Source organism: Streptomyces sp. NPDC054765 (assembly GCF_053612065.1).
In genome coordinates this window covers 1-57,671 of the sequence record NZ_JBSHBP010000015.1, presented here as the reverse complement: position 1 = coordinate 57,671, position 57,671 = coordinate 1, and the positions used below count along the sequence as shown (strand labels likewise).

General features: G+C 70.5%; 48 protein-coding genes. 34 read left to right on the top strand and 14 right to left on the bottom strand.

From position 1 onward, the window contains the following. Positions 1–141: 141 nt before the first annotated feature. Both ACWGJY_RS12575 and ACWGJY_RS12570 read left to right on the top strand, forming a co-directional pair. Positions 142–375: a chaplin gene (locus ACWGJY_RS12575; RefSeq protein ID WP_453260768.1), complete on the top strand. Its 234-nt coding sequence runs from the start codon at positions 142–144 to the stop codon at positions 373–375. A gap of 174 nt (positions 376–549) precedes the next feature. Next, on the top strand, positions 550–1,323 hold the full coding sequence (locus ACWGJY_RS12570) for a chaplin (protein WP_453260767.1): 774 nt from the start codon (positions 550–552) through the stop codon (positions 1,321–1,323). 84 nt (positions 1,324–1,407) lie between these two features. Here ACWGJY_RS12570 and ACWGJY_RS12565 read toward each other — a convergent pair whose 3' ends face one another. Next, positions 1,408–1,596, bottom strand: coding sequence for a DUF5703 family protein (locus ACWGJY_RS12565; protein WP_030416245.1), 189 nt, complete (start codon positions 1,594–1,596; stop codon positions 1,408–1,410). A 47-nt stretch (positions 1,597–1,643) separates the two neighbouring features. On the opposite strand from ACWGJY_RS12565, the gene ACWGJY_RS12560 reads away from it, so the two are divergent. Beyond that, positions 1,644–2,318, top strand: a complete 675-nt coding sequence (locus ACWGJY_RS12560) for a hypothetical protein (RefSeq protein ID WP_453260766.1) — start codon at positions 1,644–1,646, stop codon at positions 2,316–2,318. Positions 2,319–2,469: 151 nt separating this feature from the next. Here the strand turns inward: ACWGJY_RS12560 and ACWGJY_RS12555 are convergent, their stop codons facing one another. Together ACWGJY_RS12555 and ACWGJY_RS12550 are read right to left on the bottom strand one after the other, a co-directional pair. Beyond that, positions 2,470–5,079, bottom strand: coding sequence for a helix-hairpin-helix domain-containing protein (locus tag ACWGJY_RS12555; protein ID WP_453260765.1), 2,610 nt, complete (start codon positions 5,077–5,079; stop codon positions 2,470–2,472). Continuing rightward, positions 5,076–6,059 (bottom strand): aldo/keto reductase, encoded by a 984-nt coding sequence (locus ACWGJY_RS12550; RefSeq protein ID WP_453260764.1) that lies wholly within the window; start codon positions 6,057–6,059, stop codon positions 5,076–5,078. Before ACWGJY_RS12550 ends, ACWGJY_RS12555 begins: the two co-directional genes overlap by 4 nt. Before the next feature lie 127 nt (positions 6,060–6,186). On the opposite strand from ACWGJY_RS12550, the gene ACWGJY_RS12545 reads away from it, so the two are divergent. Both ACWGJY_RS12545 and ACWGJY_RS12540 read left to right on the top strand, forming a co-directional pair. Continuing rightward, positions 6,187–7,242, top strand: a complete 1,056-nt coding sequence (locus tag ACWGJY_RS12545; RefSeq protein ID WP_453260763.1) for an LLM class F420-dependent oxidoreductase — start codon at positions 6,187–6,189, stop codon at positions 7,240–7,242. Between the two features lie 285 nt (positions 7,243–7,527). Beyond that, positions 7,528–8,316, top strand: coding sequence for a ferritin-like domain-containing protein (locus ACWGJY_RS12540; RefSeq protein WP_453260762.1), 789 nt, complete (start codon positions 7,528–7,530; stop codon positions 8,314–8,316). 73 nt (positions 8,317–8,389) lie between these two features. Here the strand turns inward: ACWGJY_RS12540 and corA are convergent, their stop codons facing one another. Next, on the bottom strand, positions 8,390–9,382 hold the full coding sequence (corA, locus tag ACWGJY_RS12535; protein ID WP_453260761.1) for a magnesium/cobalt transporter CorA: 993 nt from the start codon (positions 9,380–9,382) through the stop codon (positions 8,390–8,392). Between the two features lie 59 nt (positions 9,383–9,441). Here corA and ACWGJY_RS12530 point away from each other — a divergent pair, with 59 nt between their 5' ends. The 5 genes from ACWGJY_RS12530 to ACWGJY_RS12510 all read left to right on the top strand — a co-directional run bounded on the left by ACWGJY_RS12530 (position 9,442) and on the right by ACWGJY_RS12510 (position 16,501). Further along, a complete protein-coding gene (locus tag ACWGJY_RS12530; RefSeq protein ID WP_453260760.1) occupies positions 9,442–10,140 on the top strand; it encodes a histidine phosphatase family protein in 699 nt (232 codons plus the stop codon). 120 nt (positions 10,141–10,260) lie between these two features. Further along, positions 10,261–10,851, top strand: coding sequence for a DUF3090 domain-containing protein (locus tag ACWGJY_RS12525; protein ID WP_244415824.1), 591 nt, complete (start codon positions 10,261–10,263; stop codon positions 10,849–10,851). Between the two features lie 5 nt (positions 10,852–10,856). Further along, positions 10,857–11,741, top strand: coding sequence for an SCO1664 family protein (locus tag ACWGJY_RS12520; protein WP_453260759.1), 885 nt, complete (start codon positions 10,857–10,859; stop codon positions 11,739–11,741). 131 nt (positions 11,742–11,872) lie between these two features. Beyond that, positions 11,873–13,102: a cysteine--1-D-myo-inosityl 2-amino-2-deoxy-alpha-D-glucopyranoside ligase gene (mshC, locus tag ACWGJY_RS12515; protein ID WP_453260758.1), complete on the top strand. Its 1,230-nt coding sequence runs from the start codon at positions 11,873–11,875 to the stop codon at positions 13,100–13,102. 342 nt (positions 13,103–13,444) lie between these two features. Next, entirely contained in the window at positions 13,445–16,501 is a 3,057-nt protein-coding gene (locus ACWGJY_RS12510) for an NPCBM/NEW2 domain-containing protein (protein WP_453260757.1), read from the top strand. 99 nt (positions 16,502–16,600) lie between these two features. Here ACWGJY_RS12510 and ACWGJY_RS12505 read toward each other — a convergent pair whose 3' ends face one another. Then, positions 16,601–17,728: a PAC2 family protein gene (locus ACWGJY_RS12505; RefSeq protein ID WP_453260756.1), complete on the bottom strand. Its 1,128-nt coding sequence runs from the start codon at positions 17,726–17,728 to the stop codon at positions 16,601–16,603. A 261-nt stretch (positions 17,729–17,989) separates the two neighbouring features. Here ACWGJY_RS12505 and ACWGJY_RS12500 point away from each other — a divergent pair, with 261 nt between their 5' ends. From ACWGJY_RS12500 to ACWGJY_RS12470, 7 genes are all read left to right on the top strand, one after another. Further along, positions 17,990–19,333 carry an enolase C-terminal domain-like protein gene (locus ACWGJY_RS12500; RefSeq protein ID WP_453260755.1) on the top strand — a complete coding sequence of 448 codons (1,344 nt, stop codon included), beginning with the start codon at positions 17,990–17,992 and terminating at the stop codon, positions 19,331–19,333. Next, the gene (locus ACWGJY_RS12495; protein WP_453260754.1) at positions 19,330–20,130 is read left to right on the top strand and encodes an SDR family NAD(P)-dependent oxidoreductase; all 801 of its coding nucleotides are present in this window, start codon (positions 19,330–19,332) and stop codon (positions 20,128–20,130) included. Before ACWGJY_RS12500 ends, ACWGJY_RS12495 begins: the two co-directional genes overlap by 4 nt. 61 nt (positions 20,131–20,191) lie before the next feature. Beyond that, complete coding sequence (locus ACWGJY_RS12490; RefSeq protein WP_453260753.1) at positions 20,192–21,226, top strand: sugar ABC transporter substrate-binding protein; 1,035 nt, start codon at positions 20,192–20,194, stop codon at positions 21,224–21,226. A gap of 2 nt (positions 21,227–21,228) precedes the next feature. Then, positions 21,229–22,854, top strand: coding sequence for a sugar ABC transporter ATP-binding protein (locus tag ACWGJY_RS12485; RefSeq protein WP_453260752.1), 1,626 nt, complete (start codon positions 21,229–21,231; stop codon positions 22,852–22,854). Beyond that, positions 22,851–23,882 carry an ABC transporter permease gene (locus tag ACWGJY_RS12480; protein WP_453260751.1) on the top strand — a complete coding sequence of 344 codons (1,032 nt, stop codon included), beginning with the start codon at positions 22,851–22,853 and terminating at the stop codon, positions 23,880–23,882. Before ACWGJY_RS12485 ends, ACWGJY_RS12480 begins: the two co-directional genes overlap by 4 nt. Positions 23,883–23,889: 7 nt before the next feature. Next, positions 23,890–24,888 (top strand): aldo/keto reductase, encoded by a 999-nt coding sequence (locus tag ACWGJY_RS12475; RefSeq protein WP_453260750.1) that lies wholly within the window; start codon positions 23,890–23,892, stop codon positions 24,886–24,888. A 24-nt stretch (positions 24,889–24,912) separates the two neighbouring features. Continuing rightward, on the top strand, positions 24,913–25,746 hold the full coding sequence (locus tag ACWGJY_RS12470) for an amidohydrolase family protein (protein ID WP_453260749.1): 834 nt from the start codon (positions 24,913–24,915) through the stop codon (positions 25,744–25,746). Positions 25,747–25,812: 66 nt separating this feature from the next. Here ACWGJY_RS12470 and ACWGJY_RS12465 read toward each other — a convergent pair whose 3' ends face one another. The 5 genes from ACWGJY_RS12465 to ACWGJY_RS12445 all read right to left on the bottom strand — a co-directional run bounded on the left by ACWGJY_RS12465 (position 25,813) and on the right by ACWGJY_RS12445 (position 31,731). Next, positions 25,813–26,484 carry a FadR/GntR family transcriptional regulator gene (locus ACWGJY_RS12465; RefSeq protein WP_453260748.1) on the bottom strand — a complete coding sequence of 224 codons (672 nt, stop codon included), beginning with the start codon at positions 26,482–26,484 and terminating at the stop codon, positions 25,813–25,815. Between the two features lie 258 nt (positions 26,485–26,742). Further along, on the bottom strand, positions 26,743–28,347 hold the full coding sequence (locus tag ACWGJY_RS12460) for an FAD-dependent oxidoreductase (RefSeq protein ID WP_453260747.1): 1,605 nt from the start codon (positions 28,345–28,347) through the stop codon (positions 26,743–26,745). A gap of 2 nt (positions 28,348–28,349) precedes the next feature. Then, positions 28,350–29,900: a glycerol kinase GlpK gene (gene glpK / locus ACWGJY_RS12455; RefSeq protein WP_453260746.1), complete on the bottom strand. Its 1,551-nt coding sequence runs from the start codon at positions 29,898–29,900 to the stop codon at positions 28,350–28,352. A 49-nt stretch (positions 29,901–29,949) separates the two neighbouring features. Next, positions 29,950–30,738: an MIP/aquaporin family protein gene (locus tag ACWGJY_RS12450; protein WP_453260745.1), complete on the bottom strand. Its 789-nt coding sequence runs from the start codon at positions 30,736–30,738 to the stop codon at positions 29,950–29,952. A gap of 228 nt (positions 30,739–30,966) precedes the next feature. After that, positions 30,967–31,731, bottom strand: coding sequence for an IclR family transcriptional regulator (locus ACWGJY_RS12445; RefSeq protein ID WP_453260744.1), 765 nt, complete (start codon positions 31,729–31,731; stop codon positions 30,967–30,969). A 262-nt stretch (positions 31,732–31,993) separates the two neighbouring features. Here ACWGJY_RS12445 and metH point away from each other — a divergent pair, with 262 nt between their 5' ends. The 4 genes from metH to ACWGJY_RS12425 all read left to right on the top strand — a co-directional run bounded on the left by metH (position 31,994) and on the right by ACWGJY_RS12425 (position 40,134). Then, positions 31,994–35,503, top strand: a complete 3,510-nt coding sequence (gene metH, locus ACWGJY_RS12440; RefSeq protein ID WP_453260743.1) for a methionine synthase — start codon at positions 31,994–31,996, stop codon at positions 35,501–35,503. A 258-nt stretch (positions 35,504–35,761) separates the two neighbouring features. Then, positions 35,762–36,463 (top strand): HAD family hydrolase, encoded by a 702-nt coding sequence (locus ACWGJY_RS12435; RefSeq protein ID WP_453260742.1) that lies wholly within the window; start codon positions 35,762–35,764, stop codon positions 36,461–36,463. A 375-nt stretch (positions 36,464–36,838) separates the two neighbouring features. Next, the gene (locus ACWGJY_RS12430; protein WP_453260741.1) at positions 36,839–38,446 is read left to right on the top strand and encodes an ABC transporter substrate-binding protein; all 1,608 of its coding nucleotides are present in this window, start codon (positions 36,839–36,841) and stop codon (positions 38,444–38,446) included. Positions 38,447–38,535: 89 nt separating this feature from the next. Continuing rightward, entirely contained in the window at positions 38,536–40,134 is a 1,599-nt protein-coding gene (locus ACWGJY_RS12425; protein ID WP_453260740.1) for an ABC transporter substrate-binding protein, read from the top strand. Positions 40,135–40,260: 126 nt separating this feature from the next. Here ACWGJY_RS12425 and ACWGJY_RS12420 read toward each other — a convergent pair whose 3' ends face one another. Beyond that, the gene (locus tag ACWGJY_RS12420) at positions 40,261–40,932 is read right to left on the bottom strand and encodes a response regulator (protein WP_453260739.1); all 672 of its coding nucleotides are present in this window, start codon (positions 40,930–40,932) and stop codon (positions 40,261–40,263) included. A 38-nt stretch (positions 40,933–40,970) separates the two neighbouring features. Then, positions 40,971–41,921, bottom strand: coding sequence for a RecB family exonuclease (locus ACWGJY_RS12415; RefSeq protein WP_453260738.1), 951 nt, complete (start codon positions 41,919–41,921; stop codon positions 40,971–40,973). Between the two features lie 173 nt (positions 41,922–42,094). Between ACWGJY_RS12415 and ACWGJY_RS12410 the strand changes: the two genes are divergently transcribed. From ACWGJY_RS12410 to ACWGJY_RS12400, 3 genes are all read left to right on the top strand, one after another. After that, positions 42,095–43,360, top strand: a complete 1,266-nt coding sequence (locus ACWGJY_RS12410) for a site-2 protease family protein (protein WP_453260737.1) — start codon at positions 42,095–42,097, stop codon at positions 43,358–43,360. A gap of 60 nt (positions 43,361–43,420) precedes the next feature. Continuing rightward, the gene (locus tag ACWGJY_RS12405) at positions 43,421–44,347 is read left to right on the top strand and encodes a tRNA (adenine-N1)-methyltransferase (RefSeq protein ID WP_453260736.1); all 927 of its coding nucleotides are present in this window, start codon (positions 43,421–43,423) and stop codon (positions 44,345–44,347) included. 202 nt (positions 44,348–44,549) lie between these two features. Beyond that, positions 44,550–45,128, top strand: coding sequence for a hypothetical protein (locus ACWGJY_RS12400; RefSeq protein ID WP_453260839.1), 579 nt, complete (start codon positions 44,550–44,552; stop codon positions 45,126–45,128). A 45-nt stretch (positions 45,129–45,173) separates the two neighbouring features. On the opposite strand, the gene ACWGJY_RS12395 is transcribed toward ACWGJY_RS12400, so the two are convergent. Continuing rightward, positions 45,174–45,467, bottom strand: coding sequence for a ferredoxin (locus ACWGJY_RS12395; RefSeq protein WP_030084810.1), 294 nt, complete (start codon positions 45,465–45,467; stop codon positions 45,174–45,176). A 249-nt stretch (positions 45,468–45,716) separates the two neighbouring features. Here ACWGJY_RS12395 and arc point away from each other — a divergent pair, with 249 nt between their 5' ends. The 6 genes from arc (at position 45,717) to prcA (ending at position 52,091) form a co-directional block, all read left to right on the top strand. Continuing rightward, complete coding sequence (arc, locus tag ACWGJY_RS12390) at positions 45,717–47,483, top strand: proteasome ATPase (protein ID WP_453260735.1); 1,767 nt, start codon at positions 45,717–45,719, stop codon at positions 47,481–47,483. A 277-nt stretch (positions 47,484–47,760) separates the two neighbouring features. Next, the gene (gene dop, locus ACWGJY_RS12385; protein ID WP_453260734.1) at positions 47,761–49,272 is read left to right on the top strand and encodes a depupylase/deamidase Dop; all 1,512 of its coding nucleotides are present in this window, start codon (positions 47,761–47,763) and stop codon (positions 49,270–49,272) included. Positions 49,273–49,461: 189 nt separating this feature from the next. Continuing rightward, positions 49,462–49,680: a ubiquitin-like protein Pup gene (locus ACWGJY_RS12380; protein WP_453260733.1), complete on the top strand. Its 219-nt coding sequence runs from the start codon at positions 49,462–49,464 to the stop codon at positions 49,678–49,680. 354 nt (positions 49,681–50,034) lie between these two features. Continuing rightward, positions 50,035–50,331: an endonuclease VII domain-containing protein gene (locus tag ACWGJY_RS12375; protein WP_453260732.1), complete on the top strand. Its 297-nt coding sequence runs from the start codon at positions 50,035–50,037 to the stop codon at positions 50,329–50,331. Further along, the gene (gene prcB, locus ACWGJY_RS12370) at positions 50,283–51,128 is read left to right on the top strand and encodes a proteasome subunit beta (RefSeq protein WP_453260731.1); all 846 of its coding nucleotides are present in this window, start codon (positions 50,283–50,285) and stop codon (positions 51,126–51,128) included. The genes ACWGJY_RS12375 and prcB overlap by 49 nt, the downstream gene beginning before the upstream one ends. Before the next feature lie 69 nt (positions 51,129–51,197). Continuing rightward, positions 51,198–52,091, top strand: a complete 894-nt coding sequence (prcA, locus tag ACWGJY_RS12365; protein WP_453260730.1) for a proteasome subunit alpha — start codon at positions 51,198–51,200, stop codon at positions 52,089–52,091. Between the two features lie 47 nt (positions 52,092–52,138). On the opposite strand, the gene ACWGJY_RS12360 is transcribed toward prcA, so the two are convergent. Then, positions 52,139–53,251 carry a LacI family DNA-binding transcriptional regulator gene (locus ACWGJY_RS12360; protein WP_453260729.1) on the bottom strand — a complete coding sequence of 371 codons (1,113 nt, stop codon included), beginning with the start codon at positions 53,249–53,251 and terminating at the stop codon, positions 52,139–52,141. Between the two features lie 121 nt (positions 53,252–53,372). On the opposite strand from ACWGJY_RS12360, the gene ACWGJY_RS12355 reads away from it, so the two are divergent. The 4 genes from ACWGJY_RS12355 (at position 53,373) to ACWGJY_RS12340 (ending at position 57,571) form a co-directional block, all read left to right on the top strand. Next, entirely contained in the window at positions 53,373–54,632 is a 1,260-nt protein-coding gene (locus tag ACWGJY_RS12355) for an MFS transporter (protein WP_453260728.1), read from the top strand. Between the two features lie 9 nt (positions 54,633–54,641). Next, positions 54,642–56,003 carry a Pup--protein ligase gene (gene pafA / locus ACWGJY_RS12350; RefSeq protein ID WP_453260727.1) on the top strand — a complete coding sequence of 454 codons (1,362 nt, stop codon included), beginning with the start codon at positions 54,642–54,644 and terminating at the stop codon, positions 56,001–56,003. A 135-nt stretch (positions 56,004–56,138) separates the two neighbouring features. Then, positions 56,139–57,128, top strand: a complete 990-nt coding sequence (locus tag ACWGJY_RS12345; protein WP_453260726.1) for an FKBP-type peptidyl-prolyl cis-trans isomerase — start codon at positions 56,139–56,141, stop codon at positions 57,126–57,128. Positions 57,129–57,196: 68 nt separating this feature from the next. After that, positions 57,197–57,571 (top strand): FKBP-type peptidyl-prolyl cis-trans isomerase, encoded by a 375-nt coding sequence (locus ACWGJY_RS12340; RefSeq protein ID WP_453260725.1) that lies wholly within the window; start codon positions 57,197–57,199, stop codon positions 57,569–57,571. Positions 57,572–57,671 lie beyond the last annotated feature (100 nt).

The window sequence follows — 57,671 nt, the reverse complement described above, 5'->3', positions numbered from 1 at the left end:
TTCGGCGCGGATTACCTGCCTTTCGCGCCGGCTTCGCTGAAAAGAGTGAACCGCCCGATGTGTTCGTAGCTTCAACAGCATTTTCTTCGTTGCAGTGAGTGCGGTCCGCGGCTGGGATCGTATTGCCTACAAGGAGGAATAATGATCAAGAAGATCGTCGCCGCTGCAGCAGTTGCCGGTGGTGTGGTGCTCGCTGGTGCGGGCTTGGCCGTTGCGGACTCGGGTGCCCAGGGTGCCTCCCTCAACTCCCCTGGTGTGGTGTCCGGTAACACCATCCAGGTGCCGGTCCACGTTCCGGTGAACGCCTGTGGCAACACGGTCTCCGTGATCGGGCTGTTGAACCCCGCGTTCGGCGCGGGCTGCGTCAACAAGTGACCTTCTGGCGTCCTTTGGCGTTGTATTTGCACCCGGTAAGGGTCTGACTCAGCTCGGCTCCGGAAGGCGTGCCATGCATTCCGGAGCCGCTGGGCATTTCGGCGGGCGGGTGGATCCTTCCGAGGACCGCCACTTGTCCGTATTCCTGTAAGGCACTAGGCAGGGGAACAACCTATGAGACAGGTCGCAAGAAAGGGCCTGATCACCATGGCGGCCGCCAGTGGCGTTCTCGCCATGGCCGCCGGCTATGCACAGGCCGATGCGGGCGCCGCCGGAGGCGCGGCGAACTCACCCGGCGTGGGATCCGGCAACAACGTCCAGGTGCCGGTCCACGTACCGGTGAACGCCTGCGGCAACACCGTCAATGTGGTCGCGCTGCTGAACCCCGCGTTCGGCAACCACTGCGTCAACGGGGGCGGCGGCAGGCACCACGGCGGCCACCAGGGCGGCGCGGGCGCCGTCGGCGGGGCCTCGCACTCGCCCGGTGTCGGGTCGGGCAACAATGTCCAGGCTCCGGTCGACGTACCGGTGAATGCCTGCGGCAACAACGTCTCGGCGCCCGGACTGCTGAACCCGGCCTTCGGCAACCACTGCGCCAACGGGTCGTCGCCGGCCCCGGGCAGGCCGCACCACCCGGGGATGCCGCATCACCCGGGCAAGCCCCACCACCCCGGCAAGCCGGAGCAGCCGGGCAAGCCGCACCACCCGGGTAAGCCGCATCACCCGGGCGAGGGCCACCACCCGGGCAAGCCCAGCCAGCAGTCGCCGCACACCCCGGGGACGCGGCCGCAGACCGGCGGGCACAGCCAGATCGTGACGTCTCACAAGCCCACCGCGCACCTCGCGCAGACGGGTGCCGGAGCGGTCGGCTACGCGATTCCGGCCGGTGCCGGAATGCTGCTCGGTGGCGCCCTGCTCTACCGCAAGGCGCGCGCCGCCCGCCGGTGATCAGCAGCAGATAGCGCACCGGCACTCACGGAGCGGGCCCTGCCGAGCGGGGCCCGCTCTGCCGTGTTCAGGCGCCGCCGTCGCTCACCATGTGGCACGGAGCTGGCGGATGATCCGGCGGCGCAGCCGCACCTTGCGGCTCCCGTCAGGGTTCAGGCGCAGTCGGTCCAACTCCCAGTGTCCGTACTCGGCATGGTCGGTCAGCAGGCGTGTGGTGGCCTTCCGGGAGACTCCCCGAGGCACATACACATCGCAGAATTCGTATTCCGGCATCGCATCTATTGTGCGGGACCGGCCCCGGTACGGATAGCGTCTGCACTATGTCTGATGCTGCGCAGCCTTCCGCTGCCGAGGTACGTGCCGCCGCCGAGGCGGTCAAAGCCGCGCTGGACCGTCACCTCGACGCGGTCGAACGCCGCTCGGGGCAGGACGATCCGGCCGTCTACGCCGCGTTCGACGAGCTCGCCGCGGCGGCTGAGGTCTATGACGAGCTGCTGTACGACACCTACGACGAGGTCACCCCCTTCGAGATCCCCGGGAACGATGCGCTGCCCGCCTACGCGGGCCCGGAGGAACCGAGTGCGCTGAGCGTGCTGATCCGGCGCGATTACACCGTTGCCGAACCGCAGCGGATGCTGCACCAGGCCCAGCGCATCGCCGATCTCGATCCGGACGCCGCCGACGAGGCGGCGGGCGGTGGCGCCGATGCCGCCGCGGTCGTCGGCACCAGCGTGCATGCGGCGCTCGGTGTGCTCTTCGGGGAGTTCGAACCGGACGAGATCGCCTCCCGGCACAAGGAATTCGGCCTGGAGGAGGGTGACTCGACCCTGTGGGTGGCGGCCGCCGACGACCCGGCCGAGCCGGGGGAGTGGCTGTCCGCACCGTTCGACCAGGCGGACCCCCAGCGGGTGGTGTGCCGCTTCGACGTCAGCGCCGTCTTCGACGAGGAGCTGGGCGACGACGACATGTTGGAGCCGCTCGACCACGAACGGTGAGCCACGAACGGTGAGGGTGTCCCGGGCTGCACCTTGGCCTGCCGGCATCGCCGCCTGACCGCACACGCCGCTGCCCCGGCCGTCAGCAGGTTCCTGCCGACGGCCGGGGCAGCGGCCGTGCGAGGTGCGTGGGGGAGCGGGTGGTTCGGGCTCAGCCGGCCGCCGATGGCTCCTCGGCGCTCTGCACGCTCTGCTGCAGCAGGGTGCGCAGCCGGGTGGTGCGCTCCTTGACGGGCACCTCGGCGACCGCGCGCGGCAGCGCCTGATCGACGCCCTGGACGACCGACAGATGGCGCTCGCCGCGGCTGAAGGCGGTGTAGACCCAGGCGCGGGTCAGACCGCCGACGGCGTCCCCGGGCAGCACGACCACCGCGGCGGGCCACCGCGTCCCCGCCGCCTGGTGCGCGGTGAGTGCCCAGCCGTGGCGTACGGCTCCCGAACCGACCTGCTCGCGCGGCACCACGGTGGCGGTGCCGTCGCAGTCGAGATGGAGCCCGGCCGCGTCCGCGCCGGTGACCGTGCCGGTGACCGTACGGCCGGGGGCCGGGGCGTAGGCCACACGGTCGCCGGGGTCGAAACCCCCGAACCGGCCGGGCCCGGGGTTGAGCCGCTCCTTCAGCGCGGTGTTCAACGCGCGGGTGCCGGCCGCGCCGCCGTGGCCGACCGTGATGACCTGGGTGTGGTCCGCGGGGACACCCAGCGCCCGGGGCACGGAGTCGGCGACCAGCTGGACGGTGCGGTGCACCGCCTCCCCGGCGTCCCGCACCGGGACGATCACCACTTCCTTGCCCGGTGCCTCGACCTGGCCGAGCTCGCCGATGCCGATCCCCGACACCAGCTCGCCGATCGGGCCGAAGTCCGGGGTACGGGAGGCGACCTGCGGGCAGAAGCGAGCCGCGAGCAGATCGGCGAACAGCCGGCCGGGACCGGCGGACCACAGGACTCCCGGGTCGCCGCTGAGCACCAGGCGGGTTCCGTCGGTCAGCGACTCGACGAGCAGCGCGGCGGTCTCCAGCTCCAGCTGCGGGGCGTCCAGCACGACCAGCAGGTCGAGCGCGAGGGCGCCGTCGGCGTCCCGCCCCGGGCCCTGCTGCCCGGACAGCAGGCCGGAGACGGTCACCGCGGCCGTGCCCAGGTCCATGGAACCGGCGGCCTCCGGAGCGCTTCCGGTGAGCTGCGCGGCCAGGCGGCGGCGGCCGTTCTCGGTGTGTGCGGCGCCGCAGGCCCGCAGCCCCAGTGAGCGGGCCGCGGCGATCAGTGCGGCCGGTTCGGCGCGGGCCGCCTCGGCGCCGGTGTGGGCCACCAGGCCGTTGTGTGCGGCGGTGCGGATGAGCTCCGCGGCCGACGGTGACGGTGCGGCGGCCGCGGCGGCCTCCCAGGCGGCGGCGGAGGGGCGGACGGTCCGGCGGACGGCGGTGTCGTCGGCGTCGGCCGGTGCACCGGGTGCGTCGGGGGCGGGGGCGGTGCCGGCTTCCGCGGACGGGCTCGCGCCGGCGGCCACCGATTGCGTCCCGGCCGGTTCGCCGTCGGCCCCTTCGGCGTCCGCCACCGTCTCCTGTTCCTCCTCCGCCACCGCTTCGAAGGTGTTGAGCAGCCGCGCCAGACCGTCGGCGACGCTCTCCTCCGCCATCGCGAACCGGTCCAGGCCGAGCAGGATCCGGACCGGCCGCTCGTCCTCCTCGTCGTCACCTGCGGCAGGCCGCGCGCGGCCCGGTTCCTCGATCGCGTCCTGGAAGACCAGCACGGCACCGTCGGCGATGGCGGTCTGCAGGGCGTCGTCGGGGTCGGGCACCGAACGCTGGGCGAGCGCGCTGCGCAGCGCGGCGGCCTCCAGGGCGGAGTGCCCCGCGACGGCGGCCTGTTCCAGCAGCCAGCCGGTCAGTGCCTGTGCGCGCCGTTCGTCGCCCGGACCGCAGGCCGGGCCGAGCAGGGCCCGCGCAAAGCCGTCGGCCTGCTCGGGGCGCACACCGGGCACACCGAGCAGCTGCCAGGGGTCCTCGCTCAGCGCCTCGGCCGCCCGCTCCCCGAGCGCCTCGGCGGCCGGCTCCGCCAGCGTCTCCGGGGCGCCGCCCGCCGCAAGAACCTGCCGTACGCCCTCGATCCCGGGGGCCGCGGTCACGACGGGACGGGGGGCGGGGGACGGCCCGGCAGGAGCCGGTGCGCCGAGCGGGTTCGTGGCGCCGCCGTCCGTCGGGGAAGGACGGGCCGGGCCCTCGGTCCCGTGTGCGCTACGCGGCAGGGCCGCCTCCGGGGCGGGGCCCGTGGTTCCGGCCTGCGGGGTGTGACCGGCGGTGTCCGGGGCGCTCTTGGGGGGCCGGGCGGCAGGCGCGGCGGCCTTGCCGGGACGCGGTGCGTCGTTGAAGAACGAGGCGGCCGCGCGCTCGCCGCTCTCCACGGCCCGCACCGCCGCCGCCAGCGCATCCGCGGTCGCCTTGGCCGACGCGGACGCGGGGGCGGGAGCGGGGGTGCCGGCGGAGGCGGAAGGCGGCTGGGCCGCAGCGGTGTCCGGGGCCCGGCCCTCGGCTCCGGGCGCCGCGGGCGCCGGCCCGCTCACCGTCGCGTCCGCGCCGGGCGCCGTGGAGTCTTCCGGAGCCGTCGCTTCGTGGCCCGGGGTTGCGGAGTCTTCCGGAGCCGTCGCGTCCGCGCCCGGCGCCGCGGCGTCCGCCGGAGCCGCGGCGCCCTCAGGCGTCCGGGCATCCGCAGTCCCGGGCGCGGCCTCCTGCTCGGGCGCGGTTTCGCCGGCGAGGCGGTCGGTGCTCACAGCGTGCTCCAGTCGTGATCGGGGTAGTGGTGCACCGGAGCCGAAACATCGTCCAGCGCCCGGCGGATCTCGTCAGGAAGACTAAGGGTCTCCACTGACAATGCGGCTCTGAGCTGCTGCGCTGTGCGGGCGCCCAGGATCGGGGCGGTCACTCCGGGGCGGTCGCGGACCCAGGACAGCGCGACCTGGAGGGGGGTGACGGCCAGTCCGTCGGCGGCGGTGCTGACCGCTTCGACGACCCGGCCCGCCGGCTCGTCGAGATAGGGCGCGACGAACGGTGCCAGATGCTCCGAGGCACCTCGTGAGTCGGCCGGCGTCGCATGGCGGTACTTGGCGGTCAGCACGCCGCGGCCGAGCGGCGACGACGGCAGCAGGCCGATACCGAGATCGAGCGCCGCGGGCAGCACCTCCCGCTCGATGCCGCGCTGGAGCAGGGAGTACTCCATTTGTGTGCTCGCCAGCCGGGTGCGCACGCCGGGCGCCGCGAGCTGCCAGGTGCCTGCCTTGGCGAGCTGCCAGCCGGAGAAGTTCGACAGCCCCACATAGCGCGCCCGGCCGCTGGCGACGGCGAGGTCGAGGGCGTGCAGGGTCTCCTCCAGCGGCGTGTGCGGATCGAAGGCGTGCAGCTGCCACAGGTCGACGTAGTCGGTGCCCAGCCGCTCCAGGGAGGCGTCCAGCGCGGCGAGGAGATGGCGCCGGGAGCCGTCGACGCGGCGGTCCGCCTCCAGGACGCTGCCGGCCTTGGTCGCGATCACCAGGTCCTCGCGCGAAACCAGCGCTTCCGTCAGCCTGCCCAGGAGGTATTCGGCACCGCCGTCGGCGTAGATGTCGGCGGTGTCCACGAGGGTGCCGCCGGCCTCCCAGAACGCCTTGAGCTGGTCGGCGGCTTCCTGCTCGTCCGTGTCACGGGCCCAGTTCAGGGTGCCGAGCCCGAGGCGGGTCACGCGAAGGCCCGTACGGCCGAGGTGCCTTTGCTCCATGAGCCTTGAGATTACTGGCCGCGAGCCGGGAACAGGGGACCTGTGGACAACCCGCCGATGACGGCCGGCAGGGCTGCGCGCTACAGTCCCCGGAACAGCGACGTTACTGATCGGTAAGGGGAGCGGCATGAGGCTTGGCATCAACCTCGGCTACTGGGGCGCCGGGATGGACTCCGACAATCTCGCAGTGGCGCAGGAGGCCGACCGCCTGGGCTACTCCGTCTGCTGGGCCGCCGAGGCCTACGGCTCCGACGCTCCCACGGTGCTCTCCTGGGTCGCCGCCCAGACCGAACGCATCGACATCGGTTCGGCGATCTTCCAGATCCCGGCGCGTACGCCCGCGATGACCGCGATGACGGCCGCGACCCTCGATTCGCTGTCCGGCGGCCGCTTCCGGCTCGGCCTGGGCGTCTCGGGGCCGCAGGTCTCCGAGGGCTGGTACGGCGTCAAGTTCGACAAGCCGCTGGCCCGCACCCGTGAGTACGTGGACATCGTCCGCAAGGCCATGACCCGGCAGCGGCTGTCCTACGAGGGCGAGCACTGGACCCTGCCGCTGCCCGGCGGTCCCGGCAAGCCGCTGAAGCTCACCGTGCACCCGCAGCGCGAGCACATCCCGCTCTACATCGCCGCGATCGGCCCGAAGAACCTGGCCCAGACCGGTGAGATCGCCGACGGTGCGCTGCTGATCTTCCCCTCCGCCGAGCATCTGGAGGAGACCGCGATCGCCCACATCCGGGCCGGCCGTGAGAAGGCGGGCAAGACGATGGACGGCTTCGACGTCTGTCCGACGCTGCCGCTGGCCCTGGGCGCGGACAAGGACGTCAGCGCGCTGGCCGACATGTTCCGCCCGTACACCGCGCTGTACGTCGGCGGTATGGGCAGCCGGAAGCAGAACTTCTACAACCGGCTGGCCCAGCGGATGGGCTACGAGAAGGAAGCCGCCGAGATCCAGGAGAAGTACCTGTCCGGCGACAAGGGCGGGGCCGCCGCTGCGATCCCGGAGCGGCTGATCGACCAGACCACGCTGCTCGGTTCCGTGCAGCGGATCGCCGAGCGGATGCAGGCCTACGCGGCGGCCGGAGTGACCACCCTGACGCTGGCGCCGGCGGGCTTCACCCTGGAAGACCGCCTGGCGTCGCTGCGGGCCGGTACCGAGGCCCTGGAACGCGCCGGTCTGGCGTAGGTCACGGGGGGCGACAGGCCCTCGACGGGCCTGTCCGGAAGCCCCGCACACGGCCCGGCGCCCGCAGCGCCGGGCCGACGCAGCCCGCGGCCGTGGTGGGGGCTCGGGGGATCTTCCCCGCCACGGCCGGTACGCACCACAACGCGGTGACGAGCGCGCGGGTTACGCCCGCCACCAGGACGGACATCGCCTGAACGGCCGCAGGGACCGCCGTCCCGGTTGCCGCGCACGGAACACACCATTTGACTTTTCCTTTGCGGGTGTGTCCGTTCGGAGGTGGCGCAGATGTTCTCGGCCCGAAGTCTGTTCCAGGAGATCGTCGACAACGACGACTCCTACCGCCTGTTCTGTTCCATCGCGGCAAGCGGCGAGGCCCAGGGCGGCTGGGAGAACGGCCGGATCGCCGCGCTCATGCCCGCTTCCCTGCGTGAGCTGGCGCCCAAGGTCATCCGGCACGGTGCCGACGAGGACAAGCACGGCCGGATCTTCCACGCCCTGCTGCGCAAGCGCGGCCTGACGCCCGCCGAAGTCCCCGAAGAGACCGACTACACCGCGCTGCTGGAGCGGCAGGGCATCGGACTGGCGCACCGCAAGCTGCGCCGCGACAAGCCGCTCACCGAACTGGACATCATCACCTACCTCGCCCACAGCCGGGTCACCGAACAGCGTGCCGCCGACCAGATGGTGATGCTCACCAGGCACTTCGGTGACCATCCCGAGGTGGGCAAGGCGATCCGGATGATCTCCCACGACGAGGACAACCACCTCGCGTACTGCCATGAGGAGCTGCTGCGGATGGCCCGCCTCGGCCACGGCCGGGCCATCCAGCGGATCCTGCACGACTGCGCCCACGCCGAGATCGTCGTCTACCGGGACGTCAGCCTGGCCGTCATGGACCACATGGGCCGCATCCTGAAGTGGCCGAAGGGGAAATCCGCCACGCTCACCGCCGGGATCAGGGCGGTGTACGGCTATGAACGGCTGGGCGGATGGCGGCGGATGGTCAGCCTCCGGATGCCCGAGCGCCGGGACCCGCTGGGCGGCCCGGCCACCTCGGCGCCGGAGTTCGCCTGAGCCGTACGGGGCTTCCGGGCCGTACCCCCCTCCGGGCCGTCCGCCACCTTCGCCGGTCCGGCCCGCCCCGGGCTCACAGCCAGCCGCGGCGCTTGAACAGCCGGTACAGCGACACCTCGATGACGACCATCAGCAGCAGGACCGCCGGATAGCCCAGGTGCCACTTCAGCTCCGGCATGTTGTCGAAGTTCATGCCGTAGATGCCGGCGATCAGGGTCGGCACGGCCGCCAGCGCGGCCCAGGCCGAGATCTTGCGCATGTCGTCGTTCTGCCGCACGCCCATCTGCGCCAGATGGGCGGCGAGAATGTCGGAGAGCAGCCGGTCCAGGCCCTCCACCGACTCGTTGGCACGGGTCAGATGGTCGTCGACATCGCGGAAGAAGGGCCGGGCATGGGCGTGCACGAACGGCACTCCGGGGTTCTGCAGCAGCGTCATCGGCACGGACAACGGGCCGGTCGCCCGCCGGAATTCCAGCACCTCCCGCTTGAACGCATAGATCTCGGCCGCGGTGTTCTTGGTGTCCCGGCGCACCGGCGCGAACACCTCCGCCTCCAACTCCTCCAGATCCAGCTGGAGTTCCGCGGCCACCTCGATGTAGTGGTCGACCACCGCGTCACAGACCGCGTACAGCACCGCCCCCGGGCCGTGCCGGAGGATCTCCGGGTGGTCCTCCAGCCGCCGGCGCACCGCCGCCAGCGGGCTGGCCTCACCGTGCCGGACGGTGACCACGAACGCGTCGCCCAGGAAGACCATCACCTCCGACCCGGTCACCGTGGCGGCCTCGTCGTCGTAGGCGATCGGCTTCAGCACCATGAACAGCGAGTCGTCGTAGACCTCCAGCTTGGGCCGCTGATGCGCCTTGAGTGCGTCCTCGACGGCCAGCGGGTGCAGCCCGAATTCGCTTGTGACGAGATCGAACTCCTCCTCCGTCGGCTCGTGCATCCCCAGCCACAGGAAGGCGCCCCCTTTGGCCCGCGCCTCCTCCAGGGCTCGGGAGAAGTCGGTCGCACACTCGGCGCGGCGGCCGTCCTGGTAGATGGCACTGTCGACGATCACACCTGGCATTCTCGCTCGTCACAGCGCTGCCTGCCAGGAACCCGGAACGGGCACGTAGGGTGGCGCTCATGCCCACGCTGATCCTGGTGCGGCACGGCCGCTCCACCGCCAACACCGCCGGAGTGCTTGCCGGGCGGGCGCCCGGAGTCGCCCTCGACGAGCGCGGCGCCGCCCAGTCCGCCGCGCTGCCCGCACGGCTGTCCCGGGTGCCGTTGACCGCCGTCGTCTCCAGCCCGCTGCAGCGCTGCCGGGAGACCCTGCAACCGCTGCTGGACGCCCGGCCCTGGCTCACGCTGCACACTGAGGACCGGATCAGCGAATGCGACTACGGCGACTGGTCGGGCCGCAAACTCGCCGAACTGAACGACGAGCCGCTGATGCAGGTCGTCCAGCAGCACCCGTCCGCGGCCGCCTTCCCCGGTGGCGAGTCGATGCGCGCCATGCAGGCCCGAGCGGTGGACGCGGTACGCGACTGGAACGCCCGCATCGAGGAGGCGCACGGCCCCGAGGCGGCCTACGTCATGTGCTCGCACGGCGACATCATCAAATCCCTGGTCGCGGATGCGCTGGGCATGCACCTCGACCTCTTCCAGCGGATCTCCGTCGAGCCCTGTTCGGTCACCGCGATCCGCTACACCCGGCTGCGCCCCTACCTCGTACGGCTCGGGGACACCGGTGACTTCGGCTCGCTCGTGCCCCGGGAGGACGGCGGCGGCGCGGGCACCGGCCGGGACGCGGCCGTCGGCGGTGGTGCGGGAGCAGCGTGATCAGTCGGCGCAGTAGGGTGGTGCGACGGCGCTGCCCGCCACGCCCCTGCGATCCGCGCAGTGACCGCAGGACGTGCAGCGACCGCAGTGACCCCGCAGTCGAGCAATCGGAGCAGGACGTTGTCCCGTCAGGTGTTCTTCTACGACGCGCCGGACCGCTTCGTGGCCGGTACGGTCGGGCTGCCTGGCCGCCGTAGTTTCTACCTCCAGGCCACCGCCTCCGGCCGCACCACCAGTGTCGCCCTGGAGAAGACCCAGGTCGCGGCCCTCGCCGAGCGGATCGACGAGCTGCTGGACGAGGTCGTGCGGCGCAGCGGCGGCAACGCCCCGGTGCCCGCCGTCTCGCCCACCGAGCTGTCCGACACCGCCCCGCTGGAATCGCCCGTCGAGGAAGAGTTCCGGGTCGGCACGATGGCGCTCGCCTGGGACGGCGAGGACGAGCGGATGATCGTCGAGGCGCAGGCCCTGGTCGAGCTGGACGCGGACAACGACGAGGACCTCGCCGACGCCGAGGAGCGGCTGCTCCAGGACGACGAGAACGGCCCGCCGATGCTCCGGGTGCGCCTCACCGGAACCATGGCCAGGGCGTTCGCCAAGCGGGCGCTGGAAGTCGTGAACGCCGGGCGCCCGCCGTGCCCGCTGTGCAGTCTGCCGCTCGACCCGGAGGGACACGTATGCCCGCGCCAGAACGGATACCGACGGGACGCCTGAGCGCCATGGAGCCCGCAGCCGGGCAGGCCGCGCCACTGCCCGGTCCCGCACCGGCGCAGGACCCGCCGCCGGCCGCACCGGAGCCCGCCGGCGGCCTGCCGGACGCCTTTCTCGCCGACGGTGAGCTGACCGTACGCGGCCGCATCCAGGAGGCGTCCAACGCCGTTCTCCACTGCACGGTCGCGCAGGACGGCCGCACCGCGTCCTGCGTCTACAAGCCGGTCGCGGGCGAGCGCCCGCTGTGGGACTTCCCCGACGGCACCCTCGCCCAGCGTGAGGTCGCCGCGTACGAGATCTCCCGCGCCTGTGGCTGGAACCTGATCCCCCCGACGGTGCTGCGCGAGGGCCCGTACGGCACCGGCATGGTCCAGGAGTGGATCGATCCGCCGGCGAACAGCGACGAGGTGCCCGAGCTGCTGGCGCTGGTGGAGGGCGAGGAGCCGGGGCCCGGCTGGAAGGCCGTCGGCCTCGCGCAGATCGGCGAGGGCCGTACCGCGCTGCTGGTGCACGCCGACCATCCGCGGCTGCGGCGGCTCGCGGTGCTCGACGCCGTGATCAACAACGGTGACCGCAAGGGCGGGCATCTGCTGCCCGGCGCCGGCGGGGAGTTCTTCGCCATCGACCACGGCGTGACGTTCAACGCCGAGGACAAGCTGCGCACCCTGCTGTGGGGGTGGGCGGGGGAGCCGCTGACCGATGAGGCGCTGGAGGTGCTGCGCGGCCTGCAGCGGGCGCTGGAGGGTGCCACGCCGCTCACCGCCCGACTGGCCGAACTGATCACGGACGACGAGATCGGGGCGCTGCGGGCGCGGGTGGCCGCGCTGCTGCGCAGCGGACGGCACCCGGAGCCGAGCGGCGAATGGCCCGCCATTCCCTGGCCGCCCGTCTGACCTCCCGGCCGGCACCGTAGGCCCTCGGCGTGTTTGCCTTGCATGTTCGAGTGCCGAACACAAGACCGCCTTTCCGGTCAGACCTCTGGTCCGGTTCGTATGCGGAACATCCATCCGGTTAGGCTCAAGGCATGCATGCATGGCCCGCTTCTGAGGTCCCCGCCCTGCCTGGCCAGGGCCGCGACCTGAGGATCCACGACACCGCGACCGGCGGACGGGTAACCCTCGACCCCGGTCCCGTCGCCCGTATCTACGTCTGCGGCATCACGCCGTACGACGCCACCCACATGGGGCACGCGGCGACCTACAACGCGTTCGACCTGGTTCAGCGCGTGTGGCTCGACACGAAGCGCCAGGTTCACTACGTGCAGAACGTCACGGACGTCGACGATCCGCTGCTGGAGCGGGCCGTGGCCACCGGCGACGACTGGACGGCGCTCGCCGAGCGCGAGACCACCCTCTTCCGCGAGGACATGACGGCCCTGCGGATGCTGCCGCCCCGCCACTACATAGGCGCCGTCGAAGCGATACCCGGCATCGTCCCGCTGGTGGAGCGGCTGCGCGACGCCGGCGCCGCCTACGAACTGGACGGTGACATCTACTTCTCCGTCGAGGCCGACCCGCACTTCGGCGAGGTGTCCGGCCTGGACGCCGAGGCGATGCGGCTGCTGTCCGCCGAGCGCGGCGGCGACCCGGAGCGCGAGGGCAAGAAGAGCCCGCTCGACCCGATGCTGTGGATGGCCGCCCGTGACGGCGAGCCGAGCTGGGACGGCGGCTCGCTGGGCCGCGGCCGGCCCGGCTGGCACATCGAGTGCGTCGCCATCGCCCTGGACCACCTCGGCATGGGCTTCGACGTCCAGGGCGGCGGCTCCGACCTCGCCTTCCCGCACCACGAGATGGGCGCCTCGCACGCCCAGGCGCTCCATGGCGAGTACCCGTTCGCCAAGGCGTATGTGCACGCCGGGATGGTGGGCCTGCACGGCGAGAAGATGTCCAAGTCCAAGGGCAATCTCGTCTTCGTCTCCAAGGTGCGGCGCGAGGGCACCGACCCGGTCGCGATCCGTCTGGCACTGCTCTCGCACCACTACCGCACCGACTGGGAGTGGACCGACTCGGTGCTGGAGGAGGCCGTGGAGCGGCTGGCGCGCTGGCGTGCCGCGGTCTCCCGTCCCGACGGCCCGTCCGCCGACGCGCTCCTGGAGGAGATGCGTACGGCGCTCGCCGACGACCTGGACTCCCCGGCAGCGCTCGCGGCCGTGGACCGCTGGGCCGCCGCACAGGAGTCCGGCGGCGGCACCGACGAGGGCGCTCCCGGCCTCGTCTCCCGCGCGGTGGACGCGCTGCTCGGCGTGGCCCTGTGACGGCCGCCCGCTGACCGTCGCCGTTCCGTTCCTCAGGGGCGCTTCCGCCGGGCTTGGCGGGGGCGCCCCTTTCACTCCCCCCACCCCCGAACCCACCCCCGCCCCCTCCCCCGAAGGGGGAGAGGGGGAGGGGGCGGGGGCGCGGCCGGACGACGTCCGGGGCGGGGCACGGCCGGACAAGCCCTCCGGGGCGGGGCGCGGCCGAAGAAGCCCTCCGCGGTGGGGGCGCGGCGAAGAAGCCGTCCGGGCGCGGGGCCGCCCGTGCCGCCCCGAGCAGAAGTCCAGCAACGACACCCAAGAGTCCATGGTCGAGGTGCTCGGCGGCGCGCTAGAGCTGCGGGCATGAGGAAACCAACAGGACTGCGGGCGGCGGTCGTTGCCGCGCTGCTCGGGCTCGCGGCGGCCGTCGCGGGACCGGTGGGCAGCGTACGCGCCGACGGTCCCGCACCCGCACAGACCGTCGGCGACATCACCGGCTTCGCGGCGGACGGGCCCGTCTACCATCTGCACGCCGGCCGCGCCGAGGCCCGCGTCAGCTTCGTGACGGACCGCACCTTCCGCGTCGAACTCGCCCCGGACGGCACCTTCGTTGACCCCACCGGCAAGGACATCGTGCTGCCCCAGGGCGCGCCGCCCGCCACCCACTGGCGGGACGCCGGGGACGCCTACGAACTCAGCACCTCCCAAGTCACCCTGAGGGCCTTCAAGGCGCCCCTGCGCTTCGAGCTGCGACGGGCCGACGGCTCGCTGGTGTGGTCCGAGGCGAAGGGCCTGAGCTGGGACGACAAGACCACCACCCAGACCCTTGCGCGTGGCGCCGGCGAGCAGTTCTACGGCGCCGGAATGCAGAACGGCCGGGGCAACACCTCACATCGCGGGCACACCGTCGAGGTCGGCGTCGACTATCACTGGGACGACGGCGGCCACCCCAACTCCGTCCCGTTCTACCTCTCCTCCGCGGGGTACGGCGTCTTCCGCAACACCTACGCGCCCAACACCTACGCCTTCCACGCGCCGGTGACGGCCAGCGCGAAGGAACGGCGCTTCGACGCCTATTACTTCGCCGGGCCGAGCACCAAGGACGTCATCGGCCAGTACACCTCGCTGACCGGAAAGCCCTTCCTGCCGCCGCTGTACGGCCTGGAGACCGGTGATTCGGACTGCTATCTGCACAATGCGAACCGCGGTGAGCGGCACACCCTCGACGCCTTGAAGATCGCCGACGCCTACCGGCAGCACGACCTGCCCAACGGCTGGATGCTGGTCAACGACGGCTACGGCTGCGGCTACGAACACCTCGCCGAGACCTCGAAGGGCCTCGGTGAGCGGAACATGAAGCTCGGCCTGTGGACCGAGGACGGGATCGGCACACTCGCCGACCAGGTCAAGGCCGGCCAGCGGATCGCGAAACTGGACGTCGCCTGGGTCGGCGGCGGCTACAAATTCGCGCTGGACGGCTGCAAGGACGCCTACCAGGGCATCGAGGACAACAGCGATGCCCGGGGCTTCACCTGGGCCCCGGAGAGCTGGTCGGGGGCGCAGCGCTGCGGTGTCCAGTGGTCCGGCGACCAGAGCGGCAGCTGGGACTACATCCGCTGGCAGATACCCACCTACGCGGGCGCGACGCTGTCCGGACTCGCGTACACGACCGGCGATGTGGACGGCATTTTCGGCGGCAGCCCCAAGACCTACGTCCGCGATCTGGAGTGGAAGTCCTTCCTTCCGGCGATGATGACGATGGACGGCTGGGCCGACAGCGACAAACAGCCCTATCGGCACGGTGAGCCCTACACCTCCATCAGCCGGAAGTACCTGAAGCTGAAGGAGTCGCTGCTGCCGTACATGTACTCCTACGCGGCCCAGGCGACCCGGACCGGCGTCGGGCCGGTGCGCCCGTTGTCGCTCGAATACCCCGACGACCCCCGGGCCGCCACCGACGCCGCCAAGTACGAGTTCCTGACCGGCCAGGACTTCCTCGTCGCGCCCGTCTACCAGGACAGCGGCACCCGCGACGGCATCTACCTGCCGAAGGGCACCTGGATCGACTACTGGTCCGGGCGCACCTACCGGGGCCCGGCCACCGTCAACGGCTACAGCGCGCCGCTGGACACCCTGCCGCTGTTCGTCAAGGCCGGTGCCGCCGTCCCCATGTGGCCGGGCATCAGGTCGTACCAGGACCGCACGGCGCACTCGCCGCTCGCCTGGGACGTCTATCCGCAGGGCCGTTCCTCGTTCACGCTCTACGAGGACGACGGGGTGACCCGCGCGCACCGGGACGGCAGCAGCGCCACCCAGCGGGTGCAGGTGGCGGCGCCGCGCTCCGGTGGCGGCGAGGTACGGATCGGCGTCGGCGCTTCCCGGGGCTCGTTCCGGGGCAAGCAGACCGCCCGGCCCTACCGTTTCACCGTGCACACCGGGGACGCGCCGCGCGGCGTCACCCTGGCCGGCCGCCCGCTGAAGCGGCTGCCGTCCGCCCGCGCGTTCGACGCGGCGGACGAGGGCTGGTTCTACGACCCGGCCGACCGCGCGGGCGTCGTCCGGATCAAGACCGCCCCGCGCCCCACCGACCGCGCCTTCGGACTGACGCTGAAGGGCGCGAGCGCGGTCGGCGGCAGGACTCCGGGCGCGGCGGTCGCGGTGCGCACACCGGGCGGCCAGGAGGTGACCAAGGGCGCGCCGACGACCGTGCGGACGGCGCTCACCGCGGGCACCCGTACCGCACACGAGGTGTCGGTGGCGCTGTCGGCGCCCAAGGGCTGGACCGTCTCCGCGCCGGTGCGTCATGCGCAGATCGCGGCCGGTACCACCCGGCACGACGCGCTGACGCTCACCGCGCCCGCGGACGCCGACAGCGCCGGCCCGGTCACGGTCACCGCGACCGTCCGCTACCGCTCGGCCGGTGCGCCGCGGACGGCGGTGCACCGCTTCGAGGTGCGGGCCGTACCCCGGGCACCCGCGGGCGACACCTGGGCGAGCGATCTGGAGTGGCTCAGCGAGACCAACGGCTACGGGCCGGCCGAACGGGACCGCAGCAACGGCGAGTCGGGGGCGGCGGACGGCCATCGGCTCACCCTCGGCGGGAAGACGTACGACAAGGGCATCGGGACGCACGCCGACTCGGACCTGGAGTTCTTCGCCGGGGGGCGCTGTACGTCCTTCACCGCGGACGCCGGGATCGATGACGAGATCGCCGACTACGGGGAGGTGGCCTTCTCGGTGGAGGCGGACGGCAAGGTGCTGTGGACCTCACCGAAGCTGACCGGGAAGTCGGCGCCGGTGCCGGTGGAGGTGCCGCTCGGCGGCGCCCGGCACGTCCGGCTCAAGGTGACGGACACCGACGGCAAGAAGTCCGGCGATCACGGCGACTGGGCCGGGGCGCGTTTCCACTGCTCGGGGTGAGTGCGGCCCGGACCTGACGGGAGACCACCCCACGCGCGGGGCGCCGTACCGGCCCGACGGTTGGTACGGCGCCCCGGTGGCTGCGGCGCGGTCCTGCGCTCAGCTCCCGCTGTCGTCCCGGCCGTCCTCCGGCTTCGGGGAGTCGGCCCGGTCCCCGCCTTCCGACGGGTCCGGAGTCCCCGAAGTGTCCGCCGAGCCCTTGTCCTGGTCCGTGTCCTTCGCTCCCGCACCCGTGTCGTCGCCGGGCTTCGGCTCGCGCGGCTCCTTGGAGACCGGGCGGGGCGGGCGGCTGCGGCCGCTGGTGGCGTCGCGGAGGTAGGAGCCGTCGCGGCCCTCGGCGAGCCCGCCTTCGGTGGCCACGCCGGGACCGGGCTGCGGGTCACGGCGGCGCAGATAACGCTCGAACTCACGGGCAATGGCCTCGCCGGACGCCTCCGGCAGGTCCGCGGTGTCCCGCGCCTCCTCCAGCGACTGCACATACTCGGCGACCTCGCTGTCCTCGGCCGCCAGCTGGTCCACGCCCAGCTGCCAGGCCCGCGCGTCCTCGCTCAGCTCACCGAGCGGGATACGGACATCGAGGAGGTCCTCCAGACGGTTGAGCAGGGCGAGGCTGGCCTTCGGGTTGGGCGGCTGGGACACATAGTGCGGCACTGCCGCCCACAGGCTCACCGCGGGGACACCCGCGTGGGTGCAGGCCTCCTGGAGGATGCCGACGATGCCCGTCGGGCCTTCGTAGCGCGACTCCTCCAGATCCAGCCGGCGGGCGAGATCCGCGTCGGAGGTCACCCCGCTGACCGGCACCGGGCGGGTGTGCGGGGTGTCGCCGAGCAGCGAGCCCAGCACCACCAGCATTTCCACGCCCAACTCATGGGCGAAGCCGAGGATTTCGTTGCAGAACGAGCGCCAGCGCATGCTGGGCTCGATCCCGCGGACCAGTACGAGGTCGCGGGTCCGCCCCTTGCCGTTCGTATCGCCGACGCGGACCACGGAGAGCCGGGTCGTCGGCCAGGTGATTTTGCGTACGCCGCCGTCCAGGAAGACGGTGGGACGGTTCACCTGGAAGTCGTAGTAGTCCTCCGCGTCCAGCGCGGCGAACACCTCGCCCTTCCATTCCCGGTCCAGATGCGCGACCGCGGCGGAGGCGGCGTCGCCGGCGTCGTTCCAGCCTTCGAACGCGGCCACCATGACCGGGTCGATCAGCTCGGGCACCCCCTCGAGCTCGATCACCCAGCGCCTCCTTCCGACCGGTCCGGCCGCCTGGGGCGGCCGCCGGCAGCAGTTCCATTGCGTGCGTTCCCAAGACTACGGCGTCCGCAGTGCCCGTCCGCAGCCCCTTTGCGCGAAGGGGTCGCGATTCATCCGATCTGTTGCGGGGGTTGTTCGGTCAACTTCCGTACGGGGTCTGGACGCTGCCTTCCGCTCGGGTCTATACATCGGATGACCCAGAAAGGTCCGATGTTCTTCCGCAACATCTCAGGGGGCATCCGCATGGCTGTGACCGACACCGTCACCGGGCTGGAGGTCCACGACGTCCGCTTCCCCACCTCGGAGCAGCTCGACGGCTCGGACGCCATGAACCCGGACCCCGACTACTCCGCCGCCTACGTCGTGCTGCACACCGGCAGCGGACCGCCGGGCCACGGACTCTGCTTCACCATAGGGCGCGGCAACGAGGTCATGGCCGCCGCGATCCGGTCCCTCGCGCCGTACGTCGTCGGCCGCCCCGCGCCCGCCACCGCCGCCGCTCTCGCCGCACTGCACCACGACCTCACCCACGACTCCCAGCTGCGCTGGCTCGGCCCCGAAAAGGGCGTGATGCAGATGGCGGCCGGCGCGGTGGTCAACGCCGCCTGGGACCTGGCCGCCACGCGGGCCGGCCTGCCGGTGTGGGAGTACCTCGCCGCGCTGACGCCCGAGGAACTGGTCTCCCTCGTCGACTTCCGCTACCTCTCCGACGCCCTGACTCCGGACGAGGCGCTGGCCCTGCTGCGCGCTGCCGCACCCGGCCGGGCCGAACGCACCGCCCGCCTCAAGGCCGAGGGCTACCCCGCCTACACCACCTCGCCCGGCTGGCTCGGCTACGACGACGGCAAGCTGGTGCGGCTGGCCAAGGAGGCGGTGGCCGACGGCTTCGGCCAGATCAAGCTGAAGGTCGGGGCCGACCTCGGCGACGACACCCGGCGGATGCGGCTGGCCCGGGACGCGGTCGGCCCCGGCGTGCGGATCGCCGTCGACGCCAACCAGCGCTGGGACGTGGCCGAGGCGGTCCGCTGGATGACCGCGCTCGCGCCCTACACCCCGCACTGGATCGAGGAACCGACCAGTCCGGACGATGTCCTGGGGCATGCCGCGGTGCGCTCCGGCCAGCCCGTGAAGGTCGCCACCGGCGAGCACGTCGCCAACCGGGTGGTGTTCAAGCAGCTGCTGCAGGCCGGCGCCGTGGACTTCGTCCAGATCGACGCGGCGCGGGTGGCCGGCGTCAACGAGAACCTCGCGATCCTCCTGCTGGCCGCCAAGTACGGCATCCCGGTCTGCCCGCACGCCGGCGGGGTCGGGCTGTGCGAGCTGGTGCAGCACCTGGCGATGTTCGACTACGTGGCGGTGTCCGGGAGCCGGGAGGACCGGGTGATCGAGTACGTCGACCATCTGCACGAGCACTTCAGCGATCCCGTCGTCGTCGAGCGCGGCCGCTATCGCGCCCCCACCGCGCCCGGCTTCTCGGCCCGGATGAAACCCGCATCGGTCGCCGCCCACCGCTTCCCCGACGGGCCCGTGTGGCGCGCCCGCCGGCCCCCGCAGAGCCGGCCCGGCGGACAGGAGGTCTCCGTATGAGTTCCGCACCGCACCACCCCCGGCCGCCGGCCGACTTCGCGGGGATGGCCGCGCTCGTCACCGGCGGCGGCTCCGGCATCGGGGCGGCCACCGCCGCCCTGCTGCTGGCCCGCGGCGCCAAGGTCGCGGTCCTGGACCGGGACCCCTCCGGCGCGCCCGCCGGGGCGATCCGGGTCACGGCCGATGTCACCACCGACGCCGCGGTACACGCCGCCGTCGGCGAAGCGGTGGGGGAACTGGGCGGCGCCCTGCACACCCTCGTCGGCAACGCCGGTATCGGCGCCGTCGGCACCGTCGAGGACAACGACGACGCGGAGTGGCGCCACGTCCTGGACGTGAATGTACTGGGCCTGGTGCGCACCGCCCGCGCCGCGCTCCCGGCGCTGCGCCGTACCGCCGCCGGCGCCCCGGGCCGGGTCTCCGTCACCCACACCTGCTCCATCGCCGCCACCGCGGGCCTGCCACAGCGCGCGCTCTACAGCGCCAGCAAGGGCGCGGTCCTCGCGCTGACCCTCGCGATGGCCGCCGACCACCTCCGCGAGGGCATCCGCGTCAACTGCGTCAATCCGGGCACCGCCGACACCCCGTGGGTCGGCCGGCTGCTGGACCGGGCCGCCGACCCGGCCGCCGAACGCGCCGCCCTCAACGCCCGCCAGCCCATGGGCCGGATGGTCACCGCCGCCGAAGTGGCCGCCGCCATCGCCTCCTTGGCGTCCCCGGCCGCCTCCGGCATCACCGGGACGGCGCTCGCCGTGGACGGGGGGATGCAGGGGCTGCGGCTGCGGCCCGCCACCTGACCGGCCACCGCCCGTACCGCGACCCGCACCCCAGCCGCACACCACGACCGAGGGACCACCCATGAGACTGCGTACGACCGGCGCGGCGGCCTGTGCCGCGGTGCTCGCCACCGCCGCGCTCGCCGGCTGCAACCGCGGCAGCGACACCGCGGGCGGCAGGATCGGCATCGATGTGCCCCGTACGGACACCGACTTCTGGAACTCCTATCAGCAGTACCTCGAAAAGGACCTGGCCCACGGCGGACCGGCCGCGCTGCCGCTGTCCAACTCGCAGAACGACATCGGCAAGGTCGTCTCCGACGTGCAGGCGCTGACCGACCAGGGCGCCAAGGCGATCGTGATGGCACCGCAGGACACCGGCGCGATCGCCGCCGCGCTGCAGCGCCTGGCGGAGAAGAAGATCCCGGTGGTGAGCGTCGACACCCGCCCCGACGAGGGCAAGGTCTACATGGTCGTACGCGCCGACAACCGCGCCTACGGCGAGAAGTCCTGCGACTACCTCGGCAGGCAGCTGGGCGGCAAGGGGCGGGTCGCCGAACTCCAGGGCGACCTCAGCTCGGTGAACGGACGGGACCGCTCCGAGGCGTTCGCGGCGTGCATGAAGAAGAAGTTCCCGAAGATCACCGTGCATGAGCTGGCCACCGACTGGAAGGGCGAGGTCGCCTCCGCCAAACTCCAGAGCCTGCTCGCCCAGCACCCGGACGTCAACGGCATCTATCTGCAGGCCGGCGGCGCCTTTCTGCAGCCGACGCTGGCCCTCCTGGAACAGAAGAAGCGCCTTGTGCCGGCCGGTTCCGACGGGCACATCACCCTCATCTCCAACGACGGCATCCCGGACGAACTGGACGCGATACGCGCCGGCAAGATCGACGCCACCCTCTCCCAGCCCGCCGACCTCTACGCCAAGTACGCGCTGTACTACGCCAAGGCCGCCCTGGCGGGGAAGACCTTCACTCCGGGGCCCACCGACCACGGCTCGACCATCGTGAAGATCAAGAACGGTCTGGAGGACCAGTTGCCGGCACCCCTGGTCACCAAGGCCACCGTCGACGACAAGAAACTGTGGGCCAACCAGCTCGACGAGAAGAAGCAGTAGCCGTGGCTGCGGACGCCCGTACGGCGGCGGTGCACGCCGAGGGCATCGTCAAACGCTACGGCCCCACCCTCGCCCTCGACGGCGCCGGGCTGACCGTACGGCCCGGTGAGGCGCACGCCCTCGTCGGCCGCAACGGCGCCGGCAAGTCCACCCTGGTGTCCGTGCTGACAGGTATGGAACGCCCGGACGCGGGCCGGGTCACCTTCGGCGGTGAGCCCGCGCCCGGCTGGGGCGACACCGCCGCCTGGCAGCGCAAGGTCGCCTGCGTCCACCAGAGGCCGATGACCGTACCGGAGCTGACCGTTGCGGAGAACCTCTATCTGAACCGCTTCCAGGGCGCGCCCACCATCCGCTGGCGGGCGCTGCGCGAACGGGCCCGCGAGCTGCTCGCCGGGTACGGCGTCGAGGTCGACCCGGCCGCCCGGATCAGGGAACTCGGCGTCGAGCAGCGGCAGTTCGTGGAGATCGCCCGCGCGCTGTCCTTCGGCGCCCGGCTGATCATTCTCGACGAGCCCACCGCGCGGCTGGACGCCGGCGGCATCGACCGGCTCTTCGGCAAGCTGCGCGAGCTGCGCGCCCGCGGTGTGGCCTTCCTGTTCATCTCGCACCATCTGCAGGAGGTCCACGAGCTGTGCGACACCGTCACCGTCTTCCGTGACGCCCGCCGGGTGCTGACCGTGCCCGTCCCGGGACTGGCCGAGGAGGCGCTGGTGGCGGCGATGACCGGCGAGGAGGCGGGCTCCGCGCGGCAGCCGCGGACGGCCGCGCGCACGGCGGGCGAGCCGGTGCTGCAGGCCCGGGGGCTCTTCGCCCACGGGCACTTCGCGCCGCTCGACCTGACCGTACGGGCCGGTGAGGTGGTGGGTCTCGCGGGTGCCACGGCCGGCGGAAGCACCGCGATCGGCGAGACGCTGGTGGGACTGCGCGCGCCGGACGGCGGCCGGATCGCGGTGAGCGGGCGGCCGGTCCGTACGGGCAGCGTGCCGCACGCCCTCGCCGCCGGCATCGGCTACGTCCCCGAGGACCGGCACCGCGCGGGGCTCATCCCGGGCCGCAGCGTCGCCGAGAACGCCACGCTCACCGTCGCCGACCAGCTCGGGCCGATGGGCACCGTCCTGCCCTCCCGGACCCGCGCGTTCGCCCGGCGGATGATCGCGGCACTGGACATCCGGACGACCGGACCGGGCCAGCCGGTGTCCGGGCTCTCCGGCGGCAACCAGCAGAAGGTCGTGATCGCCCGCGCACTGGCCCGCGAGCCCGCCGTGCTGGTCGCCATCCGGCCCACCAACGGCGTCGACGTCAAGTCCAAGGACGCACTGCTGGGCGTCGTACGGGAGGTCGCGGACGGCGGCAGCGGCGCCGTGATCGTCTCCGACGAGCTGGACGATCTGCGCGTCTGCGACCGGGTGCTGGCGGTCTTCCACGGCCGGGTGACCGCCGAATTCGCGGCCGGCTGGCGCGATCACGAGCTGGTCGCCGCCATGGAGGGCATGGCGGCCGGCGGCGGGCACGCCCCGCCCGGCGGGACGGCCGCCCACGACGGCCCCCGGGACCACCCGGCCGGCGCCGGCCGGAACCCCGCACCGCAGACGGGGAACACCCCAGAGACGGAAGGGACCGCGCCATGACCGAGACCGCATCGCCGCCGGCCACCGACGCGGTGGACGGCCCGCCGCGCCACCGGCCCCGGATCGACCCGGCCCGCTGGCGGGACTTCTCCCTGGTGCCGGTGGTCTTCGTGCTGGGCGTCATCGGCTTCGTCGTGTCGCCCGCGTTCCTCACCCAGGACAACCTCATCGGCGTCGTCCAGCAGTCCACGGAACTGGGCCTGCTGGTGCTCGGCGAGGCGCTCATTCTCATCAGCGGGCGGATGGACCTGTCGCTGGAGTCCACCATCGGGCTGGCCCCGGTGGTCGCCCTGTGGCTGGTGATGCCCGCCCACGGCGCGCGCTTCGCCGGGCTGGGACTCCTCCCCGCCTGGACGGCGATCCCGCTCTGCCTGGCGGTGGGCGCGGCGGTCGGCGCCGCCAACGGCTTCCTGATCCTCACCCTGCGGGTCAACGGCTTCATCGCCACCCTCGGGATGCTCACCGCGCTCCGCGGCCTGCAAGTGGGTATCTCCGAGGGCCAGTCCATCGGCAATGTCCCGGAGTCCTTCGCCTACCTGGGCAAGACCGACTGGCTGGGCGTCCCGGCCGCCGTCTGGATCTGCCTCGCCCTCTACGCGCTCGGCGGCGCGGCCCTCGGCTACCTCCGGCACGGGCGGGCGCTGTACGCCATCGGCGGCAACCCGGAGGCGGCCCGCGCGGCCGGTGTACGGGTGGACCGCCTCACCTGGATCGTGCTGGCCGTCGGCGGGGTGCTCGCCGCCTTCGCGGGAATCCTCTACACCGGCCACTACGGCGCGGTCTCCGCGAGCCAGGGCAACGGCTGGATCTTCCAGGTCTTCGCCGCCGCGGTGATCGGCGGCATCAGCCTCAAGGGCGGCCGGGGCACTCTCTTCGGCGCGCTCACCGGTGTCCTCACGCTCCAGCTCGTCATCGATGTGATGACCCTGGGCGGGGTGCCGCCGCTGTGGACCCAGTTCCTCAACGGCATGATCATCATCCTCGCGCTGGTCATCTCCCGCTTCACCAGCGGCGAGAAGCAGGACTGAGGCCGCCGTGCAGGCTCCGTACGGCCCCAGGGAGCTGGGGCGGACCGGTGTCACCGTCCCGCCCCTGGGCCTGGGCTGCGCACCGCTCGGCAACCTCTACCGCGCCGTTCCCGAGGAGCAGGCCCGGCAGGTCGTCCACACCGCCCTCGCCACCGGCGCCGGCTATTTCGACACCGCCCCGCACTACGGTGCGGGCCTGTCCGAGGAACGCCTCGGCCGGGCGCTGCGCGGTCACGACCGCGCCGGCTACACCCTCTCCACCAAGGTCGGCCGCCGGCTGCGCCCGCTCGCGCCGGGGGAGCGGGCAGCCGGCGAGGGCTTCGTGGACACCCCCGCACGGGCCCGGGTACGGGACCTGACCCGCGACGGGATCCGCGCCACCCTGGAAGCCTCCCTGGAACGGCTCGGGGTGGACGCCGTCGACATCGTCTATCTGCACGACGTCGAGAACCACCTGCCCGAGGTGTACGAGACCGGCTTCCCGGCGCTGGCCGAACTGCGCGCCCAGCACATGGTGCGCGCCATCGGCTTCGGTATGAACCACAGCGATGTGCTGGCCCGCCTGGTCGCCGACCTGGACGTGGATGTGGTGCTCTGCGCCGGCCGCTGGACCCTGCTGGAGCGCACCGCCTTCGACGATCTGCTGCCGGAGTGCGCGCGCCGTGGCACCTCGGTGGTCGTCGGCGGCGTCTACAACTCCGGTCTGCTGGCCGACCCGTCCCCCGGAGCGCCCTACAACTACGCACCCGCACCCGCCGCCCTCCTCGACCGGGCGCGTCAGCTTGCCGCCGTCTGCGCACAGTTCGACGTCCCCCTCAAGGCCGCCGCGCTCCGCTTCCCCTTCGGGCACCGCGCCGTCGTCGCCGCCGTCGTCGGTGCCGCCCGTCCCGGGGAGATGGCCGAGAACGCCGCGCTGTTCACCCGGCACATCCCCGACGAGCTGTGGCATACGCTCGTTGCCCGCGGCCTGCTCGACCCCGATCTGCCGCTGCCCGTGCACGACTGAGCCCGACCCCGGAGCGCGCCCCTGATGCGTATCGACGCCCATCATCATCTGTGGGACCTGAGCCGGCGCGAACAGCCGTGGATGGACGGGCCGTGGGCCGATCCGATCCGCCGCAGCTACCCGCTGACCGACCTCACCCCGCATCTGACCGCGCACGGCATCGACGCCACCGTCCTCGTCCAGTCGTCGTCCTCGTACGAGGAGACCGCCGAGCTGCTCACCCTCGTGGCGGGTCAGGGGCCGGTCGCCGGAGTCGTCGGCTGGGCCGATCTGCCCGATCCGGCGCTCGGTGACGTCCTCGCGGCGCTGCCCGCCGGGCTGGTCGGCATCCGGCACCAGGTGCAGGACGAACCGGACCCGGACTGGCTCCTGCGCCCGGACGTGCTCCGGGGCCTGGGCCTGCTGGCCGACGCCGGGCTGGTCTACGACCTGCTGGTCACCCCGCGCGAACTGCCCGCCGCGCACACCGCCGTGCGCACCCTGCCGCAGCTGCCCTTCGTACTGGACCATGCCGCCAAACCGGCGGTCGCGGCGGGGGACTGGCAGCCCTGGGCGGACGCCGTCACCGCGCTGGCCGCGCTGCCCAACGTCAGCTGCAAGCTGTCCGGGCTGGTCACCGAGGCCGACTGGGACTCCTGGCGGCCGCAGCAGATCCTGCCCTACGCCCGGCACGTGCTGGACGCCTTCGGGCCCGGCCGGGTGATGTTCGGCTCCGACTGGCCGGTGTGCACCCTGGCCGCCGGCTACGAGGACGTCGTGGCGCTCGCGGAGTCGGCCACCGGCCACCTCGGGGCGGCGGAACGCTCCGACGTCTTCGGGGGAACGGCCGGGCGGGTGTACGGAGTCGGGACCTCCTAGGAGGCCCTGGGCCATACCGCCGGGAACACACCCGGGCAAGAGTGCGGCGGCGGGCGCCGGCGGGCCTCACAGCGACGAGCGCAACCACTGCTCGACGCTGGCGATATGGACCGTCGCCCAGGCCCGCGCCGCCTCCGCGTCCCGGTCGCGCAGCGCGCCGAGGATCGCCCGGTGTTCGGTGAGGGTGCGGGCCACCGCGTCCTTCTGGGTCAGCCCCCGCCAGATCCTGGCCCGGGTGGTCGGTCCGGACAGCCCGTCCAGCAGCGAGCAGAGCACGGAATTGCCGGACGCCGCGACGATCCCGCGGTGGAACTCCAGATCACCGGCGACCAGGTCCTCGACCGAGGGGCTCGGCCCCAGCGCGTTCAACTGGACCTCCAGGACGTCCAGTTGCTCCAGCCCTATCCGGCCGGCCGCCATCGCCGTGGCGGCCGGCTCCAGGATGCGGCGGACGGCGAGGAACTCCAGCACCGTGTCGTCGCGGTGGAAGTCCACCACGAAGCTCATCGCCTCCAGCAGGAGTTGCGGATCGAGGCTGGTGACGTACGTACCATCGCCCTGGCGCACATCCAGGATGCGGATGAGGGAGAGCGCCCGCACCGCCTCGCGCAGGGAGTTGCGGGACAGGCCGAGCCCGGCCGCCAGCTCGCTCTCCTTCGGCAGCCGGTCGCCCGGCCGCAGCGCGCCGGAGACGATCATGCCCTTGATCTTCTCGATGGCCTCGTCGGTGACCGCCATGCCGACCTCCCCGCTCGGACCCGCCCGGATACCGCCACCCGGATACCGGGCGCAGACATCCGATGTCTGAGCACATTATGACCCGTGATGCGCTCCCCATGACCCGTGATGCGCTCCCCATGACTCGTGATGCGCTCCCCGTCGCGGATACGGCGAGGGGGCGGCCCCCGTGGACCGCCCCCTCGTCACGCACCGCACGCCGCCGTGAGGCGTCGTCAGCTCACGACGTCCGCCGTCCGCGGCGGAGGTCCGCCGCCGTCAGCCGGCCAGCATGTCCTTGACCCTGGTCCGGACGTCCTCCGTGTCCAGGCCGCGGATCATCAGGGTCGTCCGGCGGCGCAGCACATCGTCGACCGTCTCGGCCCACTCGTGGTCACGGGCGTAGGCGACCTGCGCCCAGATCTCCGGGGCGTCCGGGTGGATGCGCTCGGCCAGCGCCGGGTTCTCGTTGGCCATCCGCGCGATGTCGAAGGACAGCGACCCGTAGTGGGTGGCGAGGTGCCGGGCGGTCTCCGGGGCCATCCGCGGACCGGGCGTGCCGCCGTCGACGAGCAGCCGGTGCGCCACCGCGTTCGGGTTGGCGATACCGGGCAGCGGGAGCTTCTTCGGCAGATGCGCGAGGGGCTCCATGTCGTCGGCCAGCGGGTGGCCGGGCAGCGCGGCGAGCTTGTTCATGACCGTACGGCCGATGTGCCGGAAGGTCGTCCACTTGCCGCCGGCCACCGACAGCATGCCGCCGCTGCCCTCGGTGACGACCGTCTCGCGCTTGGCCTTGGAGGTGTCGCCGGGGCCGCCGGGCAGCACCCGCAGACCCGCGAAGGAGTACGTGATCAGATCACGGGACAGCTGCTGGTCGCGGACGGAGAAGGCGGCCTCGTCCAGGATCTGGGCGGTGTCCTTCTCGGTGACCGCGACATCCGCCGGGTCGCCCTCGAACTCCTCGTCCGTGGTACCCAGCAGCAGCATGTCCTCCCAGGGGAGGGCGAAGGTGATGCGGTACTTGTCGATCGGGGTGGCCAGCGCGGCCTTCCAGGGCGAGGTCCGCTTGAGGACCAGGTGGGCGCCCTTCGACAGCCGGATGGAGGGGGCCGCGTTCGCGTCCTCCATCGTGCGCAGGTGGTCCACCCACGGGCCGGTGGCGTTGAGCACCAGGCGGGCGTTGATGCCGAACTCCTGGCCGTCCGTCCGGTCCTTGAGCTCCGCTCCGGTGACCCGGCCCTGGGTGAAGCGCAGCCCGGTGACCTCGGCGTGGTTGAGGACCGTGGCGCCGGCCGCGACCGCCGCACGGACGGTCATCAGGGCCATCCGGGAGTCGTTCATCTGGTCGTCGCCGTACACGGCCACGGCCTTGAGGTTCTCCGTCCGCAGCTCCGGCACGTCGCGCTGCGCCTTGGCCGGGGATATGACGTGGCCGACACCGTCGCCGAACGCGGACAGCGCGGAGTAGGCGAAGACGCCCGCGCCGAGCTTGGCCGCGCCGTGCGGACCGCCCTTGTAGACGGGCAGATAGAAGGTCAGGGGGTTGGCGAGGTGCGGTGCGACCTCACGGGACACCGCACGCCGCTCGAAGTGGTTCTCCGCCACCAGCTTGACCGCGCCGGTCTGCAGGTAGCGCAGACCGCCGTGGAGCAGCTTGGAGGAGGCGGAGGAGGTGGCGCCGGCGAAGTCACCGGCGTCCACCAGTGCCACCCGCAGTCCGGCCTGTGCGGCGTGCCAGGCGGTGGAGATGCCCAGGATGCCGCCGCCGATCACCAGGAGGTCGTACGTCGCCTTGGAAAGCTGCTCCCGAGTCTCGGCGCGGGTCGCGTGCGAACCACTGGCCGGGTGCGTCCCGAGTGCCGGGACGCTCTGCAGGGTGCTCATGATTACTCCTCGACAGTGCTGTCATCGAGCCAGCCCATGGAACGTTCCACGGCCTTGAGCCAGCTCTTGTACTCGCGGTCACGGGTGGCCGCATCCATCCGGGGGGTCCATTCGGCGGCCCGGCGCCAGTTGGCGCGCAGCTCGTCGGTGCTGGACCAGAAGCCGACGGCCAGTCCGGCCGCGTAGGCAGCGCCGAGGCAGGTCGTCTCGGCGACCATCGGGCGCACCACGGGCGCGTCCAGGAAGTCCGAGATGGTCTGCATCAGCAGGTTGTTGGAGGTCATACCGCCGTCGACCTTGAGCGCGGTCAGCTCGACGCCGGAGTCCTTGGTCATGGCGTCGGTGATCTCGCGGGTCTGCCAGGCGGTGGCCTCGAGCACGGCGCGCGCGATGTGCGCCTTGGTGACATAGCGGGTCAGACCCGCGATGACGCCGCGCGCGTCCGAGCGCCAGTAGGGGGCGAACAGGCCGGAGAAGGCCGGCACGAAGTACGCGCCGCCGTTGTCCTCGACCGTGCTGGCCAGGGTCTCGATCTCGGCCGCGCTGTTGATCAGGCCCATCTGGTCGCGCATCCACTGGACGAGCGAGCCGGTGACGGCGATGGAGCCTTCCAGGGCGTACACCGGCTGCTGGTCCCCGATGCGGTAGCCGACGGTCGTCAGCAGGCCGTTGTAGGAGTTGACCGGTTCATGGCCGGTGTTCATCAGCATGAAGGTGCCGGTGCCGTACGTGGACTTGGCCTCGCCCTGCTCGAAACAGGTCTGGCCGAACAGCGCGGCCTGCTGGTCACCGAGCGCCGAGGCGACCGGGACACCGGCCAGCACACCGCCGACGGCGCTGCCGTAGACCTCGGAGGACGACTTGATCTCCGGCAGGACCGACGCCGGGATCTCCATCGACGCCAGGATCTTCGGGTCCCACTCCAGGCGGTGGAGGTTCATCAGCATGGTGCGCGAGGCGTTGGTGACGTCGGTGACGTGCACGCCGCCGTCGACGCCGCCGGTCAGGTTCCAGATGACCCAGGAGTCCATGGTGCCGAAGAGGATGTCGCCGCGCTCGGCGCGCTCGCGCAGGCCCTCGACGTTGTCGAGCAGCCAGCGGATCTTCGGGCCCGCGAAGTACGAGGCCAGCGGCAGGCCGGTCTCGCGGCGGAAGCGGTCCTGGCCGACGTTGCGGCCGAGCTCCTTGCACAGCGCGTCGGTGCGGGTGTCCTGCCAGACGATGGCGTTGTGGACCGGCTCACCGGTGGTGCGGTCCCACAGCAGGGTGGTCTCGCGCTGGTTGGTGATGCCGATCGCCTTGACGTCCGCGGCGGTCAGACCGGCCTTGTGGACGGCGCTGTCGACGACCTGCTGGACGTTGGTCCAGATCTCGGTGGCGTCGTGCTCGACCCAGCCCGGCTTCGGGAAGATCTGCTCGTGCTCCTTCTGGTCGACCGAGACGATCCGGCCGTCCTTGTCGAAGACGATGCAGCGGCTGGACGTGGTGCCCTGGTCGATGGCGGCGATGAACGGGCCGTGCCCGTGCGAGGAGGTGCTGGGGGTGTCGCTCATGGTGTGCTCCAAGAAGTCTGTGCGGGCGGAGTCGGGGCAGTCAGGCGGCTCAGGCGAACGCCACCTGGTAGATGCCCCCGGCGATGGCCCCGCCGATGAGCGGGCCGACGACCGGGATCCAGGCGTAGCCCCAGTCTGAACCGCCCTTGTTCTTCAGCGGCAGCAGCGCATGCACGATGCGCGGACCGAGGTCGCGGACCGGGTTGATCGCGTACCCGGTCGGACCGCCCAGCGACAGACCGATGCCGGTGACGACCAGCGCGACCAGCAGGGTGCCGATGGCGCCGACGCCCTTTCCGTTGTCGCTCAGACCGAGAGTGAGGATCGACAGCACCAGCACCGTCGTGGCGATGATCTCGGTGGCCAGGTTCTGCACCGCGTTCCGGATCTCCGGCCCGGTGGAGAAGATGCCGAGGACCGGTCCGGCCGACGGAGCGGCGGACTGGTCGACCATGCCCTCTTCGCCGGTGTGGTCGGCCAGGACCTCGGGATCACTCAGATGGGCCTGGAACTGCCCGTAGTACGTGATCCACACCAGGACCGCGCCGATCATGGCGCCGAGCATCTCGCCGGCGAAGTAGACCGGCACCTGGCTCCACTCGATACCGCCCTTGATGGCGAGACCGATGGTGACCGCAGGGTTGAGGTTGGCGCCGGACTTCGCTGCGATATAGGCACCCGTGAGGACGGCGAAGCCCCACCCGAAGGCGATGGCGACCCATCCGGCGTTGAACGCCTTGGAGCGCTTGAATGTGACGGCGGCGCAGACGCCACCGCCGAGCAAGATCAGAACAGCGGTACCGATGGTCTCGCTGATGAAGATGTCGGAGCTGGACACCCGCGACTCCTTTGTCCTTCGTCCAGGGGAAGGCGAACCCCGGGTCCCTCCGGTGGTCCGCGCCCTCCGAGAGGGCGGTGGTCGGCCCGCGGCAATGCCCCACCATAGCGAATACTGCCGTTAGGTGTTCGACAATGCCGACCGACGAACGGCAGTTTTGTTCACCCGTAGAACCCCGTCAAGGGTTCCGTGGCGAAAAACTTAGGTGAACTTATGGGGTGAATCAGGTCAGAATCGCCCTGCACCAAGATCCCGAGACACAGCGCGTGCACAATCCCTCACCGCAGCGATGATTTCCGGCCGCAGTTCACCCTCCTGGCAGACCCGTTCCACCGCCCCTGTGACCCCCACCGCACCCACCGGCATCCGCCGCCGGTCATGGATCGGCGCGGCCACCGACGCCACGCCCTCCCAGGTCTCCTCCACGTCTGCGGCCCAGCCCCGGGCGCGGGTCAGGTCGAGCAGGCCCTCGAAGTCCCCCAGGCCGGTCACCGTGCGCGGGGTGAACGCCGCCCGGTCCGCCTCGACGATCTCGCTGTGCGCCACCGGGTCGAAGGCCGACAGCACCTTGCCCAGCGCCGTGCTGTGCAGCGGCTGCATCGCCCCCACCTCCAGCACCTGCCGGCTGTCGTCCGGCCGGAAGACGTGGTGGACGATCAGCACGCCCTGCTGGTGCAGTACGCCCAGGTAGACGGCCTCACCGCTGGAGCGGGCCAGGTCGTCGGTCCATACGAGGGCGCGGGCGCGCAGCTCGTGCACGTCCAGGTAGCTGTTGCCCAGCCGCAGCAGCTCCGCGCCCAGCTGGTAGCGGCCGGAGGCGGGGTCCTGTTCGACGAAGCCCTCCTGCTGCAGCGTGCGCAGGATTCCATGGGCGGTGCCCTTGGCCAGCCCCAACGAGGAGGAGATGTCGGAGAGTCCCAGTCGCCGTTCCCCTCCTGCGAGCAGCCGCAGCATCGCTGCGGCGCGCTCCAGCGACTGGATGGTGCGTGCCATCGGGCAACCTCCGAAGTGAGCGGTTCGACAATGCTGAACGATATCGGCCCATGCCGACTGGAGTCAGCGATCTGGGAACTTCTCGTTGAGCGAACCGGAGTCTGCCAACGATCACGGATAGTGCAGGCAGGGGGGTGGCGCGGTGCTGTCCACGGCGTGGAACGGGGAACACGTGTACCGAACCGGGCAGCTAGGCTGGCCGGGTGCGCCCTCTGAAGGAGGGTGCAAAGCCGACAGCCGTCGCAACCACGGGAGCATCTCCATGGCCTCGAACACGCCATCGTCCATCCACACGTCCCGCATCGAATCGCTGCGTGAGGCGCTGGCCTCGCGGGTGGTGGTCGCCGACGGTGCGATGGGCACCATGCTGCAGGCGCAGGATCCTTCCATGGAGGACTTCCAGCAGTTGGAGGGCTGCAACGAGATCCTCAATGTCACCCGGCCGGACATCGTGCGGTCGGTGCACGAGGAGTACTTCGCGGTCGGTGTGGACTGTGTGGAGACCAATACCTTCGGTGCGAATTTCGCGGCGCTGGCGGAGTACGACATCCCGGAGCGGGTCTTCGAGCTGTCGGAGTCGGGGGCGCGGATCGCCCGGGAGGTCGCCGACGAGTTCACCGCCTCCACCGGTCAGCAGCGCTACGTCCTGGGTTCCATGGGCCCCGGCACCAAGCTGCCGACGCTGGGCCACGCGCCGTACGTCACCCTGCGCGATGCCTATCAGCGCAACGCGGAGGGGATGATCGCCGGCGGCGCGGACGCACTGCTGGTGGAGACGACGCAGGACCTGCTGCAGACCAAGGCCGCCATTCTGGGGGCGCGCCGTGCCTTGAAGGCGACGGGCAGTGCGCTGCCGGTGATCTGTTCGGTGACGGTCGAGACGACGGGCACGATGCTGCTGGGGTCGGAGATCGGGGCGGCGCTGACGGCACTGGAGCCGCTGGGCATCGACATGATCGGCCTGAACTGCGCGACCGGTCCCGCCGAGATGAGCGAGCATCTGCGGTATCTGGCCCGGCACTCGCGCATCCCGCTGGCGTGCATGCCGAACGCCGGTCTGCCGGTGCTGGGCAAGGACGGCGCGCATTATCCGCTGACGGCGGGGGAGCTGGCCGATGCGCAGGAGACGTTCGTCGCCGAGTACGGGCTCTCGCTGGTGGGCGGGTGCTGTGGTACGACGCCGGAGCATTTGCGGCAGGTCGTCGAGCGGGTACGGGGGGTTGCGCCGACGGTTCGTGAGCCGCGTCCGGAGCCGGGAGCGGCGTCGTTGTACCAGACGGTGCCGTTCCGTCAGGACACCTCGTATCTGGCGATCGGTGAGCGGACGAACGCCAACGGGTCGAAGAAGTTCCGGGAGGCGATGCTGGAGGGCCGCTGGGACGACTGTGTGGAGATGGCGCGCGACCAGATCCGTGAGGGTGCGCACATGCTCGACCTGTGTGTCGACTATGTCGGCCGGGACGGGGTGGCGGACATGGAGGAGCTGGCCGGCCGGTTCGCCACCGCCTCCACGCTGCCGGTGGTGCTGGATTCCACGGAGCTGAATGTCCTCCAGGCCGGTCTGGAGAAGCTCGGTGGCCGTGCGGTCATCAACTCGGTGAACTATGAGGACGGGGACGGGCCCGAGTCGCGGTTCGCGAAGGTCACCGCGCTGGCGGCCGAGCACGGTGCGGCGCTGATCGCGCTGACCATCGACGAGGAGGGCCAGGCCCGCACCGTCGAGCACAAGGTCGCCGTCGCCGAGCGGCTGATCGCGGATCTGACGGGCAACTGGGGGGTGCATGAGTGCGACATCCTCATCGACTGCCTGACGTTCACGATCTGCACGGGTCAGGAGGAGTCCCGCAAGGACGGTATCGCCACCATCGAGGCGATCCGGGAGTTGAAGAAGCGTCACCCCGAGGTGCAGACCACGCTCGGCCTGTCGAACATCTCCTTCGGTCTGAATCCGGCCGCGCGGATCGTGCTGAACTCCGTGTTCCTGGACGAGTGCGTCAAGGCGGGACTGGATTCGGCGATCGTGCATGCGAGCAAGATCCTGCCGATCGCACGGCTGGAGGAGGAGCAGGTCAAGGCCGCTCTCGACCTCGTCCATGACCGGCGCAGTGAGGGGTATGACCCGCTGCAGAAGCTGATGGAGTTGTTCGAGGGGGTCAACACCACGTCGATGAAGGCCGGGCGGGCCGAGGAGCTGTTGGCCCTGCCGCTGGAGGAACGTCTTCAGCGGCGCATCATCGACGGTGAGAAGAACGGCCTGGAAGCGGATCTGGACGAGGCGCTGGCGGACCGTCCGGCGCTGGCGATCGTCAATGACACGCTGCTGGAGGGCATGAAGGTCGTCGGTGAGCTGTTCGGCTCGGGGCAGATGCAACTGCCGTTCGTGCTGCAGTCGGCGGAGGTCATGAAGACCGCGGTGGCCTATCTGGAGCCGCACATGGAGAAGTCCGACGACGAGGGCAAGGGCACCATCGTGCTGGCCACCGTCCGCGGGGACGTCCATGACATCGGCAAGAACCTCGTCGACATCATCCTGTCCAACAACGGCTACAACGTCGTCAACCTCGGCATCAAGCAGCCGGTCTCGGCGATCCTGGAAGCCGCCGCGGAACACCGCGCCGACGTCATCGGGATGTCCGGTCTCCTGGTCAAGTCCACGGTGATCATGAAGGAGAACCTCGAAGAGCTCAACCAGCGCAAGATGGCCGCCGACTTCCCCGTCATCCTCGGCGGCGCCGCCCTCACCCGCGCCTACGTCGAACAGGACCTCCACGAGATCTACGAGGGCGAGGTCCGCTACGCCCGCGACGCCTTCGAGGGCCTGCGTCTGATGGACGCCCTGATCGCCGTCAAGCGCGGAGTGCCCGGCGCCACCCTCCCCGAACTCAAGCAACGGCGGGTGCCCAAGCGGGACACGGCCGTGCTGGAGGTGGAGGAGCCCGAGGGCGCGGTGCGTTCCGACGTCGCCCTCGACAACCCGGTCCCACAGCCGCCGTTCTGGGGCACCCGGGTCGTCAAGGGCATCCAGCTCGCCGACTACGCGTCCTGGCTGGACGAGGGTGCGCTGTTCAAGGGGCAGTGGGGCCTCAAGCAGGCGCGTACCGGCGACGGGCCGACGTACGAGGAGCTGGTGGAGACCGAGGGCCGTCCCCGGCTGCGCGGCTGGCTCGACAAGCTGCAGACCGAGAACCTCCTCGAAGCCGCCGTCGTCCACGGCTACTTCCCCTGCCACTCCAAGGGCGACGACCTGATCCTCCTCCACGAGGACGGCACCGAGCGCACCCGCTTCACCTTCCCCCGCCAGCGCCGCGGCCGGCGCCTGTGCCTGGCCGACTACTTCCGCCCCGAAGAGACCGGCGAAACCGATGTCGTCGGCCTTCAGGTCGTCACCGTCGGCTCGAAGATCGGCGGCGCCACCGCCGAACTCTTCGAAGCCAACTCCTACCGTGACTACCTCGAACTCCACGGCCTGTCCGTCCAGTTGGCCGAAGCCCTCGCCGAGTACTGGCACGCCCGGGTACGCGCCGAGCTGGGCTTCGCGGGCGAGGACCCGGCCGATGTCGAGGACATGTTCGCGCTCAAGTACCGCGGCGCGCGCTTCTCGCTGGGCTACGGCGCCTGCCCGGACCTGGAGGACCGTGCCAAGATCGCCGACCTGCTGCAGCCGGAGCGGATCGGTGTCCAGCTCTCCGAGGAGTTCCAGCTCCACCCCGAGCAGTCCACCGACGCCATCGTGATCCACCACCCGGATGCCAAGTACTTCAACGCGCGGTAGCCGGTGAACCCGGCCGGGGCGACCCCGGCCGGGTCGCCCCGCGGACCGTCCCGGGAATTGCCATAACGCTCGGTAATTTCATGTGAGCAAGCCAGGGTCGCCCAGGGATGTCCCCGGACGGCCCTGACCTCCGTCATGACGCATTTCGGCGCGTGCCGTCGTACACTTATCGGTCCGGTAGTGGCCGGTCGTTTCCCCCGCCGGGGATGACGACCGGCCCTTTCGTCCCTTCGGGGACGTCGCAACGGAGGTGGATGGATGACCAGCAGCATCCCCGCAGTCGGCACCCGAACGGCCGAAGCCGCGACCCTCCAAGCTGTGTTCCTGGACCTGGACGGCACCCTCGTCGACACCGAGGGGTTCTGGTGGGAGGCGGAGGCGGAAGTCTTTGCCGAACTCGGCCACATCCTCGACGACAGACACCGTGAGGTCGTGGTCGGCGGCCCGATGACCCGCAGCGCCGGGTATCTCATTCAAGCCACCGGCGTCGACATCACCCTGACCGAGCTGAGCGTGCTCCTCAACGCCGCCTTCCTCGCCCGGATCGGGCGCGGCGTGCCCCTCATGCCGGGCGCCCGCAGGCTGCTGGCCGAGCTGGCCGCCCAGGGGGTGCCGGCCGCGCTGGTCTCCGCCTCGCACCGCGCCATCGTCGACCAGATGCTGCATTCGCTGGGCCCGGAGAACTTCCGGCTGACCCTGGCGGGCGATGACCTGGCACGCACCAAGCCGCACCCCGACCCGTATCTGACGGCCGCCGCGCGGCTGGGGGCGGACCCGGCGCGCTGTGCGGTCATCGAGGACACCCTGACCGGTGTGACCGCAGGTGAGGCGGCGGGCTGCCCGGTCGTCGCGGTGCCCTCGGTGACGCCGATCCCGCCGGCCACCGGCCGTACGGTCGTGCGCTCGCTGGAAGAAGTGGATCTGCTATTTCTGCGCACACTCATCACGGAAAGCCGTTGAACCGTGCACTGAGCGTGTCCCGGAGAAAGGCATCCGGAACCGAGGGGAGCGGCCCGCTCATTTTCCGTGACGAATGCACTGACTGAATTGCTGCGGTGCCACGGTTCCTTGAATGCGTGACGTTTCTCACGTGCCGGGGCGTCGACAGCGGGCCACCTGGGTGTTCCAGAGGGTCTCCTGAGGGGTTCCCGCGGGGGCAAGTGTCCGGATTGGTGGAGCAACGTGCGAATCGTTCCGCCGTCCGGATATCGAGGACCCGCCTGTCGTTATCCGGGAGCCATATCGACGCAACTCCTTTGTGTCTGAGACCGGCTGGCCGTTCCTACTAATGTCGACGCGAGCAACACCTCTGCGCTGATAAGGAACCTGCCGACGATGAATCGCAAGACCCTGGTGCTGCCGGCGCTGGCCGGTCTCCTCGCCCCCGTCCTCGCCGCCTGTGGCAGCACGGATGGTGCGGGCGCAGGCGGCGATCCGGTCGTCGTGGGCGTCGCCTCCCAGATCGAGGCGACCAAGGCGCAGCCCGCCCCGCTCGACCCGGCGCAGGCCTACGACGTCGACGCATGGAACGTGCTGCGCGGCACCCTCCAGACGCTGATGCGGCTGCCCCGGTCCGGCACCGCGCCGGTGCCCGAGGCCGCGGAGACCTGCGGGTTCCGCGACACCCAGAACGAGCAGTACCGCTGCACCCTGCGCCGTGGCCTGAAGTTTTCGAACGGTCATGCGCTGACGGCGCAGGACGTCAAGTTCTCCATCGACCGTATGCGGACCATCAACAACACCAACGGTCCGGTGTCGTTGCTCGACGGCATCGACAAGGTCGAGGCGCCCAGCGACACCGAGGTGGTCTTCCACCTCACCAAGCCGGACGCCACCTTCCCGCAGAAGCTCGCCACGCCCGCGGCGGCCATCGTCGACAGCGAGGTGTACCCGAAGGACCGTCTCTACAGCGGCTTCAACGTGGTCGGCTCCGGCCCGTACACCCTCAAGGCGGAGCGCAAGAACAACCGCATCACCAAGGTCACCTTCACCAAGAACCCCACCTACAAGGGTGGCGTGCACGTGAAGAGCGACACGGTCGAGATGCGCTTCTTCGCCGACGCCAAGGCCACGGAGCAGGCGCTGCGCAAGGGCGGTGTCGACCTGATGTACCGCGGGCTGTCGCCCGCTCAGATCAAGGGCCTGGAGAACGCCCGCGACCAGCACCTCATGCTCCAGGAGATGCCGGGCCAGGAGATCCGCTACCTCGTCTTCAACACCAAGGACCCGGCCGTCTCCAACCAGGCCGTGCGGAAGGCGGTCGCGCAGATCGTCAACCGCTCGGAGCTGGTCCGCGACGTCTATGCCTACACCGGCGACCCTCTCTACTCGATGGTTCCCACCGGTGTCACCGGTCACATCAACTCGTTCTTCACCACGTACGGCAACCCCAGCGCCGCCGCCGCCCGTAAGACGCTGCAGCAGGCGAACATCACCACCCCGGTGAAGTTCACCCTCACGTACACCACGAACCACTACGGCTCCAGCACGGCCAACGAAATCCGTGTGCTGCAGCGCCAGCTCAACGACACCAAACTGTTCGACGTCAGCATCAAGGGCATCGACAGCTGGCAGCAGTACCGCACCGACTCCGTGGACGGCAAGTACAGCGTCTACAACATGGGCTGGTTCGCGGATTTCCCGGACGCGGACACCTACCTCGGGCCGTTCCTCGGCAAGCACAACTTCCTCGGCTCCCCGTACCGCAACACCAAGATCGAGTCGCAGCTGCTCCCGGCCAGCCGGCAGCAGACCGACCGCAACGCCGCCGCGGCGAACTTCAAGCAGGCGCAGGACATCCTCGCCAAGGACGTACCGCTCCTCCCGCTGTGGCAGGGCAAGCAGTACGTGGTCGCCCGCGATGACGTCACCGGCATCGAATGGGCCCTCAACTCCTCCTCGTCGCTGCAGATCTGGGAGCTCGGCCGCGGCGTCGCCAACTGAGGCCCCGGACCCGACCGATGCAGCACACCCCCGCCGCGGTCTCCCCGCCACGGCCCGACAGGCACCACCCAGAACGTGAGGACCGTTTAGTGAGGAAGCGTGACCAGTGGCTGGCCGCCCCGATCGGAGCGGGGCTGGCGACAACTCTGCTCGCGCTCGCCGGGTGCGGCACGGACGACTCGGGGGCGGCCGGGACCGGCGAACCCGTGGTCATGGGGATGACGGACAAGGTCGTGTCGACCGACCCGGCATCCGGCTACGAGCCGGGATCGTGGCTGTTGTTCAACAACGTCTTCCAGTCCCTGCTGAGCTTCCCCAAGGGAAGCACCACGCCCGAGCCGGAGGCCGCCGAGCGCTGCGCCTTCACCGACAGCGACAGCAAGGTCTACCGCTGCACCCTCAAGGACGGCCTCACCTTCAGCAACGGTGACGAGCTGACCTCGAAGGACGTCAAGTACTCCTTCGACCGCACCCGGCGCATCAAGGACGCGAACGGCCCCGCCGTGATGTTCTCCGCGCTCGACAGCGTCGAGGCGCCGGACGCCAAGACCGTGATCTTCCGGCTGAAGACCCCCGACGCGACCTTCCCGATGAAGATAGCCTCGGGCGCCGGCTCCATCGTCGACCACGCCGACTACCCCGCCGACCGGCTGCGCACCGACGGCAAGGCCACCGGCTCCGGCGTCTACACCCTCAAGGAGTACAGCCCCCGGCAGGCCGTCTTCGGCGTCAACGGCTCGTACAAGGGCCCGGCCAAGACCAAGAACTCCGGTATGACCGTGAAGTTCTTCGACCGTGCCGACAAGCTCAAGAAGGCCGTCGAGAAGGGCGATGTCGACCTCGCCTACCGCGGTCTGGCCATGAAGGACCTCGCGGCCCTCGACAACGCCTCGCTGAAGCAGCAGCACGGCACCCAGGTCGTCGAGGGCGGCAGCGCCGAGGTCATGCACCTGGTCTTCAACCTCAAGGACCCGGTCGCCGGCAAGCTGGGCGTCCGCAAGGCGATCGCCTACCTCCTGGACCGCTCCAGCCTCGTCCGGGACGTCTACCAGCACACCGCGGAACCGCTGTACTCGATCGTCCCGGCCGGCATCACCGGCCACAGCACCTCCTTCTTCGACACCTACGGCGACAGCCCGCGGCCCGACAAGGCCAAGGCCGCGCTGCGCGCGGCGGGCTTCACCGGCAAGGTGCCGCTCACCCTGTGGGCCACCCCCGACCGGTTCGGCCCCGGCACCGTCCCCGCGTTCCAGGAAATCGCCCACCAGCTCAACGCCGGCGGCCTGTTCGACGCCACGGTGCGCAGCCTGCCCACCAAGGAGTTCGAGCAGGGCGCGGCGGCCGGCCGGTTCGGCGTCTACGTCAAGGGCTGGATCCCCGACTATCCGGACCCGGACAACTTCACCCAGCCGTTCTTCGGCAAGGACAGTGTGCTGTCCAACCACTACAGCTCGCCCACCATCACCGGCCACCTGCTGCCCAGGACGGCGGACCAGCCCGACCGCGGCGCCACCAAGGCCACCTTCCGCGAACTGCAGGACATCATCGCCCGGGACGTGCCGGTCATCCCGCTGTGGCAGGGCAAGCAGTACGCGGTGGCCCGCGACAGTGTCTCCGGCCTGGAATGGACCCTGGACGCCTCGACCGTCTTCCGGTTCTGGGAGATCAGCAAGTCCACCGACGCCTGACCGGCCCCTGACGCCGAGATGCGGCCGGCTCCTGTCACCACGACGGCGGGGCCGGCCCGGGAGTTCCCGGGCCGGCCCCGCCGTCGTTCGTGTGCCGGGCCGTCAGGACCCCGCCGTCCACGCCCTCTACTGCGCGCCGGGGCGCACCAGGCCGCTCTCGTACGCGTACACCGCCGCCTGCACCCGGTCGCGCAGTCCCAGCTTCGTCAGCACATGCCCCACATGGGTCTTCACCGTCGTCTCGCTCACGAACAGATCCGCGGCGATCTCCGCATTCGACAGTCCGCGCGCCACCAGCTTCAGCACCTCCACCTCGCGATCGGTGAGGGTGTGCAGCGTGTCCGGCACCGGCTCCTCGCCGGACGGCAGATGGCCCGCGTACTTGTCCAGCAGCCGGCGCGTGATGCTCGGCGCGAGCATCGCCTCGCCCCCCGCCACCACCCGGATCGCCTGCACCAGTTCATTGGCCGGCGCGTCCTTGAGCAGAAAGCCGCTCGCCCCCGCCCGCAGTGCCTCGACGACATACTCGTCCAGATCGAACGTCGTCAGCACCAGCACCTTCGCCGGGCCGTCCTTCGCCGGACCCGTGATCTGCCGGGTCGCCTCGACACCGTCCATCCGCGGCATCCGGATGTCCATCAGCACCACATCGGGCTGCAGCGCCCGCACCTGCTCCAGCGCCTGCAGACCGTCACCGGCCTCGCCGACGACCGCCAGATCCTGCTCCGCCTCCAGAATCATCCGGAAACCCGTACGCAGCAGGGGCTGGTCGTCGACCAGCAGGACGCGAATGGCCACGAGCTCTCCTTTGTCAGACCTGTCCGGGCGATCAGCGCCTAGATGCCGCCCATTCTGCCCTGTGGCACCCCGCCGTCGTCCGCCGGGCGGATCTCCAGGGGATAGACCGGGGGAGTGCCGCCGAATTCCGGACAGTGCGCCTGGTGGTCGCACCAGCCGCACAGCTTCGTCGGCCGCGGCCGCCAGTCGCCGGTCGCCGTCGCCAGCCGGATCGCCTCCCACAGCGCCAGCAACTTCCGCTCCACGCCCCGCAGATCGGCCTCACCCGGGTCGTACGTCACCACATCGCCGCTGCCCAGATAGACCAGCTGCAGCCGCCGCGGCACCACACCGCGCAGCCGCCACATCACCAGCGCATAGAACTTCATCTGGAACAGCGCGCCCTCGGCGAACTGCGGCCGCGGCGCCTTGCCGGTCTTGTAGTCGACGATCCGCACCTCGCCCGTCGGCGCGACATCCACCCGGTCGATGAACCCCCGCAGCCGCAGCCCCGAATCCAGCACCGTCTCGACATACAGCTCACGGTCCGCCGGCTCCAGCCGCGTCGGATCCTCCAGCGAGAACCACCGCTCCACCAGCGCCTCGGCCTCGGCCAGCCACTGCGCCAGCCGCTCGCCCTCCGCGTCGTCCGCGAACAGCTCCGCCAGCTCCGGCCGCTTGGCCAGCAGCTTCTCCCACTCACCCGGCACCATGGCGCGCGCCCCCACGGCCGTACGCTCCGCCGCCGGAGCGTCGAAGAGCCGCTCCAGCACCGCATGCACGACCGTGCCGCGCGTCGCCGCGGCGCTCGGCTTCTCCGGCAGCCTGTCGATCACCCGGAAGCGGTACAGCAGCGGACACTGCAGGAAATCGCTCGCCCGCGACGGCGACAGCGCCACCGGCGCCCGCGCCGCCTCCCCGCCCTGCGCCCCCGCCCCGGCGGTCACCCCACCGGACCCGGCCTGCCCGCCCTGCGTACCCGCCTCGGCCTGCTCCGTGCTCCATCCCATGCCACAAAACCCTACGGCCCGCCACTGACAAGCGCGGACGGGTCACCGGCGCAGGGCCCCGCAGCGGATCGGGCCGAAGCACTCCGCATACCATCGACCTTGGACCCCTGCGCCCTGCATGATCGAGATATCAGGCCGAGCAGGGGCGAAGCCGTATTCGATGAGGGGACGTCGTGGACGAGAGCGGGAAGTCGCAGGACCCCGAGGAGTCCGTGCGGCCCCAGCCGCCCGAGCCGCCCAGGCACACCAACGAGCCCAAGCCGCCCCCGCCGGGCAGGAGGAAGGGCAGCGGCGGCGGCATCCTGATGGGCCGTCCCTTCGGCGTACCCGTCTACGTCGCCCCCAGCTGGTTCCTCGTCGCCGCCCTGATCACCTGGGTCTTCGGCGGCCAGCTGGAGCGCGTCCTGCCCGAGCTCGGCGCCGCCCGCTACCTCGTCTCGCTGTTCTTCGCCGTCGCCTTCTACGCCTCGGTGCTCGTCCACGAGCTGGCCCACACCGTGGCTGCGCTCCACTTCAAGCTCCCCGTACGGCGCATCCAGCTGCAGTTCTTCGGCGGCGTCTCGGAGATCGAGAAGGAGACCGAGACCCCCGGCCGGGAGTTCGTCCTCGCCTTCGTCGGGCCGCTGCTCTCCCTCGTTCTCGCCGGGGTCTTCTACGCCGGTATGCAGCTGGTCGAGCCCGGCACCGTGCCCGGCGTCCTGCTCGCCGGCCTGATGATCTCCAACCTGATCGTCGCGATCTTCAACCTGCTGCCCGGCCTGCCCCTGGACGGCGGCCGGATGCTGCGCGCCATCGTCTGGAAGATCACCGGCAGGCCCATGAGCGGCACCGTCGCCGCCGCCTGGGTCGGCCGCGCGCTCGCCGTCACCGTCCTCATCGGGCTGCCGCTGCTCACCCACACCGGCGCCCTCGGCACCGCCCGCCCCGAAATCGGCGGCGCCGACTCGCTCACCGACGCCCTGCTCGCCGCGATCCTCGCCGCCATCATCTGGACCGGCGCCGGCAACAGCCTGCGCATGGCCCGGCTGCGGGAACGCCTCCCCGACCTCACCGCCCGCACCCTGACCCGGCGCGCCGTCCCCGTCGAGACCGACACCCCGCTCTCCGAGGGACTGCGCCGCGCCAATGACGCCGGCGCCCGCGCCCTGGTCGTCGTCGACCGCCAGGGCACCCCCACCGCCCTCGTCCGTGAGGCCGCCATCGTCGGCGTCCCCGACCACCGCCGCCCCTGGGTCCCGGTGGGCACCCTCGCCCAGGACCTCAAGGACGGGATGCGGGTCTCCGCCGAACTCGCCGGCGAGGACCTCCTGGAGTACCTGCGCGCCACCCCCGCCACCGAATACCTCGTCGTCGAGGAGACCGGCGAGATCTACGGTGTGCTGTCCACCGCCGACGTCGAGCGGGCCTTCGTCTCCGCCATGGCCCGTAAGGCTGCTTGACCGGGCTCGGTTCGCCGCCCGCTGGTCCGCGGCGTCCCGACGGGCCGGTAGGCTGGTCACATGTCCGAACCGACCGGTGCCGCCCGCCGTCGCGGGCCCTTCAAGGTCGGGGACCAGGTCCAGCTCACCGATCCCAAGGGACGCCACTACACCTTCACGCTCGAAGAGGGAAAAAGCTTCCACACCCACAAGGGAGCCTTCCCCCACGACGAGCTGATCGGTGCTCCCGAGGGCAGTGTTGTCCGTACCACCGGGAACGTCGCCTACCTTGCGCTGCGCCCGCTGCTCCCCGACTACGTCCTGTCCATGCCCCGCGGCGCCGCCGTGGTCTACCCCAAGGACGCGGGGCAGATCCTGGCGATGGCCGACATCTTCCCCGGCGCCCGCGTCGTCGAGGCCGGTGTGGGCTCCGGCTCGCTCAGCAGCTTCCTGCTGCGTGCCATCGGCGACGACGGCATGCTGCACTCCTACGAGCGCCGCGCCGACTTCGCCGAGATCGCCACGCAGAACGTCGAGCGCTACTTCGGCGGCCCGCACCCCGCGTGGACGCTCACCGTCGGTGACCTCCAGGACAACCTCTCCGACACCGACGTCGACCGCGTCATCCTCGACATGCTCGCCCCCTGGGAGTGCCTGGAGGCCGTCTCCAAGGCCCTCGTCCCCGGCGGCATCCTCTGCGCCTACGTCGCGACGACGACGCAGATGGCCCGCACCGTCGAGGCGATCCGCGAGCACGGCACCTTCAACGAGCCGTCGGCCTGGGAGACCATGGTCCGCACCTGGCACGTCGAGGGCCTCGCCGTCCGCCCCGACCACCGCATGATCGGCCACACCGGCTTCCTGCTGACCGCCCGCCGCCTCGCCGACGGCGTCGAGCCCCCGCTGCGCCGCCGCCGCCCCGCCAAGGGCGCCTACGGCGACGACTACAGCGGGCCCGGCAAGGACCAGGCAGCGGCATCCGGAGGCGGCTCCGCCGAGCGCGGCTGACCGTCCGGATCCGGCCACCGAATCACCAGGCGCCGCCGACGAGTTCCCCCACCGGGAACCGCCGGCGGCGCCCCTTCGTTTCCCCCACCGGATCTGCACGGAAATCTCCGGCCCGGCCGGTTCCTTGGCGCATCCTCCTGTGGAACCATGCTGGGCACTCCCACCGGTACAGCACTTCACAGGAGTTACCCGCGTGCAGCCCATGGCAGGCCAGGACCTCTTGCACACCCAGCCGCGCCCCGTGCACTGGCTCGCCACGGCCACCGCCATCTCGGCGGTCGTCGCGGCCGCGTCCTTCGTCCAGCCCCCCGACGCCAAGGCCACGACCTCCGGCCGCGCCACGGCCGGCCACCGCTCGACGGCCGCTCCCGACCCGGCCGGGGTGACCTTTCCGGTCGACTGCGGCCCCCACCGCCTCGACATCGTGAAGAAGGCCTCCGGCGACCTCGACGGCGACGGCACCACCGAGACCGTCGCGGTGGTCCGCTGCCACAGTGACACCGGCACCCCGCCCAGCGGCGTCTATGTCCTCGCGCAGCCGTCGGCCGGCGCCAAGGCCGCACCGCGGATCGTGGCGACACTCCTCGCGCCCGCCCGGCAGCGCAGCGTCCAAACCCTGACCTTCAGGGATGGCGCGATCTCAGCGGCGCTCCTGGGCTACTCCACGCTCGACGTTCCGCGCTGCTGCCCGGACGTGCACAAGAGCGTCAAATGGCAATGGACCGGCGGGAAGTTCGTTGAGAGCGAACTCCCCGCCGCCATGAGCACCGGGCGTGTGTGACCCGTCACATGATGTGGCCGGCCGGTGCGTTCCGCGCCGCGCCGGCTACTCCGCGTCCGGACCGTAGACCTCGACGAGGTCCTTGACGCGGCGGACGTGGATGCAGTCCCCGGGGCACTCCTTCGCGGAGTCCCGCACGTCATCGAGCAACTTCAGCGGGACGGGCGTTGTCGCCCCCTTGTCCTGCAGCAGCTCGTCGTCGCCGCTCTTCACGTATGCCAGCCCGTCGATGTCGAGCTCGAAGACCTCCGGCGCGTACTGCGCACAGATGCCGTCCCCGGTGCACAGATCCTGGTCGATCCATACTTCCAGCTCTGGGGCTTCGTCCTGTGCGGTCATCTCGCCTGCCGTTCCTGCGTACGTGAACCGTTTTTGTCTAAGTGGCGCCAGCCCTGACGGGTGTTGACCGACTCGACGATACAACCGCTCGCTTTCCGATGTTGTTGGGTGGGTATTCCCTTGGCGTGAGGACGTGCGCAAGGGTGAAGATCGGACACGCCCCGACAGTCTTTTCGATCTAGGGGTTTCAACCTGCACCGGCCCAGGTAGGGTCAGGAAGCGTCCAGCTCCTTGGAGGAGGTGAGGACCGTGGCAGCCCACGACGACGACATCAACCGCGGCATCCGGCCGGGGCGAGGGTCTGAAGATCCCGCCGGTCAGGTTGCCTATCTCGAGCAGGAGATCGCCGTCCTGCGACGCAAGCTCGCCGACTCTCCGCGGCACACGAGGATTCTCGAAGAGCGGATCGTCGAGCTGCAGACCAACCTGGCCGGCGTCTCGGCACAGAACGAGCGTCTCGCCAATACTCTCCGCGAGGCCCGCGACCAGATCGTCGCGCTCAAAGAGGAGGTCGACCGGCTCGCGCAGCCGCCGGCCGGCTTCGGTGTCTTCCTGCAGACGAACGAGGACGACACGGTCGACATTTTCACCGGAGGCAGAAAACTCCGGGTGAATGTCAGCCCGAGTGTGGAGACCGGGGACCTCAGGCGCGGCCAAGAGGTCATGCTCAATGAAGCGCTCAATGTGGTCGAGGCCATGAAGTTCGAGAGCGCCGGCGACATCGTCACCCTCAAGGAGATCCTCGAGGACGGCGAGCGCGCCCTGGTGATCGGGCACACCGACGAGGAACGGGTGGTGAGGCTCGCCGAGCCGCTGCTGGACATCACCATCCGCCCCGGCGACGCCCTGCTCCTCGAACCCCGCTCCGGCTACGTCTACGAGGTCATCCCGAAGAGCGAGGTCGAAGAACTCGTCCTCGAAGAGGTTCCGGACATCGACTACACCAAGATCGGCGGTCTGGGCGGCCAGATCGAACTGATCCGGGACGCGGTCGAGCTTCCGTACCTCTACCCCGACCTCTTCAAGGAGCACGAACTCCGCCCGCCCAAGGGTGTCTTGCTGTACGGCCCGCCGGGCTGCGGCAAGACCCTCATCGCCAAGGCGGTCGCCAACTCCCTTGCCAAAAAGGTCGCCGAGGTGACCGGTCAGCCCGCGGGGAAGAGCTTCTTCCTCAACATCAAGGGCCCCGAGCTGCTCAACAAATACGTCGGCGAGACGGAGCGGCACATCCGGCTGGTCTTCCAGCGCGCCAGGGAAAAGGCGAGCGAGGGCACCCCCGTCATCGTCTTCTTCGACGAGATGGACTCCCTCTTCCGCACCCGGGGATCCGGCGTCAGCTCGGACGTGGAGAACACCATCGTCCCGCAGCTGCTCTCCGAGATCGACGGTGTCGAGGGCCTCGAAAACGTGATCGTGATCGGCGCCTCGAACCGCGAGGACATGATCGACCCCGCGATCCTGCGACCCGGCCGTCTCGACGTCAAAATCAAGATCGAACGACCGGACGCGGAGGCCGCCAAGGACATCTTCTCGAAGTACCTCACGGAAAATCTTCCGCTGCACTCCGACGACCTCGCCGAACACGGCGACTCGCGGAAGGCGGCAGTAAGCGGAATGATTCAATCCGTCGTCGAGCAGATGTATGCGGAATCCGAGGAAAATCGCTTCCTGGAGGTCACCTACGCCAATGGTGACAAGGAAGTCCTCTATTTCAAGGACTTCAACTCCGGTGCGATGATCGAAAACATCGTAGGACGCGCAAAGAAGATGGCCATCAAGGCCTTCCTCGAACACCATCAGAAGGGGCTTCGGGTCTCCCACCTCCTCCAGGCCTGCGTGGACGAGTTCAAGGAGAACGAAGACCTGCCCAACACCACCAACCCGGACGACTGGGCCCGGATCTCCGGAAAGAAGGGCGAGCGGATCGTTTACATCCGCACCCTCGTCACCGGAAAGCAGGGCGCGGACACCGGCCGCTCCATCGACACGGTGGCGAATACCGGCCAATACCTGTAACACCGCTCTCCGGCTGCGGATGTCCTGCACGGGGCGTCCGCAGCCGGACGCTTTTCCGGGGGGCGCCAGAACCGCACCCCATAAGGGCGCGGTGGACCAGGGAAAACCGGACTGGAGCAATGACTGTAATGATCTCCCCAGCGCCGCAAAGGCGTTCTAGGCTCTTCGGTACCGCTGCGTCACGCTGTGCGGGCGTGGGGCACGCACACGGACCGGAAGCACAGCGGTACTTGAGCGCCGACCCCATCCGGGGGCGCCGCCGGGCAAGGAGGGCCGCATGACCGTACGGCGAGTAATGGGAATCGAGACGGAGTACGGGATCTCCGTCCCCGGCCACCCGAACGCCAATGCCATGCTCACCTCGTCCCAGGTCGTCAACGCCTACGCGGCCGCGATGCACCGGGCACGCCGTGCCCGCTGGGATTTCGAGGAGGAGAACCCGCTGCGGGACGCCCGCGGCTTCGACCTCGCGCGTGAGAACGCGGACGCCAGTCAGCTCACGGACGAGGACATCGGCCTGGCCAACGTGATCCTCACCAATGGCGCCAGGCTCTACGTCGACCATGCCCACCCCGAATACAGCGCCCCCGAGGTCACCAATCCGCATGACGCGGTGCTGTGGGACAAGGCCGGCGAGCGGATCATGGCCGAGGCCGCCGAACGGGCCGCCCAGGTCCCCGGCGCCCAGCCCATCCACCTCTACAAGAACAACACCGACAACAAGGGCGCCTCCTACGGCACGCACGAGAACTACCTGATGAAGCGGGAGACCCCCTTCTCGGACATCGTGCGGCACCTGACGCCGTTCTTCGTCTCGCGCCAGGTGGTCACCGGGGCCGGCCGGGTCGGCATCGGCCAGGACGGCCACGAGCACGGCTTCCAGCTCAGCCAGCGCGCCGATTACTTCGAGGTGGAGGTCGGCCTGGAGACGACGCTCAAACGGCCCATCATCAACACCCGCGACGAACCGCACGCGGACGCGGAGAAATACCGCCGGCTCCACGTGATCATCGGGGACGCGAACCTCTCCGAGATCTCGACGTACCTGAAGCTGGGGACCACCTCCCTGGTGCTCTCCATGATCGAGGACGGCTTCATCGCCGTCGACCTGGCCGTCGACCAGCCCGTACGCACCCTCCACCAGGTCTCCCACGACCCCACTCTGCAACATCTGATCACGCTCCGCAGCGGCCGGACGCTCACCGGCGTACAGCTCCAGATGGAGTACTTCGAGCTGGCCCGCAAATATGTCGAGGACCGCTACGGAGCGGATGCGGACGAGCAGACCAAGGACGTCCTGACCAGGTGGGAGGACGTGCTCGGCCGGCTGGAGAACGATCCGATGAGCCTGTCCGGCGAACTGGACTGGGTTGCCAAGCGGGAGCTGATGGAGGGCTACCGGCGCCGGGACGGCCTGGACTGGGACGCGGCACGACTGCACCTCATCGACCTGCAGTACGCCGACGTGCGGCCTGAGAAGGGCCTGTACAACCGTCTGGCGGCACGCGGCAAGATGAAGCGGCTCCTGGACGAGCCGCAGGTCGAGCGGGCCGAGCAGAAGCCACCGGAGGACACCAGGGCCTATTTCCGCGGCCGCTGCCTGGAGCAGTACGCGGACGACGTCGCGGCCGCCTCGTGGGATTCGGTCATCTTCGACCTGCCCGGTCGTGACTCCCTCCAACGGGTTCCCACGCTGGAGCCGCTGCGGGGGACCCGTAAGCACGTCAAGGAGCTCCTTGACCGCTGCCGAACCGCAGAGGAACTGGTGAGGACGTTGTCCGGCCGCTGAGTTTCAGCAGGTGCACGACAGAATTCATCGCGATCCATGGCCGATTTACGGCTGAAATCGTCGCGGTACGGGAATCATCGAGGTGACTCCCGGGCGTTGCAGCAACTGCAGGGCCGATGTCGGACCCTGCTTGTAGGGTCGGATCTTGAAGGTCACATCGAGCGGGGCGAACCGAGCGGGGTGAGGGACATGGCGACCAAGGACAGCGGCGGCGGACAGGCCAAGGCCACGCGTTCCACCGAAGAGGCCGAGGAGCAGACGCAGGACGCGCAGGCTTCGGAAGACCTCAAGGAACGCCAGGAGAAATTGTCGGACGACGTGGACTCGGTGCTGGATGAGATTGACGATGTCCTCGAGGAGAACGCAGAAGATTTTGTGCGCTCCTTCGTGCAAAAGGGCGGGCAATAGGCCTGAATTCCCTTGAAATCGAAGACTTGTGGGCGGCGGGGGCTTCGAGTGTCAGAAGAGCAAGGTGTGAAGCGCTGTCCGCGGTGCCAGGAGGACAAGCCGCGGACAGCCTTCGCAAGGAACAGGGCGATGCGTCAGGGGCCGCAGGCCTGCTGCCGGGGGTGCGCGTCGGCGTACCACCGGGCCCGTCAGACGGCCGAGGGGCGCAGCCTTCGGCCGCGAGTGGACGTACCGGCGGGCCACCAGCACTGCCGCACGTGCGGCGAGATCACACCGCACAGTGAGTGGACGCGGAACCGGAGTGCGTCGGACGGTTTGGCGACACTCTGCAAGGCGTGCAAGGCGTGCAAGGCGATGCAGGGGCGCGCAGGCCACCTGAAGCGCCACCACGGCATGAGCGAAGCTGAGCGCGACGCGCTCAGCAAGGAGCAGCGCTGGATGTGCCCGATCTGCCTGGATGCCGACCCGGTGCAGGTGGATCACGATCACGAGACGGGTAGGGTCCGAGGCGTACTGTGCTTCAGTTGCAATGCAGCCTTGGGTCAATTCAAGGATCGGCCGGACGTATTGAGGCGGGCGGCCGAGTATCTGGAAGGAAACGTGTGGAAGCCAATACTCGAAGCACCGGGCGTCTACCGGCTGCCTTCCTGACGCCTGGATCCTCGTCGTTCATGGATTTCCTCGGCGAGCACTCGCCCGGTCTGCTGCCGGGCAGCCGGCCGTTGCCGCCGGTGCAGGGTGCCATCGAGGCGCCGCACGGCACGACGATCGTGGCCACGGCGTTCCCGGGAGGCGTGGTGCTCTCCGGCGACCGGCGGGCGACGATGGGCAATGTCATCGCGCAGCGCGATATCGAGAAGGTTTTCCCGGCCGACGAGTATTCGGCGGTCGGCATCGCGGGGACGGCGGGCCTCGCGGTGGAGATGGTCAAGCTCTTCCAGCTGGAGCTGGAGCACTTCGAGAAGGTCGAGGGTGCCCAACTCTCCCTGGAGGGCAAGGCGAATCGTCTGTCGACGATGATTCGCAGCAATCTGGGGATGGCCATGCAGGGCCTGGCCGTGGTGCCGTTGTTCGCCGGCTACGACCTCGACCGCGAGAAGGGCCGTATCTTCTCGTACGACGTGACGGGCGGTCGGTCGGAGGAGCACGGCTTCGCGGCGACGGGTTCCGGCTCGGTCTTCGCACGCAGCGCGCTGAAGAAGCTCTTCCGGGAAGATTTCACGGAGAACCAGGCCGCCACCGCCGTCGTCCAGGCGCTCTACGACGCCGCCGACGACGACTCGGCGACCGGCGGCCCCGATATGGCGCGGCGGATCTACCCCATCGTCACGGTGATCTCCGAAGACGGCTTCAGGAGGCTGGCGGAGGACGAGGTCGCGGAGATCGCCCGTGCCGTTCTCGACCGCCGCTTGGAACAGCCCGACGGCCCGCGCGCCGCGCTGCTCTGACGGGACGGATGTTCCGCAATGCTTCCCCCGCTATCGAGAGAGCTTTTGACAGGAAGGGACGGATAGCCGGTGTCGACGCCGTTCTATGTCTCACCCCAGCAGGCCATGGCCGACCGCGCCGAGTACGCCCGCAAGGGCATTGCGCGCGGCCGTAGTGTCGTGGTGCTGCAGTACACCGACGGCGTGGTCTTCGTCGCCGAGAATCCCTCCCGCGCCCTGCACAAGGTCAGCGAGATCTATGACCGGATCGCCTTTGCGGCGGTCGGCAAATACAACGAGTTCGAGAATCTGCGGATCGGCGGGGTGCGCTACGCCGATCTGCGGGGCTACACCTACGACCGCGAGGATGTGACCGCGCGGGGCCTGGCGAACGTCTACGCCCAGACGCTGGGCACGATTTTCTCCAGCGCCGCCGAGAAGCCGTACGAGGTCGAGCTGATCGTCGCCGAGGTCGGCGCCGCCGCCGAGGACGACCAGATCTACCGGCTGCCGCACGACGGCTCGATCGTCGACGAGCACGGCTCGGTGGCGGTCGGTGGCAACGCCGACCAGATCAGCAGCTATCTCGACCAGCGCCACCGCGACGGTATGACGCTGGCCGAGGCGCTCAAGCTGGCGGTGGAGTCGCTGTCGCGCGACAACAACGGCGGCGAGCGCACGCTGACCGCCGAGCAGCTCGAGGTCGCGACGCTGGACCGGACGCGCCCGCAGCAGCGCAAGTTCAAGCGGATCCTGGGGCGGCAGCTGTCCCGGCTGCTGGACGAGAGTGGCGGGGCGGGTGCCGGGGACGCGGCGGCGGATGCCGATGCCGATGCCGATGCCGGCACCGGTGCCGGGGAGTCCGGGACCACCGCCGGGGGAACCGGCGACAAGGGCTCCAAGGACAAGGAATCCAAGGACAAGGGATCCAAGGGCAAGGGCGCTTCGGGCGAGGACGGCTCCGAAGGGGAGCCCTTGCTGTGACGTAACGCCAAGGGGGCCGAGTGCCCCCGGTCGCGCGCCCCGGTGGGTCACTGCCCGCCGGGGCGCGTGGCGTTCCGGGCCCCGTCCGCGGGCGGGGCGGTGGAGCCGCGGGCGATCAGTTCCACCGGCAGGGTGGGGGCCTCGGCCGGGCGGCCGTCGAGGACGCTCATCAGGGCCCGCATGCCGGCCTCGCCGAATTCCTCGGCGGGCAGCCGTACGGTCGTCAGCTCCGGCTCGACGGCGAGGGCCAGGGCCAGGTCGTCGAAGCCGGTGACGGAGACGTCCTCGGGGACCCGCAGACCCAGCCGGCGTACGGCTTTGCAGGCACCGGCGGCGATGATGTCGTCGTCGCAGAGCAGCGCGGTGGGGCGCGGGCCGGGTGCGGTCAGGGCGAGGTGCGCGGCGTGCAGCCCGGCGTCGACGGCGAGGACGGCCGGCTGCCGGCGCAGCAGTGTGCCGGGGACGCGGTCCAGGGCTTCGGTGACGGCGCGGGCGCGCAGCTCGAAGGTCCAGGAGTGCACCTCGGCCGCGAGGTGGGTGATGCGGCGGTGGCCGAGGGCCGTCAGATGGGTGGTCAACTGGCGTACGCCGTCGGCGATATCGAGGTTGACGGTGGCGGTGGCCCGGTCGTCGCCGGGGTCGCTGTCCAGCATGACCAGGGGCAGGTCCGCGTCCCGCAGTGCGGTGAGGGCTTCGGCGGCCATGGAGGAGGCGATCACGCCGTCCAGGGTGGCCGAGGCGGAGTCGAAGGGGTCGCGAGCGGGGCCGATGCCTTCGGGGGAGGGATAGAGGACCACTCCGAAGTCGTGAGCGGCGGCGATCCGGGCCGCGCCGGTGTAGACCCGGGCGAAGAATTCGGTGGTCAGGGCGGGGACGACCAGGAGCGCGGTGCGGGTGCGGCCCATCCGCAGGCTGCGGGCGGCGAGATTGGGGCGGTATCCGAGGTCGCGAGCGGCGGTGCGAACCGCTTCGGCTTTGGCGGGGGAGACCCGGCCGTGCCATTTGCCGCCCAGGACGAGCGAGACGGCGGCCTGGGAGACTCCGGCGGCGCGGGCCACGTCCCGGCTGGTGATGTGGCCGGCGGCGCGGTTCAGATCCTGGCCGGTGGCGCGGCCGGCGGCCGGGCGTCGGCCGGGTGGGGTGGACTCATTGCTGGTCACCGGGTGTTTCGCTCCTCGCGTTCGATCGCTGCGGGTGGACCGAAGATGGTGGTCATGATACGTATAACGGCGAAGGTTATACGTAACACGTCCGCCCGGTCCGGGCGGGAAAGGGGCAGGGATGGCCGCGGGATATGCGGAGCTGCTCAGAACCCGGCACGCGGCCCGGCTCCTGACGGGGACGCTGGTCGGCAGGCTGCCGAACGCCACCGCGGCGCTGGCCGTGGTCCTCTTCATCCGCGCCGAGGGCGGCAGCTACGCCCTGGCCGGTGCGCTCTCGGCGGTCTACGGCGTCTGCAATGCCGTCGGCCAGCCACTGCTGGGCCGGGCGGTGGACCTCTTCGGCCAGCCGCGGGTGATGCTGCCCGCCTCGGTGCTCTCCGCGCTCGGCATGGCGCTGCTCGCGGCCGTCGGCCTGGAGGTGCGGTGGCTCGCCTTCGCCGCCATGGTGATCGCCGGTTTCTTCACCCCGCCCCTGGAGGGCGGCCTGCGGGCGCTGTGGCCCGGGGTCCTCAAGCGCGCGGACCGGGTGCATGCCGCCTATGCGCTGGACGCGGTGGCGCAGGAAGTCATGTACGCGGTGGGGCCGTTGCTGGTGACGCTGTGCGTGGCGGCCTGGTCGGAGCGGGTGGCACTGCTGGTCATCAACCTGATCGGGGTGCTCGGCGCGCTCTCCGTGGTCGTCTCCGAGCCGTCCCGGCAGTGGCGCAGTGGTCCGCGGGAGGCCCACTGGCTGGGGGCGTTGCGCTCGGCCGGGATGCTGGTGCTGATCGGGGCGTTCTTCTTCGTGGGGCTGGCGCTGGGGTCGATCGCGGTCGCGGCGGTGGCGTACGCCGATGAGCACGGTGGGGGGATGGTCGCCAGCTGGCTGCTGTCCGCACTGGGCGTCGGCGCGCTGGCCGGCGGCCTCGTCTACGGCTCGCGTGAGTGGCCGGGGCGGCCGGAGGGCCGGCTGCGGCTGCTGATCGGCCTGCTGGCGCTGGGCTATCTGCCGCTGGTGCTGGTGCCGGGTGTCATCGGGATGACGGCGTTGACCGGTGTCGCGGGGGTCTTCCTGGCGCCTGCGCTGGCCTGTGCGTTCGTGGTCGTGGACCGGCATGCGCCCAAGGGCACGGTGACGGAGGCGTTTTCCTGGCTGGTGACGACGTTCGGTGTCGGATCGGCGGCAGGTGCTTCGGTGGTGGGTCCGGCTGTTCAGAGCGGCGGCGCGGTGGCGGGTTTCGCGGTAGCCGGCGCCGGTGGGCTCGCCGCGCTGCTCGTCCTTTTGTCGACGAAGCGATTTCTCGGGGATCCCGTCCTGCGTACGGCGGGTGCGGCCCCGGCGGAAAATGATCGAAACGGGGCCGTCGAACCCGGTTTCAGAGCAGGCCGTCAGGCGTAATGTTCAGTCATGGACCGCCGCATTTTCGGGCTGGAGAACGAGTACGGCGTCACGTGCACGTTCAGGGGACAGCGCCGACTGTCGCCTGACGAAGTGGCGCGGTACCTCTTCCGCCGTGTCGTGTCATGGGGCCGCAGCAGCAATGTCTTCCTGCGGAACGGCGCCCGCCTGTACCTGGACGTGGGATCGCACCCGGAATATGCAACCCCCGAGTGCGACAACGTGACCGAGCTGGTCACTCACGACAAGGCCGGCGAGCGCATTCTCGAAGGCCTGCTCGTCGACGCCGAGCGCCGCCTGCATGAGGAGGGAATCGCGGGCGACGTCTATCTCTTCAAGAACAACACCGATTCGGCGGGAAACTCCTACGGGTGTCACGAGAATTACCTCGTCGCCCGGCATGGTGAGTTCTCCCGGCTCGCGGACATCCTCATTCCGTTCCTGGTCACCCGTCAGCTGCTGTGCGGCGCGGGAAAGGTGCTGCAGACTCCGCGGGGCGCCGTCTACTGCGTCAGCCAGCGTGCGGAGCACATCTGGGAGGGTGTCTCCTCGGCGACGACCCGCTCCCGCCCGATCATCAATACCCGTGATGAACCGCATGCGGACGCCGAGCGATATCGACGGCTGCATGTCATCGTCGGTGACTCCAATATGTCCGAGACGACCATGATGCTGAAGGTCGGGGCCACCGATCTCGTGCTGCGCATGATCGAGGCGGGCACGGTCATGCGCGACCTGACGCTGGAGAACCCGATCCGGGCCATCCGCGAGGTCAGCCACGACATCACCGGCCAGCGCAAGGTGCGGCTGGCCAGCGGGCGCGAGGCATCGGCGCTCGAGGTCCAGCAGGAGTACTACGAGAAGGCCGTGGATTTCTGCGACCGCCGCGGGATCCGTACGGGCACCGTCGAGCAAGTCCTCGAACTGTGGGGCCGTACGCTGGAGGCGATCCGGGACGAGGAGCTCGACCGCATCTCGACCGAGATCGACTGGGTGATGAAACATCAGCTCATCGAGCGGTATCGCACAAAGAACAACATCACCATGTCCCACCCCCGGGTGGCGCAGATAGACCTCGCGTATCACGACATCCACCGCCGCCGGGGGCTTTATTACCTCCTGGAGCGGAAGGGGCAAGCGGCCCGGATCTGCAACGACTTGAAGATCTTCGAGGGCAAGTCGGTGCCGCCGCAGACTACCCGTGCGAGGCTGCGCGGCGACTTCATCCGCCGGGCGCAGGAGCAGCGCCGTGATTTCACGGTCGACTGGGTGCATCTCAAGCTGAATGACCAGGCGCAGCGTACGGTCTTGTGCAAGGACCCGTTCCGTTCGGTGGATGACCGGGTGGAGAAGCTGATCGCCGGTATGTGACCCGCGGGGAATGCGGTGGTGTGCCGGGAGCGGAAGCTCCCGGCACATTGCCGTGTTGTGCCGGGAAACGTCCGGCAGGACAGGTCGTAGAGTGGCGGGCATTGCCCACCCACCCCACAAGCCCGAGTTGGACTGATGAACCTCACGAAGAACACCTGTCGCGCCGCTGCGGCCGCGCTGACCGTGCCCGTCCTGCTGTTCACCGCCGCCTGCGGGTCCGACGACGGCAAGGGCTCGTCGGGCGGCGCCGTCGCCAAGGTCGAGGGCAAGGCAGGGGCGGAGCCCAAGATCACGGTGCCGAAGGGCGCCAAGCCGTCCGACAAGGTCGTCACCAAGACCCTCCTCGAGGGCAAGGGCGCCACGGTCAAGAAGGGCGATGTGGTCCGGCTGGACTTCTCGGCGAAGTCGATGAAGGGCCAGAACCTCGGCAGCAGCTGGATGAAGCAGCCCGGGGCCAAGCCGGGAGCTCCGCGCAGCCAGGTCGTCGGCGAGGTCTCCGACCAGCAGACGCAGCAGATGCTGCCGCAGAAGGTGATGTCCGCGGTCGCCGGGCAGAAGGTCGGCAGCCGTTTCGAGGTCGAGGGCACCGCCAAGGCGATGATCGGCGCGGGCCTGAACCCGCAGTCCGGTATCAAGCCGGGGGACGGCCTGGTGTGGGTCGTCGATGTGGTCGGCGCGAAGACGGTCGACAAGAAGGCGAAGGCCGAGGGCAAGCAGGATCCGCCGGAGAGCGGGATGCCCGAGGTGACGGCCGCGGACGCGAAGGCCGCGAAGATCACCATCCCCAAGGGCGCGAAGGCGCCCACGGACCTCAAGGAGCAGGTCCTGATCAAGGGCAAGGGCCCCGAGGTGAAGGCGGGCGACGGGCTGATCGCGCAGTACACCGGTGTGAAGTGGGAGGACGGCAAGACCTTCGACTCGTCCTGGAACCACGGTGGCGCGACCGCCTTCCAGATCGGCACCGGGAACGTGGTCCAGGGCTGGGACAAGGCGCTGGTCGGCAAGCATGTCGGTGACCGGGTGGAGATCGTGATCCCGCCGAAGCTGGCGTACGCCGGGAACCCGCAGAGCGGGCTGGACAAGAACACCCTGGTCTTCTCGGTCGACATCGTCGGCACGGTCTGACCGCGGTATCGGCAAGATCTGCAAGACTGGCCCGGTAATCGTAAAGATTCGTAAGTAGGAGCACATTCGTGAGCATCGACAAGCCCGAGATCGACTTTCCGGAGGGCCCGGCTCCCAGCGAGCTGGAGGTCGTGGACCTGACGGAGGGCGACGGGCCGGTCGCCAAGGCCGGGGACACCGTCTCCGTCCACTACGTCGGCGTGTCGTTCAGCACCGGCGAGGAGTTCGACGCGAGCTGGAACCGCGGCAAGCCGCTGCAGTTCCAGCTGGGCGCCGGCCAGGTCATCGCCGGCTGGGACCAGGGCGTGCAGGGCATGAAGGTCGGCGGCCGTCGCCGGCTGACCATCCCCGCGCACCTTGCGTACGGCGACCGCGGCGCCGGCGGCGGCCTGATCGCCCCGGGCGAGACGCTGATCTTCGTCTGCGACCTGGTCTCCGTCTGAGACCGCTGCCGGTCCCCCCGTGGGGCCGTGGCTGACGCATCGGGGGCCCGTGCCGTGAGGGCACCGGCCCCGGACGGGTGGGCCCCGCTCCCTTCCGGAG

Bases quoted from the DNA above. Each gene is read 5' to 3' on its own strand.
- ACWGJY_RS12575 (WP_453260768.1), top strand. From the start codon at position 142: ATGATCAAGAAGATCGTCGCCGCTGCAGCAGTTGCCGGTGGTGTGGTG.
- ACWGJY_RS12570 (WP_453260767.1), top strand. From the start codon at position 550: ATGAGACAGGTCGCAAGAAAGGGCCTGATCACCATGGCGGCCGCCAGT.
- ACWGJY_RS12565 (WP_030416245.1), bottom strand. From the start codon at position 1,596: ATGCCGGAATACGAATTCTGCGATGTGTATGTGCCTCGGGGAGTCTCC.
- ACWGJY_RS12560 (WP_453260766.1), top strand. From the start codon at position 1,644: ATGTCTGATGCTGCGCAGCCTTCCGCTGCCGAGGTACGTGCCGCCGCC.
- ACWGJY_RS12550 (WP_453260764.1), bottom strand. From the start codon at position 6,059: ATGGAGCAAAGGCACCTCGGCCGTACGGGCCTTCGCGTGACCCGCCTC.
- ACWGJY_RS12545 (WP_453260763.1), top strand. From the start codon at position 6,187: ATGAGGCTTGGCATCAACCTCGGCTACTGGGGCGCCGGGATGGACTCC.
- ACWGJY_RS12540 (WP_453260762.1), top strand. From the start codon at position 7,528: ATGTTCTCGGCCCGAAGTCTGTTCCAGGAGATCGTCGACAACGACGAC.
- corA (WP_453260761.1), bottom strand. From the start codon at position 9,382: ATGCCAGGTGTGATCGTCGACAGTGCCATCTACCAGGACGGCCGCCGC.
- ACWGJY_RS12530 (WP_453260760.1), top strand. From the start codon at position 9,442: ATGCCCACGCTGATCCTGGTGCGGCACGGCCGCTCCACCGCCAACACC.
- ACWGJY_RS12520 (WP_453260759.1), top strand. From the start codon at position 10,857: ATGGAGCCCGCAGCCGGGCAGGCCGCGCCACTGCCCGGTCCCGCACCG.
- mshC (WP_453260758.1), top strand. From the start codon at position 11,873: ATGCATGCATGGCCCGCTTCTGAGGTCCCCGCCCTGCCTGGCCAGGGC.
- ACWGJY_RS12510 (WP_453260757.1), top strand. From the start codon at position 13,445: ATGAGGAAACCAACAGGACTGCGGGCGGCGGTCGTTGCCGCGCTGCTC.
- ACWGJY_RS12500 (WP_453260755.1), top strand. From the start codon at position 17,990: ATGGCTGTGACCGACACCGTCACCGGGCTGGAGGTCCACGACGTCCGC.
- ACWGJY_RS12495 (WP_453260754.1), top strand. From the start codon at position 19,330: ATGAGTTCCGCACCGCACCACCCCCGGCCGCCGGCCGACTTCGCGGGG.
- ACWGJY_RS12490 (WP_453260753.1), top strand. From the start codon at position 20,192: ATGAGACTGCGTACGACCGGCGCGGCGGCCTGTGCCGCGGTGCTCGCC.
- ACWGJY_RS12480 (WP_453260751.1), top strand. From the start codon at position 22,851: ATGACCGAGACCGCATCGCCGCCGGCCACCGACGCGGTGGACGGCCCG.
- ACWGJY_RS12470 (WP_453260749.1), top strand. From the start codon at position 24,913: ATGCGTATCGACGCCCATCATCATCTGTGGGACCTGAGCCGGCGCGAA.
- ACWGJY_RS12465 (WP_453260748.1), bottom strand. From the start codon at position 26,484: ATGGCGGTCACCGACGAGGCCATCGAGAAGATCAAGGGCATGATCGTC.
- ACWGJY_RS12460 (WP_453260747.1), bottom strand. From the start codon at position 28,347: ATGAGCACCCTGCAGAGCGTCCCGGCACTCGGGACGCACCCGGCCAGT.
- glpK (WP_453260746.1), bottom strand. From the start codon at position 29,900: ATGAGCGACACCCCCAGCACCTCCTCGCACGGGCACGGCCCGTTCATC.
- ACWGJY_RS12445 (WP_453260744.1), bottom strand. From the start codon at position 31,731: ATGGCACGCACCATCCAGTCGCTGGAGCGCGCCGCAGCGATGCTGCGG.
- metH (WP_453260743.1), top strand. From the start codon at position 31,994: ATGGCCTCGAACACGCCATCGTCCATCCACACGTCCCGCATCGAATCG.
- ACWGJY_RS12435 (WP_453260742.1), top strand. From the start codon at position 35,762: ATGACCAGCAGCATCCCCGCAGTCGGCACCCGAACGGCCGAAGCCGCG.
- ACWGJY_RS12430 (WP_453260741.1), top strand. From the start codon at position 36,839: ATGAATCGCAAGACCCTGGTGCTGCCGGCGCTGGCCGGTCTCCTCGCC.
- ACWGJY_RS12415 (WP_453260738.1), bottom strand. From the start codon at position 41,921: ATGGGATGGAGCACGGAGCAGGCCGAGGCGGGTACGCAGGGCGGGCAG.
- ACWGJY_RS12405 (WP_453260736.1), top strand. From the start codon at position 43,421: ATGTCCGAACCGACCGGTGCCGCCCGCCGTCGCGGGCCCTTCAAGGTC.
- ACWGJY_RS12400 (WP_453260839.1), top strand. From the start codon at position 44,550: ATGGCAGGCCAGGACCTCTTGCACACCCAGCCGCGCCCCGTGCACTGG.
- ACWGJY_RS12395 (WP_030084810.1), bottom strand. From the start codon at position 45,467: ATGACCGCACAGGACGAAGCCCCAGAGCTGGAAGTATGGATCGACCAG.
- dop (WP_453260734.1), top strand. From the start codon at position 47,761: ATGACCGTACGGCGAGTAATGGGAATCGAGACGGAGTACGGGATCTCC.
- ACWGJY_RS12380 (WP_453260733.1), top strand. From the start codon at position 49,462: ATGGCGACCAAGGACAGCGGCGGCGGACAGGCCAAGGCCACGCGTTCC.
- ACWGJY_RS12375 (WP_453260732.1), top strand. From the start codon at position 50,035: ATGCAGGGGCGCGCAGGCCACCTGAAGCGCCACCACGGCATGAGCGAA.
- ACWGJY_RS12355 (WP_453260728.1), top strand. From the start codon at position 53,373: ATGGCCGCGGGATATGCGGAGCTGCTCAGAACCCGGCACGCGGCCCGG.
- pafA (WP_453260727.1), top strand. From the start codon at position 54,642: ATGGACCGCCGCATTTTCGGGCTGGAGAACGAGTACGGCGTCACGTGC.
- ACWGJY_RS12345 (WP_453260726.1), top strand. From the start codon at position 56,139: ATGAACCTCACGAAGAACACCTGTCGCGCCGCTGCGGCCGCGCTGACC.